The sequence below is a fragment of the Curtobacterium sp. NPDC098951 genome (assembly GCF_044759965.1).
Classification (GTDB): Bacteria; Actinomycetota; Actinomycetes; order Actinomycetales; family Microbacteriaceae; genus Curtobacterium.
The window spans coordinates 650,411-708,081 of record NZ_JBIWAG010000001.1; the positions used below are offsets into that span (position 1 = coordinate 650,411).

At 71.4% G+C, this 57,671-nt stretch carries 48 protein-coding genes and 1 tRNA gene (1 of these 49 cut by a window edge); 5 read left to right on the forward strand and 44 right to left on the reverse strand.

What is annotated here, in order from left to right; all coding sequences use genetic code 11:
* Positions 1-427 precede the first annotated feature (427 nt).
* The 11 genes from ACIQUC_RS03085 to uvrB form a co-directional block, all read right to left on the reverse strand.
* A complete protein-coding gene (locus ACIQUC_RS03085) occupies positions 428-787 on the reverse strand; it encodes an RNA polymerase-binding protein RbpA (protein WP_402263098.1) in 360 nt (119 codons plus the stop codon).
* Positions 788-790: 3 nt separating this feature from the next.
* Entirely contained in the window at positions 791-1,042 is a 252-nt protein-coding gene (gene secG, locus ACIQUC_RS03090) for a preprotein translocase subunit SecG (RefSeq protein ID WP_056124375.1), read from the reverse strand.
* 120 nt (positions 1,043-1,162) lie between these two features.
* On the reverse strand, positions 1,163-1,942 hold the full coding sequence (gene tpiA / locus ACIQUC_RS03095; protein WP_402263101.1) for a triose-phosphate isomerase: 780 nt from the start codon (positions 1,940-1,942) through the stop codon (positions 1,163-1,165).
* On the reverse strand, positions 1,939-3,156 hold the full coding sequence (locus tag ACIQUC_RS03100) for a phosphoglycerate kinase (RefSeq protein ID WP_402263104.1): 1,218 nt from the start codon (positions 3,154-3,156) through the stop codon (positions 1,939-1,941). The genes tpiA and ACIQUC_RS03100 overlap by 4 nt, the downstream gene beginning before the upstream one ends.
* A gap of 3 nt (positions 3,157-3,159) precedes the next feature.
* Complete coding sequence (gene gap, locus ACIQUC_RS03105) at positions 3,160-4,164, reverse strand: type I glyceraldehyde-3-phosphate dehydrogenase (RefSeq protein WP_144749714.1); 1,005 nt, start codon at positions 4,162-4,164, stop codon at positions 3,160-3,162.
* A gap of 257 nt (positions 4,165-4,421) precedes the next feature.
* Complete coding sequence (whiA, locus tag ACIQUC_RS03110) at positions 4,422-5,402, reverse strand: DNA-binding protein WhiA (protein ID WP_022908389.1); 981 nt, start codon at positions 5,400-5,402, stop codon at positions 4,422-4,424.
* A gap of 75 nt (positions 5,403-5,477) precedes the next feature.
* Positions 5,478-6,380, reverse strand: a complete 903-nt coding sequence (gene rapZ, locus ACIQUC_RS03115) for an RNase adapter RapZ (protein WP_402263109.1) — start codon at positions 6,378-6,380, stop codon at positions 5,478-5,480.
* A gap of 249 nt (positions 6,381-6,629) precedes the next feature.
* Positions 6,630-8,684, reverse strand: a complete 2,055-nt coding sequence (gene uvrC, locus ACIQUC_RS03120; RefSeq protein ID WP_402263112.1) for an excinuclease ABC subunit UvrC — start codon at positions 8,682-8,684, stop codon at positions 6,630-6,632.
* Positions 8,685-11,711, reverse strand: coding sequence for an excinuclease ABC subunit UvrA (uvrA, locus tag ACIQUC_RS03125; RefSeq protein WP_402263115.1), 3,027 nt, complete (start codon positions 11,709-11,711; stop codon positions 8,685-8,687). It lies immediately after the preceding gene.
* Between the two features lie 48 nt (positions 11,712-11,759).
* Positions 11,760-12,698 (reverse strand): SDR family NAD(P)-dependent oxidoreductase, encoded by a 939-nt coding sequence (locus ACIQUC_RS03130; RefSeq protein ID WP_402263117.1) that lies wholly within the window; start codon positions 12,696-12,698, stop codon positions 11,760-11,762.
* Positions 12,688-14,760, reverse strand: a complete 2,073-nt coding sequence (gene uvrB, locus ACIQUC_RS03135) for an excinuclease ABC subunit UvrB (RefSeq protein ID WP_402263817.1) — start codon at positions 14,758-14,760, stop codon at positions 12,688-12,690. Before uvrB ends, ACIQUC_RS03130 begins: the two co-directional genes overlap by 11 nt.
* A gap of 170 nt (positions 14,761-14,930) precedes the next feature.
* On the opposite strand from uvrB, the gene ACIQUC_RS03140 reads away from it, so the two are divergent.
* Positions 14,931-16,259, forward strand: coding sequence for an MFS transporter (locus ACIQUC_RS03140; RefSeq protein WP_402263120.1), 1,329 nt, complete (start codon positions 14,931-14,933; stop codon positions 16,257-16,259).
* A gap of 461 nt (positions 16,260-16,720) precedes the next feature.
* On the opposite strand, the gene ACIQUC_RS03145 is transcribed toward ACIQUC_RS03140, so the two are convergent.
* The 7 genes from ACIQUC_RS03145 to polA all read right to left on the reverse strand — a co-directional run bounded on the left by ACIQUC_RS03145 (position 16,721) and on the right by polA (position 27,511).
* Positions 16,721-18,070, reverse strand: coding sequence for an acyltransferase (locus ACIQUC_RS03145; RefSeq protein WP_402263122.1), 1,350 nt, complete (start codon positions 18,068-18,070; stop codon positions 16,721-16,723).
* 32 nt (positions 18,071-18,102) lie between these two features.
* Complete coding sequence (locus tag ACIQUC_RS03150) at positions 18,103-19,599, reverse strand: class I adenylate-forming enzyme family protein (RefSeq protein WP_402263125.1); 1,497 nt, start codon at positions 19,597-19,599, stop codon at positions 18,103-18,105.
* A 22-nt stretch (positions 19,600-19,621) separates the two neighbouring features.
* Positions 19,622-20,653, reverse strand: coding sequence for a BPSS1187 family protein (locus ACIQUC_RS03155; protein WP_402263126.1), 1,032 nt, complete (start codon positions 20,651-20,653; stop codon positions 19,622-19,624).
* Positions 20,650-21,252: a dephospho-CoA kinase gene (coaE, locus tag ACIQUC_RS03160; RefSeq protein WP_402263129.1), complete on the reverse strand. Its 603-nt coding sequence runs from the start codon at positions 21,250-21,252 to the stop codon at positions 20,650-20,652. The genes ACIQUC_RS03155 and coaE overlap by 4 nt, the downstream gene beginning before the upstream one ends.
* 94 nt (positions 21,253-21,346) lie before the next feature.
* The gene (gene rpsA / locus ACIQUC_RS03165) at positions 21,347-22,807 is read right to left on the reverse strand and encodes a 30S ribosomal protein S1 (protein WP_402263131.1); all 1,461 of its coding nucleotides are present in this window, start codon (positions 22,805-22,807) and stop codon (positions 21,347-21,349) included.
* Positions 22,808-22,996: 189 nt separating this feature from the next.
* Positions 22,997-24,676 carry a DUF885 domain-containing protein gene (locus ACIQUC_RS03170; RefSeq protein WP_402263134.1) on the reverse strand — a complete coding sequence of 560 codons (1,680 nt, stop codon included), beginning with the start codon at positions 24,674-24,676 and terminating at the stop codon, positions 22,997-22,999.
* A gap of 162 nt (positions 24,677-24,838) precedes the next feature.
* Complete coding sequence (polA, locus tag ACIQUC_RS03175; protein ID WP_402263136.1) at positions 24,839-27,511, reverse strand: DNA polymerase I; 2,673 nt, start codon at positions 27,509-27,511, stop codon at positions 24,839-24,841.
* Positions 27,512-27,611: 100 nt separating this feature from the next.
* On the opposite strand from polA, the gene ACIQUC_RS03180 reads away from it, so the two are divergent.
* Together ACIQUC_RS03180 and ACIQUC_RS03185 are read left to right on the forward strand one after the other, a co-directional pair.
* On the forward strand, positions 27,612-27,980 hold the full coding sequence (locus tag ACIQUC_RS03180; RefSeq protein ID WP_148286828.1) for a PaaI family thioesterase: 369 nt from the start codon (positions 27,612-27,614) through the stop codon (positions 27,978-27,980).
* Positions 27,981-28,009: 29 nt separating this feature from the next.
* Positions 28,010-28,393 (forward strand): VOC family protein, encoded by a 384-nt coding sequence (locus tag ACIQUC_RS03185; RefSeq protein ID WP_022905564.1) that lies wholly within the window; start codon positions 28,010-28,012, stop codon positions 28,391-28,393.
* A 4-nt stretch (positions 28,394-28,397) separates the two neighbouring features.
* Here ACIQUC_RS03185 and ACIQUC_RS03190 read toward each other — a convergent pair whose 3' ends face one another.
* From ACIQUC_RS03190 to ACIQUC_RS03210, 5 genes are all read right to left on the reverse strand, one after another.
* Entirely contained in the window at positions 28,398-28,868 is a 471-nt protein-coding gene (locus ACIQUC_RS03190; RefSeq protein WP_402263139.1) for a GNAT family N-acetyltransferase, read from the reverse strand.
* A gap of 129 nt (positions 28,869-28,997) precedes the next feature.
* Positions 28,998-29,603 (reverse strand): ANTAR domain-containing response regulator, encoded by a 606-nt coding sequence (locus ACIQUC_RS03195; RefSeq protein ID WP_022905562.1) that lies wholly within the window; start codon positions 29,601-29,603, stop codon positions 28,998-29,000.
* A gap of 168 nt (positions 29,604-29,771) precedes the next feature.
* Positions 29,772-29,852: transfer RNA gene (locus ACIQUC_RS03200), tRNA-Leu, on the reverse strand.
* Positions 29,853-29,861: 9 nt separating this feature from the next.
* Positions 29,862-31,409, reverse strand: coding sequence for an ATP-binding protein (locus tag ACIQUC_RS03205; protein ID WP_402263821.1), 1,548 nt, complete (start codon positions 31,407-31,409; stop codon positions 29,862-29,864).
* Entirely contained in the window at positions 31,409-32,092 is a 684-nt protein-coding gene (locus ACIQUC_RS03210; protein ID WP_042723507.1) for a response regulator transcription factor, read from the reverse strand. The genes ACIQUC_RS03205 and ACIQUC_RS03210 overlap by 1 nt, the downstream gene beginning before the upstream one ends.
* 159 nt (positions 32,093-32,251) lie before the next feature.
* Here ACIQUC_RS03210 and ACIQUC_RS03215 point away from each other — a divergent pair, with 159 nt between their 5' ends.
* Positions 32,252-32,761 carry a hypothetical protein gene (locus ACIQUC_RS03215; RefSeq protein WP_402263143.1) on the forward strand — a complete coding sequence of 170 codons (510 nt, stop codon included), beginning with the start codon at positions 32,252-32,254 and terminating at the stop codon, positions 32,759-32,761.
* Positions 32,762-32,841: 80 nt separating this feature from the next.
* Here ACIQUC_RS03215 and ACIQUC_RS03220 read toward each other — a convergent pair whose 3' ends face one another.
* The 3 genes from ACIQUC_RS03220 to ACIQUC_RS03230 are packed head-to-tail and all read right to left on the reverse strand — an operon-like array spanning position 32,842 to position 36,032.
* On the reverse strand, positions 32,842-34,014 hold the full coding sequence (locus ACIQUC_RS03220) for a GAF domain-containing protein (RefSeq protein WP_022905558.1): 1,173 nt from the start codon (positions 34,012-34,014) through the stop codon (positions 32,842-32,844).
* A 45-nt stretch (positions 34,015-34,059) separates the two neighbouring features.
* On the reverse strand, positions 34,060-34,491 hold the full coding sequence (locus tag ACIQUC_RS03225) for a DUF779 domain-containing protein (RefSeq protein WP_022905557.1): 432 nt from the start codon (positions 34,489-34,491) through the stop codon (positions 34,060-34,062).
* Positions 34,491-36,032, reverse strand: a complete 1,542-nt coding sequence (locus ACIQUC_RS03230; RefSeq protein ID WP_402263146.1) for an aldehyde dehydrogenase family protein — start codon at positions 36,030-36,032, stop codon at positions 34,491-34,493. Before ACIQUC_RS03230 ends, ACIQUC_RS03225 begins: the two co-directional genes overlap by 1 nt.
* A 169-nt stretch (positions 36,033-36,201) precedes the next feature.
* Here ACIQUC_RS03230 and ACIQUC_RS03235 point away from each other — a divergent pair, with 169 nt between their 5' ends.
* Positions 36,202-36,741 carry an HdeD family acid-resistance protein gene (locus tag ACIQUC_RS03235; RefSeq protein ID WP_402263149.1) on the forward strand — a complete coding sequence of 180 codons (540 nt, stop codon included), beginning with the start codon at positions 36,202-36,204 and terminating at the stop codon, positions 36,739-36,741.
* A 50-nt stretch (positions 36,742-36,791) separates the two neighbouring features.
* On the opposite strand, the gene ACIQUC_RS03240 is transcribed toward ACIQUC_RS03235, so the two are convergent.
* The 18 genes from ACIQUC_RS03240 to ACIQUC_RS03325 form a co-directional block, all read right to left on the reverse strand.
* Positions 36,792-37,871 carry a VIT1/CCC1 transporter family protein gene (locus tag ACIQUC_RS03240; RefSeq protein ID WP_022905554.1) on the reverse strand — a complete coding sequence of 360 codons (1,080 nt, stop codon included), beginning with the start codon at positions 37,869-37,871 and terminating at the stop codon, positions 36,792-36,794.
* A gap of 127 nt (positions 37,872-37,998) precedes the next feature.
* A complete protein-coding gene (pyk, locus tag ACIQUC_RS03245; RefSeq protein ID WP_402263152.1) occupies positions 37,999-39,444 on the reverse strand; it encodes a pyruvate kinase in 1,446 nt (481 codons plus the stop codon).
* Positions 39,445-39,583: 139 nt separating this feature from the next.
* On the reverse strand, positions 39,584-41,041 hold the full coding sequence (locus tag ACIQUC_RS03250) for a glutamate synthase subunit beta (RefSeq protein ID WP_402263155.1): 1,458 nt from the start codon (positions 41,039-41,041) through the stop codon (positions 39,584-39,586).
* Positions 41,034-45,551 carry a glutamate synthase large subunit gene (gltB, locus tag ACIQUC_RS03255; RefSeq protein ID WP_402263824.1) on the reverse strand — a complete coding sequence of 1,506 codons (4,518 nt, stop codon included), beginning with the start codon at positions 45,549-45,551 and terminating at the stop codon, positions 41,034-41,036. The genes ACIQUC_RS03250 and gltB overlap by 8 nt, the downstream gene beginning before the upstream one ends.
* Before the next feature lie 290 nt (positions 45,552-45,841).
* Positions 45,842-46,840, reverse strand: coding sequence for a prolipoprotein diacylglyceryl transferase (gene lgt, locus ACIQUC_RS03260; protein ID WP_402263158.1), 999 nt, complete (start codon positions 46,838-46,840; stop codon positions 45,842-45,844).
* Positions 46,841-47,057: 217 nt separating this feature from the next.
* Complete coding sequence (gene trpA / locus ACIQUC_RS03265; RefSeq protein WP_402263161.1) at positions 47,058-47,852, reverse strand: tryptophan synthase subunit alpha; 795 nt, start codon at positions 47,850-47,852, stop codon at positions 47,058-47,060.
* Complete coding sequence (gene trpB / locus ACIQUC_RS03270; protein WP_022906928.1) at positions 47,849-49,063, reverse strand: tryptophan synthase subunit beta; 1,215 nt, start codon at positions 49,061-49,063, stop codon at positions 47,849-47,851. The genes trpA and trpB overlap by 4 nt, the downstream gene beginning before the upstream one ends.
* Positions 49,064-49,204: 141 nt before the next feature.
* Complete coding sequence (gene trpC, locus ACIQUC_RS03275) at positions 49,205-49,990, reverse strand: indole-3-glycerol phosphate synthase TrpC (protein WP_031262166.1); 786 nt, start codon at positions 49,988-49,990, stop codon at positions 49,205-49,207.
* A gap of 16 nt (positions 49,991-50,006) precedes the next feature.
* Positions 50,007-50,246: an HGxxPAAW family protein gene (locus ACIQUC_RS03280; RefSeq protein WP_022906930.1), complete on the reverse strand. Its 240-nt coding sequence runs from the start codon at positions 50,244-50,246 to the stop codon at positions 50,007-50,009.
* The gene (locus ACIQUC_RS03285; protein ID WP_022906931.1) at positions 50,243-50,959 is read right to left on the reverse strand and encodes a Trp biosynthesis-associated membrane protein; all 717 of its coding nucleotides are present in this window, start codon (positions 50,957-50,959) and stop codon (positions 50,243-50,245) included. The genes ACIQUC_RS03280 and ACIQUC_RS03285 overlap by 4 nt, the downstream gene beginning before the upstream one ends.
* Positions 50,956-52,500 (reverse strand): anthranilate synthase component I, encoded by a 1,545-nt coding sequence (locus ACIQUC_RS03290; protein WP_402263166.1) that lies wholly within the window; start codon positions 52,498-52,500, stop codon positions 50,956-50,958. The genes ACIQUC_RS03285 and ACIQUC_RS03290 overlap by 4 nt, the downstream gene beginning before the upstream one ends.
* Positions 52,497-52,958, reverse strand: coding sequence for a phosphoribosyl-AMP cyclohydrolase (gene hisI, locus ACIQUC_RS03295; protein WP_402263169.1), 462 nt, complete (start codon positions 52,956-52,958; stop codon positions 52,497-52,499). The genes ACIQUC_RS03290 and hisI overlap by 4 nt, the downstream gene beginning before the upstream one ends.
* 25 nt (positions 52,959-52,983) lie before the next feature.
* Positions 52,984-53,748 (reverse strand): imidazole glycerol phosphate synthase subunit HisF, encoded by a 765-nt coding sequence (hisF, locus tag ACIQUC_RS03300; RefSeq protein WP_402263171.1) that lies wholly within the window; start codon positions 53,746-53,748, stop codon positions 52,984-52,986.
* Positions 53,745-54,584, reverse strand: coding sequence for an ATP phosphoribosyltransferase (gene hisG, locus ACIQUC_RS03305; RefSeq protein WP_022906699.1), 840 nt, complete (start codon positions 54,582-54,584; stop codon positions 53,745-53,747). Before hisG ends, hisF begins: the two co-directional genes overlap by 4 nt.
* Positions 54,585-54,629: 45 nt before the next feature.
* Positions 54,630-54,893, reverse strand: coding sequence for a phosphoribosyl-ATP diphosphatase (locus ACIQUC_RS03310; protein WP_402263174.1), 264 nt, complete (start codon positions 54,891-54,893; stop codon positions 54,630-54,632).
* Positions 54,894-54,994: 101 nt separating this feature from the next.
* Positions 54,995-55,654 (reverse strand): ribulose-phosphate 3-epimerase, encoded by a 660-nt coding sequence (rpe, locus tag ACIQUC_RS03315; protein ID WP_402263177.1) that lies wholly within the window; start codon positions 55,652-55,654, stop codon positions 54,995-54,997.
* 22 nt (positions 55,655-55,676) lie between these two features.
* A complete protein-coding gene (locus ACIQUC_RS03320) occupies positions 55,677-56,576 on the reverse strand; it encodes an Abi family protein (protein ID WP_402263180.1) in 900 nt (299 codons plus the stop codon).
* 107 nt (positions 56,577-56,683) lie between these two features.
* On the reverse strand, positions 56,684-57,671 hold the 3' portion of the coding sequence (locus ACIQUC_RS03325; RefSeq protein WP_402263183.1) for an RsmB/NOP family class I SAM-dependent RNA methyltransferase. It continues 656 nt past the right edge of the window; only the last 988 of its 1,644 coding nucleotides appear in the window; its start codon lies beyond the right edge, outside the window; it ends in the stop codon at positions 56,684-56,686.

Genomic DNA, 57,671 nt, shown 5'->3' on the forward strand with positions numbered 1-57,671 from the left:
CGCCCCACACCCCCCGGGGGGGCCCCCGCCCCCCCCCCCCCCCCGGGGCCGGGGGGGGGGGGGGGCCCCGCGGCCCCCCCGCCTCCCGTCCGTTCGTGGGTGCGGCCCGTGCGGCCGGCCCGCCTCGTGGGGCTCGTGGGGTCGAGTGGGCGAAATACGTCCCGCTCGGCGTGCGCCGGCGGCGCATTCTGCCCGCTCACGGAACGCACGCGGCGTGTCCTGCCCGCTCGGGGCCCGCTCGGCGCCCGCTCGGGGCCCGCTCGGCGCCCGCTCGGCGCCCGCTCGGCTCCCGCTCGGCGCCCGCGCGGCACGTCCTACGACCTCGGTCACCCGCGCTCGGCGCCGGCTCGGCAGGCGCTCACCGCTGCCCACACGACGAAGGCCCCCGCACCGGATCGGTGCGGGGGCCTTCGGACGTCGTGTGCGACTACTTCGCGGTACCGCGACGCTGGCGGAGCTGCTGCAGCGCGTCCTCGAGGAGCTGGGCCGCCTCTTCTTCGGTGCGGCGCTCCTTCACGTACGCGAGGTGCGTCTTGTACGGCTCGGTCTTCGCGACGACGGGAGGGTTGTCCTTGTCGCGACCGGCCGGGAGCCCGGTCGACGGCGAGTCCACCGTCTCGGGGATCTCGTCATCGGGCAGGCCGGCGGCGAAGTACCGCACGACCTCGTTGCCGAGGGCGTCCCAGTACGAGATCGCCACACGCTCGGCCTGGACCCCGCGGTCCTGCTCCCCCATCGGACCCGCGCCGACGCGCGAACCCCGGATTGCACTGCCTCCGGTTGCCATGGATCAGCTCCCCGCCGTGAACTTGTTGATGAGACCGAGCACGATGATCGACACGATCCAGAGGAGACCGAGGATCACCGTGATGCGGTTGAGGTTTCGCTCGGCGACGCCGGACGCCCCGAGGTTGCTCGTCACGCCGCCGCCGAACATGTCGGAGAGGCCGCCACCGCGGCCCTTGTGCAGCAGGATGAGGAGCGTGAGCAGGAGGCTCGTTATCGCGAGCAGGACCTGCAGCACGACGGAGAGAATCGCCACGACGTACCTTTCGTGTCAGTCAGCCATCCGAGTATACCGGCCAGGTGGTCGGCCGAGGTGCCTCGGGCTGGGCGTGGCACAGGCCGGCCGCACCGTGGCGACCGGCCTGTGACCGGTGGATCAGAGTCCGACGTGCTGCCGGAAGCGCGCGATGGCCGCGAACTCCTGCACGTCGAGCGAGGCGCCGCCGACGAGCGCGCCGTCGATGTCGGGCTCCCGCAGGAAGCCGGCGATGTTGCCCGACTTCACCGAACCGCCGTAGAGGACGCGGGTCGCCGCAGCGGCCTCGTCCCCCCAGGCGGCGGCGATGCCACGGCGGATCGCCGCGCACTCGTCCTGCGCCTGCTCGGCGGTCGCGGCCTGGCCGGAGCCGATCGCCCAGACCGGCTCGTACGCCACGACGATCTCGGACGGCTGCACGGCGTCGAGGACGACCTGCAGCTGCTCGACCGGGACGACACCGGCGCCGCGCTCCTCGCGCTGCTCACCCGTCTCGCCGACGCAGACCACCGGCACGAGGCCGTGCTTGACGGCCGCGGCGGTCTTCGCGGCGACCACCTCGTCGGTCTCACCGTGGACGGTGCGCCGCTCGGAGTGTCCGACGATGACGTACTGCGCGTCGAGTGCAGCCAGGAACGCACCCGACACGTCGCCGGTGTAGGCACCGGAGTCGTGCTGCGAGAGGTCCTGCGCGCCGAAGCGGATCGGGAGCTTGTCGGCCGAGATGAGCGTCTGCACGCTGCGGAGGTCGGTGAAGGGCGGGAACACCGCGACCTCGACGTCGTCGAAGTCGTGACGCGCGTCCTTCAGCGTCCAGGCGAGCTTCTGCACCGTGGCGATGGCCTGGAGGTGATCCAGGTTCATCTTCCAATTGCCGGCGATCAGCGGAGTACGGCTCATCGGGACCACCCCAGTGCTTCGAGACCGGGCAGCGACTTGCCCTCGAGGAACTCGAGGCTCGCTCCGCCACCGGTCGAGATGTGCCCGAACTGGTCGTCCGAGAACCCGAGCGACCGGACGGCCGCAGCGGAGTCGCCACCGCCGACCACGCCGAGGCCGTCGACCTCGGTCAGGGCCGTGGCGACGGTCTTCGTGCCGGCGGCGAACGCCGGGAACTCGAACACGCCCATCGGGCCGTTCCAGAACACGGTCTTCGACGAGGACACCGCGGACGCGAACCGCGCCGCCGTCTCCGGGCCGATGTCGAGGCCGATGCCGTCCGCCCCGAAGGACGACGACTCGATCGCGTCGGCCGCCACCGTCTCGTGCGACGCGTCGGCCGCGAACCCGGACGCCACGACGACGTCCGTCGGCAGGTCGATCGTCACGCCGAGCTCCTTCGCCCGCGAGAGGTACTCGCGGACGACGTCGAGCTGGTCTTGCTCGAGCAGCGACTTCGCGACCCCGTGGCCCTGGGCCGCGAGGAACGTGAAGAGCATGCCGCCACCGATGCACAGGGTGTCGACCTGGGGCAGGAGGTGGTCGATCACGCCGAGCTTGTCGCTCACCTTGGACCCGCCGAGGACGACCGTGTACGGGCGCTCCGGCGAGGTGGTGAGGCGCTCGAGCACGCCGAGCTCGGCCTCGATGAGCGATCCCGCGGCCGACGGCAGTGCCGATGCGAGCTCGTAGACCGATGCCTGCTTGCGGTGCACGACCCCGAAGCCGTCGGAGACGAAGGCGTCGCCGAGGGCCGCGATGCGGTCCGCGAAGGCCTTCCGCACGTCGGCGTCCTTCGAGGTCTCCTCCGGGTTGAACCGGAGGTTCTCGAGCAGCAGGACGTCGCCGTCCTCGAGGTCCTCGGCGGCGGCGGTCGCCTCGTCGCCGACGGTCTCGCCGACGAACGTGACCGGCTTCCCGAGCAGCTCGGACAGCCGCTGGCCGACCGGTGCCAGCGAGAACTCCGGCTTCGGTTCGCCGTCCGGGCGACCGAGGTGGGAGATCACGATGACGCGGGCGCCCGCGGTGATCAGGGTGTCCAGGGTGGTCAGCGACGCCCGGACGCGGCCGTCGTCCGTGATCACGCCGTCCTTGAGCGGGACGTTGAGATCGCAGCGGACGACGACGCGCTTGCCGGCGAGGTCGCCGAGGTCCTCGAGGGTGCGGAGCGCCATGGGTTAGAGGCGCTCGCCCACGTACTCGGTGAGGTCGACGAGGCGGTTCGAGTAGCCCCACTCGTTGTCGTACCACGAGGTGATCTTCACGAGGCCGCCGATGACCTTGGTCAGGCCGGAGTCGTAGATCGAGGAGTGCGGGTCCGTGGTGATGTCGGTCGACACCAGCGGGTCCTCGCTGTAGAGCAGGATGCCCTTGAGGGGACCTTCGGCGGCCTCCTTGTAGGCGGCGTTGATCTCGTCGACCGTGACCTCGGACTTGGTCTCGAGGGTGAGGTCGGTGATCGAACCGGTCGGGACCGGGACGCGGAGCGCGAAGCCGTCGAGCTTGCCGGCGAGCTCGGGCATGACCTGGCCGATGGCCTTGGCGGCACCGGTCGAGGTCGGCACGATGTTCAGCGCGGCGGCACGGGCACGACGCGGGTCCTTGTGCGGCCCGTCCTGCAGGTTCTGGTCGGCGGTGTAGGCGTGCACCGTCGTCATGAGGCCACGCTCGATGCCGAACTTGTCGTTGAACACCTTGGCGAGCGGCGCGAGGCTGTTCGTGGTGCAGGACGCGTTCGAGATGATGTTGTGGTTCGCCGGGTCGTACTGGTCCTCGTTCACGCCGAGCACGATGGTGACGTCGTCACCCGTGGCCGGGGCGGAGATGATGACCTTCTTGGCACCCGCGTCGATGTGCTTCTGCGCATCGGCGGCCTTGGTGAAGAAGCCGGTCGACTCGATGACGATGTCGACACCCAGCTCGCCCCAGGGGAGGTTGGCGGGGTCGCGCTCCGCGAGGACCTTGATCGCCTTGCCGTCGACGACGATGTTGTCGCCGTCGAGCTCGACGGACTTGCCGAGACGACCCGTGATCGAGTCGAACTTGAGCAGGTTCGCGAGGGCGGCGTTGTCGGTGAGGTCGTTCACGGCCACGATCTCGAGGTCGGAGCCCTTGGCGAGGGCCGCCCGGAAGAAGTTACGGCCGATGCGGCCGAAGCCGTTGATACCGATCTTGACGGTCAATGGATCTCCTGGTGGGTGTGGAGCGCCCAGGGGGCGCTGCTTTCGGAGTCGTGTGGCCCTTCGGGCCCACGTGTGGTGGACGATACGCCCCGTAACGTCGCCGTAACGACCCTAGCAGTCGGACACTGCGCGCCTGCGCGCGATGACGGTCCGTCCGGACGGTCGTGACGCCCGCCCTGGACCACCCCCGGGACGGACGGGAGGCGCGGTGCCAGCTGGCACCGCGCCTCCCGTCTCGGAACGTCTCGCGACCGCGATCAGGCCCCTTCGAGCTCCTCGGGGACACTCGCCTCGGTGCCGGGGATCCCGAGGTCCGACGCGCGCTTGTCGGCCATCGCGAGCAGGCGGCGGATGCGGCCGGCGATGGCGTCCTTCGTCATCGGCGGCTCGGCGTGCTGGCCGAGCTCGTCGAGCGACGCGTCGCGGTGCTCCAGACGGAGCGAGCCGGCGTACTTGAGGTGGTCCGGGACCTCGTCGCCGAGGATCTCGAGCGCACGCTCGACCCGGGCGCAGGCGGCGACGGCGGCCTGCGCCGAGCGGCGGAGGTTCGCATCGTCGAAGTTGACGAGCCGGTTGGCGGTCGCGCGGACCTCGCGGCGCTGGCGCATCTCCTCCCAGTCGGCGGTGGTGCGCGCGGCACCCATCACGGTCAGCATCTGGCCGATGGCCTCGCCGTCGCGGATGACGACGCGGTGCACGCCCCGGACCTCGCGCCCCTTGGCGGCGATGCCGAGCCGCGACGCGGCGCCGACGAGCGCCATCGCGGCCTCGTTGCCCGGGCACGTGACCTCGAGCGCGGCCGCCCGACCGGGGTCGGTCAGCGTGCCGGCGGCGAGGAACGCCCCGCGCCAGATCGCGGCGAGGTCCTCACGGTTGCCCGTGGTGAGGCGGTTCGGCAGCCCGCGGACCGGACGGCGACGGGCGTCCATGAGCCCCGTCTGCCGGGCGAGGGTCTCCCCCGCCTCGAGCACGCGCACGAGGTACCGGGTGCCACGACGGGCGGACGCGGACGACCCCACCGACGCCTCACTCCGCACGCCGTACAGCTCGGCGAGGTCCTTGCGCACACGGTGCACGATGATCCGGGTGTCGAGTTCGACCTCGACCGCGATCCTGCCCGAGATGACGTGCAGGCCACCCGCGAACCGCAGGATGGTCGCGAGTTCGGCGGCGCGGACCGTGTTCCGGTTCACGACGACCCGGGCCAGTTCGTCCTTGACCTCGGCAGTCAACGGCACAGCATCATTCCTAACGTTTCTTCTGGTGGGGTCCGCGTGCCCGGCGCACGTCGTGTGGAGCGGCCGGAGGGACGGTCACTCTCGGCCGAGGTCTCGGTTCTTCACACGCACGGCGACGTCGGGCATCCCGCGGAGGAGGTTCGCCAGCTCGGCGACGATGGCGACCGAGCGGTGCTTGCCGCCGGTACAGCCGATGGCGATCGTAGCGTGTCTTTTGTTCTCGCGCTGGTACCCCTCGAACACCGGCTCGAGGACGTCGGCGTAGCGCTCGACGAACGAGCGGGCTCCGGGCTGCGCCAGGACGTAGTCGGAGACGGGTCGGTCGAGGCCCGTGTGCGGGCGGAGTTCCGGGACCCAGTACGGGTTCGGGAGGAACCGGACGTCGGCCACCATGTCGGCGTCCGCGGGCAGTCCGTACTTGAACCCGAAGCTCATCAGCGTCACCTGCACGCCGGTGAAGTGGTCCTCGGCGAACTGCTCGGTCACGGCGTTCGCGAGTTGGTGGATGTTCAGGTCGGACGTGTCGATGACGAGGTCCGATGCCTCGCGCAGTGCCGCGAGCCGACTGCGTTCGCGGCCGATGCCGTCGAGGAGCGTGTCCTCGCCCTGGAGCGGGTGGGGTCGCCGGACCTGCTCGAAGCGCCGCACCAGGACGGCGTCGGTGGCCTCGAGGAAGAGCACCCGGACCCGTGCCGACGCACTCTTGCGCACCTGTTCGACGGCCTGCTCGGGGTCGGTGAAGAACCGCCCGCCGCGGACGTCGACCACCGTGGCGATCTTCGGGATCTTCTCGCCGGCGCGGTCCGCGAGCTCGGTGAGCGGCGCGAGCATCTGCGTCGGGAGGTTGTCGACCACGTACCAGCCGAGGTCTTCGAGCGCCTTCCCCACCGTCGAACGACCGGCTCCGGACATGCCGGTGACGATGAGGATGTCGTGCTGCTGCGGCGATCGGGTCGGCGCTGGGTCGCTGTCGGTCATCTGGGAGTGGGCTCCGTCGTGGCGGCCCGGGCGCGTCGCCCGGGGAGGTCTCGGCTGCGGGACAAGGGTACCGCCCGGACGGGGGGCTCGGGGTGCGTCATCCGGTCGGGTGCGGTCGGTGCGGTGCGTGCGATGCGTGCCGTCGGTGCGGTCCGTCCCGTCGGACCGTTCGGTGCGGTGCGTGGCGTTGGTCGGGCCCGACCGGTCCGTCCGGTGCGTGCGTCGTCCGTCCGGGAGGCGCGGTGCGCGTCATGCGGGCAGGTGCGGGCCGTCGTCGGTCACTTCGGGCAGGCGCGCCGTGCCGGGGGCGCTCGGCGCGTCTGCCATGGCGTCTCCGTCCACTCCGTCCGGTGCGCTCGTCGCCGGCGCGCTCGTCGGCGACCCGGCGTCGGCCGCTTCCGGCGCGCTCGTGGGGGTCTGGGCGAGCTTGCTGACCACGGCCGCCGCCGTCGCCGGGCCGACGCCGTTCACCTCGCCGATCTCCTCCGCCGTGGCCTCGCGGAGCCGCGCCACCGATCCGAAGTGCTTCAGCAGGGCGTTCACGCGGGTGGGCCCGAGGCCGGGGATCTCGGACAGCCGCGACCGGACGTCGCGCTTGCGACGGGTCCGCTGGTGCGTGATCGCGAAGCGGTGCGCCTCGTCACGGATCCGTTGGATGAGGAACAGCGCCTCGGAGTTGCGGGGCAGGATCACCGGGAAGTCGTCGTCCGGCAGCCAGAGCTCCTCGAGCCGCTTCGCGATCCCGACGAGGGCGATGTCCCGCACGCCGGCCTCGTCCATCGCGCGCTTCGCCGCCTGCACCTGCGGTTGCCCGCCGTCGACGATCAACAGCTGCGGCCGGTACGCGAAGCGCTTGGTCGGCTTCGAGCCCTCGACCAGCTCGTCGCTCGTGACGTCGGGCACGTCCGGCAGTTCGGCGTCCTCGTCGAGGCGCGCGAGTCGCCGGGTCAGCACCTGGTACATGCTGTCGGTGTCGTCCGTGGTCTCGGCGATCGTGTACCGGCGGTACTGGTCCTTGCGTGGCAGGCCGTCCTCGAACACGACCATCGACGCGACGACGTTCGTCCCCTGCAGGTGCGAGATGTCGTAGCACTCCATCCGGAGCGGTGCCTCGGTCATCCCGAGGGCGTCCTGGATGTCCGCCAGCGCCGCCGACCGGGTCGTGTAGTCGGCCGACCGCTTGGTCTTGTAGAGCATCAGCGCCTGCGCCGCGTTCTGCGCGGCCGTCCGGGCGAGCCCGGCACGGTCGCCACGCTGGGCGGTGCTGAGCTTCGTCCCGCGGCCACCGCGGCGCTCGCTGAGCCACTGTTGCAGCGCGTCGGCGTCCTCGGGCAGTTCGGGCACGACCACCTCGCGCGGAGGCTCGTCGCCCGTCGCGTACTGCCCCTGCACGATCTGCTCGATGAGGTCGCCGGTCGAGATGTCGAGCTCCTTGTCGACCACCCATCCGCGCACACCGCGGATGCGCCCACCGCGGACCGAGAACAGCTGCACGGCCGCGGCGAGCTCGTCCTCGGAGATGCCGAACAGGTCGAGGTCGACCGAGTCGCGGAGCACGACCGCGGACTTCTCGAGCACTGCCTCGAGCGCGCCGACCTGGTCGCGGAACTTCGCCGCCTGCTCGTACTGCATCGCGTCGGCCGATGCGGCCATGCGCTGCCGGAGCTGGGTGATGACGCGTCGGTCGTAGCTCGCCATGAAGCGGACGAACTCCTCGACCATCGCACGGTGCTCGGCGATCGTGACCTTCTGCGAGCACGGACCGCCGCACTTGCCGATCTGCCCCGGGAAGCACGGCTTGCCGGTCTGCATCGCCTTCTTGTAGGACGAGTCCGAACAGGTGCGGATCGGGAAGACCTTGATCATCAGGTCGATCGTGTCGTGCACGGCCCAGATCTTCGGGTACGGCCCGAAGTACTTCGCGCCCTTGATCTTCCGGTTCCGTGTGACCATCACCCGCGGAGATTCCTCACCGAGGGTGATCGCCATGTACGGGTAGGACTTGTCGTCACGGAACTTGACGTTGAACGGCGGATCGAACTCCTTGATCCACGTGTACTCGAGCTGCAGCGCCTCGATCTCGGAGCCGACGGTGGTCCACTCGACGCTGCGTGCCGTGAGCACCATCCGCCGGGTGCGCTCGTGCAGCGTCGGCAGTGGGGCGAAGTAGTTGCTCAGCCGGGCACGGAGGTTCTTCGCCTTGCCGACGTAGAGCACCCGACCCGCTTCGTCACGCCAGCGGTAGACGCCCGGGTCGGTCGGGATCTCCCCCGCCTTCGGTCGCCAGGAGACGGTGTCCGCCACCTACCGCGCACCCGCCTTCTGCTTCGCCTTCGGACGCTTCTGCGTCGCGGTCCGGGCGCCGACGGCCTGCTCCTTGCCGACCCGGGCGTCCTGCGCGTCGAAGATCTCCTTGAGGAACACGCCGGTGTGGCTCTCGGGCACGTTCGCCACGTGCTCGGGCGTCCCGGTCGCGAGGACCGTGCCACCGCCCGAACCGCCTTCCGGCCCCATGTCGATGAGCCAGTCGGCCGACTTGATGACGTCGAGGTTGTGCTCGATCGTGATGACGGTGTTGCCCTTGTCGACGAGGCTCTGCAGCACGAGCAGGAGCTTCCGGACGTCCTCGAAGTGCAGACCGGTGGTCGGTTCGTCGAGCACGTAGACGGTGCGGCCGTTCGAGCGTCGCTGGAGCTCGGTCGCGAGCTTCACACGCTGCGCCTCGCCGCCGGACAGGGTCGTCGCACTCTGGCCGAGGCGCACGTACCCGAGCCCGACGTCGACCAGCGTCGCCATGTAGCGGTGGATGGCGGAGATCGGCTCGAAGAACTCGGCCGCCTCGCTGATCGGCATGTCGAGGACCTCGGAGATGTCCTTGCCCTTGTAGTGCACCTGCAGCGTCTCGCGGTTGTAGCGGGCACCGCCACAGACCTCGCACGCGACGTAGACGTCCGGCAGGAAGTTCATCTCGATCTTGATCGTGCCGTCACCGGAGCAGTTCTCGCAGCGACCGCCCTTCACGTTGAAGCTGAAGCGACCGGGCTGGTAGCCTCGCGCCTTCGCCTCGGGCGTCTCGGCGAAGAGCTGCCGGATGCGGTCGAAGACACCGGTGTAGGTCGCCGGGTTCGACCGCGGGGTCCGGCCGATCGGCGCCTGGTCGACGTGCACGACCTTGTCGAGTTGGTCGAGCCCCTTCACACGCGTGTGCTTCCCCGCGATGTGCCGTGCGCCGTTGAGCTGGTTGGCGAGCACCTTGTAAAGGATGTCGTTGACGAGCGTCGACTTGCCGGAGCCGCTCACCCCCGTGACCGCGGTGAAGACACCGAGCGGGAAGTCCGCGTCGATCGACTTGAGGTTGTTCGCCCGCGCACCCTGCACGCTGATCGTGCGCTTCAGGTTGACCTTCCGACGCTCGGCCGGCACCTCGATGGCGCGCCGACCGGCGAGGTAGTCGCCGGTGATCGAGTCGCGGTTCTCGATGATCCCCTCGTACGAACCGGAGTGCACGACGTTGCCGCCGTTCACACCAGCACCCGGACCGATGTCGACGACCCAGTCCGCCGTGCGGATGGTGTCCTCGTCGTGCTCGACGACGATGAGCGTGTTGCCGAGGTCCTTGAGCTTGACGAGCGTGTCGATGAGTCGGCGGTTGTCGCGCTGGTGCAGCCCGATGCTCGGCTCGTCGAGGACGTAGAGCACGCCCGTCAGACCGGAACCGATCTGGGTCGCCAGGCGGATGCGCTGTGCCTCGCCGCCGGACAGGCCACCGGCCCCGCGGGAGAGCGTCAGGTAGTTCAGACCGACCTCGAGCAGGAACTCGAGCCGCGCCCGAATCTCGCGCAGGACGGCCGCGGCGATGTGCGCCTCGCGCTCGGTCAGCGTGAGGCTCTCCATGAAGCCGTAGGCGTTGTCGAGTGACATGTCCGTGACGTCGGCGATGGAACGGCCGTCGACCGTCACCGCCAGGACCTCGGGCTTCAGTCGCGTGCCGTCGCACACCGGGCAGGGCACCTCGCGCAGGTAGCCCTGGAAGCGCTGCCGCTGCGAGTCGGACTCGGCCTCGGCGAACTTGCGCTCGATGTACGGCATGACGCCCTCGAACCCGCTCGTGTACCGCATCTCGCGGCCGAACCGGTTGCGCCAGGAGACCGACACCTGGAAGTCCTTGCCCGTCAGGATCGCTGCCTGCACCGACGGGTCGAGGCTGCTCCACGGGGTGTCCAGATCGAACCCGAGGTCCTTGCCGAGGCCTGCGAGGAGCTTCTCGAAGTACGAGTAGAGCCCGCTCGTCCCGGTCCACGGCAGCAGCACGCCGTCGCGCAGGGACGCCTCGGGGTCGCCGAGGACCAGGTCCGGGTCGACCGACATCCGGGTCCCGAGGCCGGAGCACTCGGGGCACGCACCGAACGGCGCGTTGAACGAGAAGGTCCGAGGCTCGATCTCGGTGAGCGCCAGCGGGTGGTTGTTCGGGCAGGACAGGTTCTCGGAGTACGTCCGGACCGCACCGGGCCCCTCGACGTCGACGAGGTCGATCGCGACCGTGCCGTCGGTCAGCCGCAGTGCGGTCTCGAGCGAGTCGGTCAGACGCCCGAGGATGTCCTCGTTGGCGACGAGACGGTCCACGATCACCGAGATGTCGTGCTTGACCTGCTTCTTGAGCTTGGGCGGGTCGCTGAGCTGGATGCGCTCCCCGTCGACGATCGCGCGGGCGTAGCCGGACGCCGCGAGCTCCTGGAAGAGGTCGACGAACTCGCCCTTCTTCTTCGAGATCACGGGCGCGAGCACCTGGAAGCGCGTCCCCGACTCGAACTCCATGAGCTGATCGGCGATCTGCTGCACGCTCTGCTTGCTGATCACCTCGCCGCACACGGGGCAGTGCGGCACGCCGATGCGCGCCCAGAGCAGGCGCATGTAGTCGTAGACCTCGGTGATGGTGCCGACGGTCGACCGCGGGTTGCGGTTCGTCGACTTCTGGTCGATCGACACCGCGGGCGAGAGCCCCTCGATGAAGTCGACGTCCGGCCGGTCGACCTGGCCGAGGAACTGCCGGGCGTAGGCGGACAGCGACTCGACGTAGCGGCGCTGCCCCTCGGCGAAGATCGTGTCGAACGCGAGCGACGACTTGCCGGATCCGGACAGGCCCGTGAACACGACGAGCGAATCGCGTGGGATCTCGAGGTCGACGTCGCGCAGGTTGTGCACGCGCGCACCACGGACGCTGAGCGTCGAGGTACTGTGCGGGGCCGTCCCGCCGGGGATGTGGAGGTCTGCGGGCTCGCCGAAGGCGTTCCGGCCCGACGTCGAGGTTCCGCGGTCAGAGGTGATGGTCATCGTCGTCGATTCTACGAAGCGGGACCGACATTCGGCCGCGATGGACGGTCAGACGAGTGCGTCGAGAGCGAACGCGACCCCTGCGGCGCGCTCGCTGGCGGCCCAGAGTCGGGCGGCCTCGGTGCGGTCGTGGGCCCGTGGCTCGGCGCGGACGACCGTCGCCGCACCCCGGAGCTGCATCCAGCCGGACGGTCCCCAGTACTCGCCGGAGCGGACGTCGTCCGCCACTGCAGCGTGCACGAGCGGGTCGGCGCCGGCGTCCTTGCCCTGTGCGTACAGGCGCTGCGCCGGACGGGTCCACGCCGGCTCGGAGCGGGACGACGCGACGTCCGTCCGCTCGGGCGAGAGCAGGTCGAGCGAGAAGCCCGGGTGCGCGACGACACTCGCCACCGAAGAGCCCGCATCCGCCAGTCGCTCGGCCAGCTCGAAGCCGAACAGCATGACCGCGAGCTTGCTCCGGCCGTACTGGCGGTAGCTCGAGTAGTGGCGCGCGCCGAGTGGATCCGTCGGATCGAGTCGCGCCCAGCGGTGCGCGATTGAGCCGAGGTGCACCACCCGTCCGGCACGGCGTTCCAGCAGCGGGAGGGTCAGGGCCGTCCACGCGAAGTGCCCGAGGTGGTTCGTGCCCACCTGGAGCTCGGTCCCCTGCGCGGTCCGCCGCATCGTGCTCGCGCCGACCACGCCGGCGTTGTTGACGACCGCGTCGACGCCGTCCGGCTGCAGGTGCGCGAGCTCGTCGGCTGCGGCACGCACGCTGTCGAGGTCCGCGAGGTCGAGGTGCACGTGCGCGAGGTCGGCGCCGTCCACGTGTCGCCGGATGCTCCGTTCGGCGGCTGCGGCGCGCGAGCGGTCCCGGGTCGCCAGCACGACGCGGTGTCCGGCCGCGGCGAGCTGCTCGGCCGCGAAGTACCCGAGGCCGGCGCTCGCTCCCGTGACCACGACGGTCCGCGACGGCCCCGGGACCGTCGCCCCGACGTCAGTTGACATGTCCGGCGGACTCCATCTGCCGCAGCGCCTTCTTGAGGTCCTGGACCTCGTCGCGGAGTCGCGCCGCCAGCTCGAACTTCAGCTCGGCGGCGGCCTGCAGCATCTGCTCGTTGAGGTCCCCGAGGGTGGCCTCGAGCTGGGTCGCCCCTTCGCCCGCGATGCCGGTCCGCTTGAGGTTCGGCGTCGGGGAGCGGCGACCGTCCGCACCAGGCCGACCCTCGAGCAGCGCCTTGGTGTCGTCGTTCTCCCGCGCCAGGATCTCCGTGATGTCGGCGATCTTCTTGCGCAGGGGCTGGGGGTCGATGCCGCGCTCGAGGTTGTACGCCACCTGCTTCTCGCGACGGCGGTCGGTCTCCTCGATCGCGGTCTTCATCGAGTCGGTCATCTTGTCGGCGTACATCAGCACCTGACCCGACACGTTGCGGGCGGCGCGACCGATCGTCTGGATCAGCGAGGTCGACGAGCGCAGGAAGCCTTCCTTGTCGGCGTCGAGGATCGCGACGAGCGACACCTCGGGCAGGTCGAGCCCCTCGCGCAGCAGGTTGATGCCGACGAGCACGTCGTAGACGCCCTGGCGCAGCTCGGTGAGCAGTTCGACGCGCTTCAGGGTGTCCACGTCGGAGTGGAGGTACCGGACGCGGACCCCCGCGTTGCCGAGGAAGTCGGTGAGCTCCTCGGCCATGCGCTTCGTGAGCGTGGTGACCAGCACGCGCTCGTCCTTCTCGACGCGCTGCTTGATCTCCTCGAGCAGGTCGTCGATCTGGCCGTCACTCGGCTTCACGACGATCTCGGGGTCGACCAGGCCGGTCGGGCGGATGATCTGCTCGACCACGCTGTCGGTCACGCCGAGTTCGTACCGACCCGGCGTCGCCGACAGGTAGACCTTCTGGCCGGAGCGCTCGAGGAACTCCTCCCACCGGAGGGGTCGGTTGTCGAGGGCGCTCGGCAGTCGGAAGCCGTGCTCGACGAGGGTGCGCTTGCGTGACGCGTCGCCCTCGTACATCGCGCCGATCTGCGGCACGGTCACGTGCGACTCGTCGATCACGATGAGCAGGTCGTCCGGGAAGAAGTCGAGCAGGCAGTGCGGCGGCTCTCCCGCGGCGCGGCCGTCCATGTGGCGGGAGTAGTTCTCGATGCCCGAGCAGAAGCCGATCTGCTCCATCATCTCGATGTCGAACGTGGTCCGCATCCGCAGGCGCTGGGCCTCGAGCAGCTTGCCCTGGCCTTCGAGCTCGGTCAGCCGCTCGGCGAGCTCGTCCTTGATCGTGGCGATCGCGCGGTGCATGACCTCGGTGTCGGCGACGTAGTGCGACGCCGGGAAGATCGACACCGCGGGCATGTCCTCGATCACGTTGCCGGTCAGCGGGTGCAGGTACGAGAGCGCCTCGACCTCGTCCCCGAACATCTCGATGCGGATCGCGTGTTCCTCGTACATCGGGATGATCTCGAGGGTGTCACCACGGACCCGGAAGGTGCCGCGCGCGAAGTCGACGTCGTTGCGCTGGTACTGCATCGAGACGAACTTGCGGACGAGCTGGTCGCGCGAGATCGTCTGGCCGACGTGGAGCGCGACCGAGGCGTTCATGTACTGTTCCGGCGTCCCGAGGCCGTAGATGCACGACACCGTCGACACCACGACGACGTCCCGCCGGCTGAGCAGGGAGTTGGTCGTCGAGTGTCGGAGGCGCTCGACCTCGGCGTTGACGGACGAGTCCTTCTCGATGAAGGTGTCGGTCTGCGGGACGTACGCCTCGGGCTGGTAGTAGTCGTAGTACGAGACGAAGTACTCGACCGCGTTGTTCGGCAGCAGGCTCCGGAACTCGTTCGCGAGCTGTGCCGCGAGGGTCTTGTTGTGTGCGAGCACCAGCGTCGGGCGCTGCACCTGCTCGATGAGCCAGGCGGTCGTCGCCGACTTGCCGGTACCGGTCGCGCCGAGCAGCACGACGTCCGTCTCACCGGCGTTGATGCGGCCGGCGAGCTCGGCGATCGCCGCGGGCTGGTCGCCGCTCGGCGAGTACTCGCTGATGACCTCGAACGGGCGGACCGCGCGCGTGGGCTCGATTGACACTGCCATGCCGACAACGCTAGTCGGCACCCCTGACACCGGAGCCGACTGCTCGCCGTCGGCGTATCGTCCAGGCCAGGCTGGCTCAAAGACCGCTGATAGGGATCCGGCATAGCCTCCGATCCGTTCAGCAACCCGAATCGCTCTCACTCCCCTGGAGAGGCCCCATGACGACGGCGACCCCCGCCGCACCGACGAAGGGCACCCCGTTCCGCGGACGCATCCGCGGACGAGTGCTCATCCTCCTCTGCTTCATGTACGCGATCTCGTACATCGACCGCACCAACATCTCGACCGCGCTCCCGCACATCACCGAGGACTTCGGCTTCAACGAGACGACCGCCGGACTCATCGTCTCGGCGTTCGCGCTCCCGTACGCACTGCTCCAGGTCTTCGGCGGCACGATCGCCGAGAAGTTCGGACCGCGGAAGGCCCTCTTCATCATCACCGTCGTCTGGGGCGTCGCGACCCTGTGGACCGGCTTCTCGGTCGGGTTCTGGACCCTCTTCGCCGCCCGCGCGCTCCTCGGTCTCAGCGAGGCCGCCGCGTTCCCCGCCGCCACCCAGGCGATGAGCCGGTGGATCCCCCGCGATCGCAACGGCTTCGCGCAGGGCGTCGTGCACTCGGCCGCCCGCCTCGGCAACGCGCTCGCGCCGCTCCTGGTCGCGTGGGTGATCGGTGCGACCGGCAGCTGGCGGTGGGCGTTCTTCGCGACCGCCGTGCTGAGCATCGCGTGGGCCGTCGTCTGGTTCGTCTGGTTCCGCGACAAGCCCGAGGACACCGCCGGCATCCGGCAGGTCGAGCTCGACGAGCTCCCGCCCGTCGAGACCCGCGCGACGCGCCCGCCCGTCCCGTGGCGCACGCTCGCGCGCCAGATCCTGCCGGTGACCTTCGTCGACTTCGGCTACGGCTGGGTGCTCTGGGTGTTCCTCACCTGGATCCCCACCTTCCTCAGCTCCACCTACGGTCTGCCGATCAGCCAGTTCGCACTCTTCACCACGCTCGTGCTGCTCGCCGGGGTCGTCGGCGACACCGTCGGCGGCATGCTCAGCGACCGCATCATCCACCGCGGCGGCGACAGCCGGAACGCCCGCAGGATCGTCCTCGTCACCGGACTCGGAGGCTCGCTCATCTGCCTCGTCCCGCTGGTCATCGGGCAGGGCCTCGTCGTCGCCACGATCTCGCTCGCGTTGTCGTTCTTCTTCCTCGAGCTCTGCAACGCCAACCTCTGGGCGATCCCGATGGACGTCGCGCCGCAGTGGTCCGGGACGGCCTCGGGGTTCATGAACACCGGGTTCGGCATCGCCGGCGTGATCTCGCCGATCGTCTTCGGCGCGCTGATCGACGCCTCGGGGTGGCAGCTCCCGTTCGCGCTGTCCTGCGCCCTCCTCGCCGCGGCGGCCGTCGTCGCCTGGTACATGAAGCCGAAGCGCCTCACGATGACGGACGGCGTCCTCGAGATCGGCGTCCCGAAGGCCGAGCAGCACACCGCCTGACCGCCGCAGGGGCGGGCCCCTACCCCGCCCCGCCTGGTCCCGCCCTGCCTGGCCCGCCCTGGCCGGCCCCGCCCGCGCACGGTGCGCCGTCCGTCAACCCGTGCGACGTTGCACGCTCCGTGCGCCACTGCAACCCCGCACCCAGCGCGCAGCACCGCACGCGGTCACGAGACCCGCACGGTGCGGACGGGAGGCGCGGCGCCAGCCCGCCCCGTCCCTCCCGTCCGCCACCCGCACGGCGGGAGGCGCGGTGCCAGCCCGCCCCGCGCCTCCCGTCCGGCCCGCGCACGGTGCGCCGTCCGTCAACCCGTGCGACGTTGCACGCTCCGTGCCCCGCCACAACCCCGCACCCAGCAAGCACCACCGCACCACGCCGCGGACCCAGCACGGTGCGCACGCGCACCCGCCGCCCGCAACGCCGCGCGCAACGCCGCCCGGCAGCGTCGCCGTCGAGGCCGCACTCAGCGGGTCGGACGCCTCCCGACTTCGTCCGTCTCCCCCACGAGCGCATCGTCCGGCTCCACCGGCTCGACCGGCTCCCCCGGCTGGACGGCCGGGTCGGACGAACCCGACCCGCCAGCGGCCGGAACGTCCCCTCCGGTCCCGGCTCCGCGCCGAGCACCCGCCTCCCGTCTCCGCGCCCGCGCCGCCCGCTGCCCACGCGACGCCAGCGACGGCCGCCCGGTCAGGGGCACGCTCAGCGGCGTCCACCGGAACAGCTCCGTGACGAGGACCGACAGCAGGAGCACCAGCACGTACGTGACGAGCGTCAACCACGGCTTCGGGACGACCCGCTCGAGCACGCTGTCGCCGTAGAGCAGGATCCAGATCGCGAACGGGTGACTCAGGAAGATGCCGAACGACCGGTCCGAGCCGTAGTCGACCACGCGCGCGAGCGGGCTGCCGGGTCGACGCCGATCCGCCCACCGGGCGCCGATGGCGAGGAACCCGACGAACACGGCGCTGCTCCAGATCACCTGGATCGGCTGCAGCGGGGTGCCGGCGGCGTAGAGCGACTGTCCGAGGGCGACCTGCAGCGCCCAGACGCCGAGTGTGAGGGCACCGACGCCCGCGAAGCCCCAGAGGACGGCGCGGCGCTGCACCCGGATGAACCGGAGGAAGGCGTCGGCGTGGTCGGCGGCGATCGCCCCCGAGACGATGAAGAAGACGTACGAGAAGAAGAACTGCTTCTGGTAGCCCTGCATCCACGCGTCGCTGGCCGGGAAGTACTTGTACCCGGCGAAGACGACGAGCTGGACAACGAGCGTCACGACGAGGACGGCGACGTGGTGCCCGCGCGTCCGCCGCACGAGCCACGCGATCACGGGCAGCAGCAGGTACACCTGCATGGTCACGAGCAGGAAGTACAGGTGGTACCAGGAGACGCCGGTGACGATGCCCTCGGCGTAGGTGCGCACGAGGTCGGGGACGTCGCCGCGGCGGGTGGCGCTCAGCAGCCAGGACGCCGCCACGTAGACGAACGACCACGCCAGGTAGGGCACGCCGACGAGCAGGAAGCGCTTGGGCCAGAACTGCGCCATCGGCCGGGGGCGCAGCGTGTAGCTGTACACGAGCACGAAGGCCGTGAGCGAGAAGAACACGAGGCGGGTGAAGTGGAGCAGGCCGAGCAGCGCGTTCAGCGGCACGTCGTCGGCGGCGACCGTGTGGCTGGTCGTGTGCACGCCGATGACGCAGGCGAAGGTCAGGATCCGCAGGACGTCGACCTCGTAGAGGTGCCGGGGCTTCCCCTCGGCGGTGCGGGTCGGCGTCTGCACGGCGCGCGAGGACGCCGGGGCGGCACCCCCGGACACAGCGGCAGCACCCGGCACAGAGGCACTGCCGGTCACGGCTGCTCGGCCATCGTCCGCACCTTCGCCCGCTGGACCTTGCCGGTCGGCGCCCGCGGCAGGTCGGGCACCACGACGATCTCGACCGGGCGTCGGAACCGGGTGAGCCGGGCCTCGGCGCGCGCCGTGAGGTCGGCGACCAGGGCATCGGCGTCCACGACCTCGTCCGGCTGCGGGATCACGTACGCGATCGGCACCGCGCCCAGGACGTCGTGCGGCCGCCCGACGACCACGGCCTCCAGCACGCGGTCGTCCCCGAGCAGCACGTCCTCGACCTCGGACGGGTAGACCTTCTCGCCCCCACGGTTGATCACGTCGTCGGAGCGTCCGGCGAGCGAGACCCAGCCGTCCGCCGAGACCGAGCCCACGTCGCCCGTGCTCAGCCAGCCGTCCGCGTCGAACCGTTCGGCCGAGCGCCCGAAGAGGTACCGGTGCACGATGCCCGCGCCGCGGATCCAGAGAGCACCGACCTCGTCGGCGGGCAGCACGGAGCCGTCCTCGCCCCGGACCTGCACCTCGGACCCGACGGGCACACCGACGGTCCCGACCCGCGCCGGAGCGTCGAGCGGGGTCGCGGTGATCTGCGACGCCCCCTCGGTCATCCCCCAGCTGACGACGAGCGGCACGTCCCCGAGCGCCTGCCGCACCGGGTCCGGCAGCGGTGCGGAGGCACTCCGGACGAACCGGAGCCCCGCGGGGAAGTCGAGCGGACCGGTCTTCGCGAGGACGGCGAGGATCGCGGGCACCGCGTTGAGCCACGTGATCCGACGCTCGGCGAGGAGCTCCCAGAACCCGGTCCGGCGGAACCGTCGATCGACCACCAGGGTCGCACCGGCGACGAGGGTGGCGAGCAGCCCCACGACCTCGGCGTTGACGTGGAAGAGCGGGAGCGAGTTGAACCCGCGGTCCTCGGGGGTGAGCCGGTTGTGCCGCGCCACCGCGCGGGCGACGAACAGCAGCTGCGACTCGGGCAGCTCGACGCCCTTCGGGGTCCCGGTGGAGCCGGATGTGAAGAGCACGACCGACCCCTCGCCGGGTGCGTCCGGACTCGCCGTCGGCAGGTCGCCGTCGCGGACGCCGGCCGGGAGGAACGTGGCCGCGTCGATCCCGCTCGCAGGCGCGCCCGGGATGGTCGCGTCCACGGCACGGTCGGTCACCACGAGCGAGGCGCCGCCGATCAGGTCGGCGAGACGGCCCGGTTCCGTGGTCGGCTGCCCGGTGTCGACGGGGATCGCCCGACGCCCGGTCGCGAGGGCGGCGAGGTGCACGACGGCGAAGGAGAGCGGGTCGCCGAGGTCGACGAGGACCGCTCCGGACGGTGCGACCCCGATCGCGTCGAACGTCGAGGACCACGCGGACACCGCGTCGTCGAGCGCACGGTAGGTCAGGACGCGGTCGCTGCGCGCGTCCTCGAGGTAGTTGCGCTCGGCGTCCTGCTCCGCCCGGGAACGGATGGTCGAGCGCAGGTCGGGTCCTTCACCTGCTTGCTGCACGGACTCAGAGTATTGCGGGATCCTATGACGGGTCCGAAGGGAACCGGTGGAGCAGCCACTGCCACAGCCCCTCCATCCGCGGGAGCCCGTCCGGACCGATCGGCGTCGAGTCCTTGATCGTCCGCGAGTGGCTCTCGCCCGGCGAACCGACCTGGATGTCCGTGAGGATCGCGTGGGGGTCCTGGCCGGCACCCGGGGGTGCGGTGTCGGTCCGGAACGGCCCGGTGTCGCCGTCGAGGCCGAGCACCTTCCACGACCCGCGGATCCGGGGCCCGAACACGTCGCGGACGTCGTCGATCGCGTACATCCGGTCGACCGGCGTCCTGCCGGGGCGGTCCATCCAGGCCGCGTGTTCGCTCCCGAGGGACTCCACGGGCGACGAGAACATCAGCGCCCCGCGGACCGAGCGGATGTGCGCGATGTACGCCGCTTCGCCGCCGCCCTGCGAGTGTCCGGCCACGACGATGTCCTTCCACGCGATGTCGGAGTCACCCTGCACGAAGCGCCCCCACCCGCCCTCGGGGTCGTGGTCGTCGAGGTACGCGATCGCGTCGCGGAACCGGGAGACGATCGACCCGGACGGCTCCACCGAACTGAACCGGGACGGACGGGTGCCGTCGAACCGGTTGCGCTGCACCGTGCCGTAGCAGCTCGGGTCCGCTTCGCAGGTCCCCGACAGGGTCTTGCCGAGGTTCCAGTAGTCGAGGCCGAGCACGTGGTAGCCGTCGCGCAGCGCCGTGGACAGGAACAGCTGGTAGTCGGCGGGACGGGCTCGGGTCGCCGGCAGGAAGAGCAGCAGCGGGCCACCCGAGTCGGTCCGTGCCGCGAAGTCGTCACGGTTCGGCTCGAGCCGCTGCCCGTTGATGGTGCCGAGTCGGAAGCGGTGGAACTCCCCCGCCGGACCGTGCTCGTCACCGCGTGGTCGATCGGCTGCGGCTACCCGGCCGTGCTCGGCCACGCGTTCCCCGCCGAGGACGTTCGCCGCGACGAGCGACGCGGCACCGATGACGACGAGGACGACGGCGGCGATGACGAGGAGCAGCCGGTGCTTCATCGGCCGACACGGTCCCAGACCGCGTCGGCGGAGCGGAGCGTGTCCGCGAGGCTCCCCGTGGCGTCCACCACGTGGTCGGCGAGTGCCAGCCGCTCGGCGTCGCTCGCCTGCGCGGCCACTCGGCGCTCGGCCTCGTCCCGGGGCATCCCGCGGTGCTCCACGAGGCGCTCGATGCGCTGAGCCGCGGGGGCGTCGACCACGACGACGGCGTCGAACCGCAGCGGCCGGCTCCCCCGGGCCTCGGCGAGGAGGGGCACGTCGTAGACCACGACGGCGTCGGGGTCCGCGCGCTCGGCGGCGTCGAAGGCCGCCTGGGCGAGACGCCACACCTCGGGGTGGGTGATCCCCTCGAGGTCCTTCCGCGCTGCGGCGTCGGCGAACACGATCGCGCCGAGCGCCGGCCGGTCGAGCGACCCGTCGGCCGCGATCACGCCGGGGCCGAACCGCTCGGCGACCTGCGCGAGGCCGGGACTGCCGGGGGCGACGGCGTCCCGGGCGAGCCGGTCGGCGTCGACGACGACCGCACCGTGCTCGGCCCACCGTCCGGAGACGGTCGACTTGCCCGCGGCGATGCCGCCCGTGAGACCGATGATGCGCACAGCGACAGGGTACCGACCCACGCCGCACGAACGGCCGGAAGCCCGGCACCCCTTCTCAGGGATGCCGGGCTTCCGGTGCGGGAGCGCTGCTCGATCAGTTGGTCGAGCTGAGCTTCTCGCGGAGCGCTGCGAGCGACGCGTCGTCGGCCAGGGTGCCCTGACCGTTCGACTCGGTCGCGAACGTCGACGACGAAGCGGTCGCCGGGAGGTCGAAGCCACCCTGCGCCTCGTCGGCGATGGTCTTCGCGACCTGCGCCTTGTGGGCTTCCCAACGCGCCTGGGCGGCGGCGTACTGGCCCTCCCACTCGGTGCGCTGGGTGTCGTAGCCCTCGAGCCACTCGTTCGTCTCCGGGTCGAAGCCGTCCGGGTACTTGTAGTCGCCCTTGTCGTCGTACTCGGTCGGCATGCCGTAGAGCGCCGGGTCGAACTCGGTGCCCTCGGGGTCCACGCCCTCGTTCGCCTGCTTGAGGCTGAGCGAGATGCGGCGACGGTCGAGGTCGATGTCGATGATCTTGACGAAGACCTCGTCGTTGACCGAGACGACCTGCTCGGCGAGCTCGACGTGCTTGTTCGAGAGCTCCGAGATGTGCACGAGGCCCTCGATGCCGTCGGCAACGCGGACGAAGGCACCGAACGGCACGAGCTTCGTGACCTTGCCCGGCGCGATCTGACCGATCGCGTGGGTGCGGGCGAAGACCTGCCACGGGTCTTCCTGCGTGGCCTTGAGCGAGAGCGACACGCGCTCGCGGTCCAGGTCCACCTCGAGGATCTCGACGGTGACTTCCTGGCCGACCTCGACGACCTCGCTGGCGTGCTCGATGTGCTTCCAGCTGAGCTCGGAGACGTGGACGAGACCGTCGACGCCGCCGAGGTCGACGAACGCACCGAAGTTGACGATCGACGACACGATGCCCTTGCGGACCTGGCCCTTGTGGAGGTTGTTGAGGAACGTGGTCCGGGACTCGGACTGCGTCTGCTCGAGCAGCGCGCGGCGCGAGAGGACGACGTTGTTGCGGTTCTTGTCCAGCTCGAGGATCTTCGCCTCGAGCTCCTGGCCGAGGTACGGCGTCAGGTCGCGGACGCGACGCAGCTCGATGAGCGAGGCCGGGAGGAAGCCGCGGAGACCGATGTCGACGATCAGGCCGCCCTTGACGACCTCGATGACCGTACCGGTCACGACGCCGTCGGACTCCTTGATCTTCTCGACGTCGCCCCAGGCGCGCTCGTACTGCGCACGCTTCTTCGACAGGATGAGGCGACCTTCCTTGTCCTCCTTCTGGAGAACCAGGGCCTCGACCTCGTCGCCGACCTCGACGACCTCGTTGGGGTCGACGTCGTGCTTGATGGAGAGCTCGCGCGAGGGGATGACACCCTCGGTCTTGTAACCGACGTCGAGGAGGACCTCGTCGCGGTCGATCTTCACGACGGTGCCGGAGATGAGGTCTCCGTCGTTGAAGAACTTCAGGGTCTTCTCGACCTCGGCCAGGAAGTCATCAGCCGAGCCGATGTCGTTGATGGCGACCTGCTTGGGAGCCTTGGTCGTGGTGGTTGTCATGTAGAGATTGCTCCGAACGGACATGAGTCGGGCCAGACGGCGAGGGAGCGACCCCCTGGTCCGAACCGGATGCCGGTTCGAGCCGTGCTGGCGATGTGTTTGATGAGCGCGGATTGCGCCGCACAAGTCTAACCGCAGCGGGCGAGCGCCCACAACCGGGCGTGTCGGTTCGTGACGACGCCCGGCGGATCAGTCGAGCAGGGCACTCCGGAGCGTGTCGAGCCCGATGCTGCCGAGCGCGAGCGCCCGGTGGTGGAACGCCTTCAGGTCGAAGGCGGCACCCTCGCGGGCCGCCACCTCGTCGCGGATCGACTCCCAGACGCGCTGCCCGACCTTGTACGACGGCGCCTGCCCGGGCCACCCGAAGTAGCGGGCGACCTCGAACTGGACGAACTCGTCGGACATGTTCACGTTCTGCCGCATGAAGTCGAGCGCGTACTCCCACGTCCACGCCCCGCCGTCGGGGTTCGTCTTCTGCAGGTGGACGCCGATGTCGAGCACCACACGAGCCGCACGCATCCGCTGCCCGTCGAGCATGCCGAGCCGGTCGCCGTCGTCGTCCAGGAAGCCGAGCTGCTCCATGAGGCGCTCGGCGTAGAGCGCCCAGCCCTCGACGTGGCCCGAGGACCCGGCCAGTTGCCGCCGCCACGTGTTCAGCTCGCCCCGGTTGTAGACGCCCTGGCTGATCTGCAGGTGGTGACCGGGGACGCCCTCGTGGTAGACCGTCGTCTTCTCGCGCCAGGTGCCGAACTCGGTGACGCCCTGCGGCACGGACCACCACATGCGGCCGGCGCGCGAGAAGTCGTCGGACGGGCCGGTGTAGTAGATCCCGCCCTCCTGCGTCGGCGCGATCCGGCACTCGAGGCGCTTGATCGGGTCGGCGATGTCGAAGTACCTGCCGTCCATCGCACGGATCGACTCGTCACTGGTCTCCTGCATCCACCGCTGCAGGGCGTCGGTGCCGTGCAGCACGCGGGCGGGGTCGGCGTCGAGGACCTCGATCGCCCGGGCGACGCTCGCGCCGGACTCGATGCGGTCGGCGATGCGCTCCTGCTCCGCACGCATCCGGGCGAGCTCCTCGATGCCCCACTGGTACGTCTCGTCGAGGTCGACGACCGCGCCCAGGAAGCGTCGGGAGTGCAGCTCGTACGCCTCGCGACCGACGGCGTCCACGGGCGTCGCGAGCGGCATGAGCTCGTGCTCGAGGAACTGCCCGAACGACCGGTAGGCGGCCGCGGCGACCTCGGCCCCGCGGGCCAGCTCGGCACGGAGCGCCTCGGGCACGGACCCGCCGTCGTCGAACGCGGCACCGTCGACGAGCTGTCGGAAGACACCGTCCTCGGCGCCGGTGCGGGTGGCCTGTTCGGCGATGAGCGCCACCTGGCGGCGCGCCGGCGTCACGTCCTCACGCGTGCCCTCGAGCAGGGTCTCGCGGATGCCCTCGATCGCGTCGGGGAGGGCGTGCAGACGGCTCGCGATGTCTTGCCAGTCGGACTCGGTCGCGGTCGGCATGAGGTCGAGGACGTCGCGCACCGACTGCGCCGGGCTGGCGATGACGTTGAGGTCGCGGAGGTGCAGCTTCCGGTCGAAGGACTCCTGGACGAGGTCCAGCTCGGCGCCGAGGTCCGTCTTCGTCACCCGGTCGACGGCGTCCACCGCGTCGGCAGCGTCCAGCGCGCGCTTCGCCGCACGCGCCGCGTCCGCGAGGGCCGCAGCACCGGCGGGCGACGTGTCGCCGTACTCCCCCGTCCGCCCCGGGACGCCGATGTACGTGGCGACGGTCGGGTCGAGGTCGACGAGGGTGGTCACCCAGTCCTCGGCGACCCGGTCGACGGCAGAGGGCTGGCGGACGGGACGATCATCGGTCATGTCCTCGACCCTATCCACGTCGGAGCACGACGTGGAACCCGTGGGACGGGAGGCGCGGTGCGAGCCCGCACCGTCCCTCCGGGCACGGCCGCCACGCCGTCGGCGCGTCGCGCCGGTACCGGCTGGTGGGGCCCAGCTCGCGGGCCGACAGGCGGTCGCGCGTCAGTGCGCCGCCGCCTCCCAGTTCGGGCCGACGCCGACGGACACGTCCAGCGGGACGCTGAGCTCGGCCGCACCGCCCATACGGGTGCGGAGGATGTCCTCGACCCGCTCCTGCTCGCCGGGAGCGACCTCGAGGATGAGCTCGTCGTGCACCTGCAGGAGCAGGTGGGAGTCCAGCCCGCCGTCGCGGAGGTCGGCGGCCACGCCGAGCATCGCGATCTTCATGATGTCGGCCGCCGATCCCTGGATCGGCGCGTTCAGGGCGGCGCGCTCGGCGTTCTCGCGGAGGACGCGGTTCGGGCTCTTCAGGTCCGGGAACGGACGACGACGACCGAAGATCGTCTCGGTGTAGCCGTCCTCGCGCGCCTGCTCGACGACGCCGCGCAGGTAGTCGCGGACCGAGCCGAACCGGGCGAAGTACTCGTTCATGAGCGTGCGCGCCTCGGACTGCTCGATGCGGAGCTGCTTCGACAGACCGAACGGGCTGAGGCCGTACGCGAGGCCGTAGGACATCGCCTTGACCTTCGTGCGCATCTCGGGCGTGACGTCGGCGGGTTCGACCGAGAACACCCGGGCGCCGACGAAACGGTGCAGGTCCTCGCCCTCGTTGAAGGCCTGGATCAGCCCCGGGTCACCGGACAGGTGCGCCATGATGCGCATCTCGATCTGCGAGTAGTCGGCGGTGATGAGCGTCGTGTAGGGCTCGGCGACGGCGAACGCCGAGCGCACGCGACGCCCGACCGCGGTCTTCACCGGGATGTTCTGCAGGTTCGGGTCGGTCGACGAGATCCGGCCGGTGCTGCTGCCGGTCTGCTCGTACCGGGTGTGGATGCGACCGTCGACGACCGCGGCGTCCAGCGTGTCGACGATCTGCCGGAGCTTCGTGGCGTCACGGTGCTGCAGCAGCAGGCCGAGGAACGGGTGCGGGTGCTGCTCCTGCAGGTCGGTGAGGCTGGCGGCGTCGGTCGAGAACCCGGTCTTGGTCTTGCGGGTCTTCGGCATCGCGAGCTCGGTGAAGAGCACTTCCTGCAGCTGCTTGGGCGACCCGAGGTTCACCTCGTGCCCGATCTCGGCGAAGGCCTGCTGCGCGAGTTCGGCCGCGCGCTCCCCGAGGTCGTGCGAGAGCCCGGTGAGCACGGGACGGTCGATCGCGACGCCGGTGGTCTCCATGCCGGCGAGGACCGGCACGAGCGGGAGCTCGATGTCGTCGAGGACCCGCAGCGACGACTCGTCGAGGCGGGCACGCAGCGCCGTCGTGACCCGCAGCACGAACCACGCGTGCACGCCGACGTTCACCGGGTCGGTCTCGGGGACGAGCTGGTTCGGGTCGGCCGTCGGCAGCTCTTCGCCGAGCTCCTGGTAGACGAGGTCGGCGAGCGGCTGTCCCTGCTTGCCCGGCTGTGCGAGCCACCCGATCAGGCGGGCGTCCCCGGCGATGCCGTTCACCTCGAACCCGGCCGTGGCCAGCGCCTTGATCGCGGTCTTGGCGTCGTGGAAGTGCTTCGGGGCGTCGGACGCGAACCACGCCGAGAGCTGCTCGTAGTCCTTCGCGCCGCTGCCGCCGGGGACGAGGACCGCGTCGTCGTGCGTCGCGATGCCGATGGCGCTGAGGCGTCCGTCGATGACCTCGACGGCGACGCCGTAGCCGTTCGCCGCCTCGGCCGCGTTGCGACGCTCGAGCCAGTAGCCGAGTTCCTCGTCGATGAGGGTCTTGACCGACGGCGGCGTCGGCGCTCCGCTGTCGACCGACCCCGCGGTCTCGGTGGCGTCGGACGGCTCACCGGTGCCCGCGACCTTGAACACGCGGTCGAGCAACGTGCGGAACTGCAGCTTGGCGAAGAGCTCGCGCACCGCGGTCTCGTCGAGGGGCCGCAGCGCGACGTCGGCCGGGCCCACGGGGAGCTCGACGTCGTTGACGAGACGGTTCAGCTTGCGGTTGCGGATCGCGCGGTCCCGCTGCTCGCGGAGGTTGTTGCCGACGACGCCCTTGATCTCGTCGGCGTGCTCGAGCACCCCGTCGAGCGAACCGTACTGGGTGATCCACTTGACGGCGGTCTTCTCGCCGACCTTGTCGATGCCGATGAGGTTGTCGCTGGTCTCCCCCACGAGCGCGGCGATGTCGGGGTACTGGTGCGGCTCGATGCCGTAGCGCTCGTAGACCTTGTCGCGGTCGTAGCGGGTGAGCTCGGAGACGCCGCGGACGGACGGGTACAGCAGCGTGACGTCGTCGTTCACGAGCTGGATGGAGTCGCGGTCGCCGGACACCACGTACACCTGGTAGCCCTGCTCGGCGCCCTGGCGGGCGAAGGTGGCGAGGATGTCGTCGGCCTCGTAGTCCTCCTTCGTCACGGTCGTGATGCCCATCGCCTCGAGCGCCTGCTGCAGCAGCGGGATCTGCCCCTTGAACTCGGCCGGGGTCTCGGAACGGGTGCCTTTGTAGTCCTCGTACTCGCGGGTGCGGAACGAGAACCGTGAGATGTCGAACGCGACCGCGAGGTGGGTCGGCTTCTCCCGCTGGAGCAGCATCAGCAGCATCGAGATGAAGCCGTGGATGGCGTTCGTGTGCTGCCCGTCGCGGTTCACGAAGCTGTCGACCGGCAGCGCGTAGAAGGCCCGGAAGGCGAGCGAGTGGCCGTCGATGACCATGAGGGTAGGCTTTGCGGAGTCCGACACCCGGACAGCCTACCGACGCCATCCGACACGGGAGTCCGCCAGCGTGACCGACGAAGCCACCTCCACGAAGGGCGTCGACGGACGGCTCGCCGACCGCGGCATGGGCGAGCTCGCCGAGAAGATGGGCATGGTCATCACGGAGCTCTCCGCCGAGCGCGCCGTGGGGACGATCCCGGTCGAGGGCAACCGGCAGCCGGTCGGGCTGCTGCACGGCGGCGCGTACGTCGTGCTCGCCGAGAGCCTCGGGTCGATGGCCGCGAACGTGCACGCCGGTCCCGGCCGGTACGCCGTCGGCATCGAGCTGAACGCCTCGCACTCCCGGAGCGCCACGAGCGGCCTGGTGACCGGCACCTGCACGGCGCTGCACCTGGGGAACACGCTCACCACGCACGAGATCGTCCTCACCGACGACCAGGGGCGGCGCTGCTCCACCGTGCGCATCACCAACATGATCCGCGAAGCCCGCTGATCCCGGCGGGCGTCACGAAGGAGTGACCCGTGCCCGCCACCGACTGGAGGATCGAACTGATCCTCGTCCCCGTCAGCGACGTCGACCGATCCCGCGCGTTCTACGAACGGATCGGCTTCTCGATCGACCACGACCAGCGCGTCTCCGACGAGCTCCGCTTCGTGCAGGCCACCCCGCCCGGGTCGGCCTGCTCCATCGCGTTCGGCGAGGGCATCATGTCGCCGGACGTCGTCCCGGGTTCGCTCAAGTCGATCCAGGTCGTCGTGCCGGACGCCGACGAGGCGCTCGCGCACCTGCAGGGGCTCGGCGTCGACGCGATCGGCGTGGACGAGCTGGCCTGGGGTCGCTTCGTCTTCTTCACCGACCCCGACCGGAACGCCTGGACCCTGCAGGAGCTGCCGTCGCGCGGGTGACGGGTCAGTCCTCGGGCGGCCGCTGCAGCAGCAGTCGTGCATCGCCGAACCCGAGGCGGCGGTAGAGCGTCTCGCCCTCGACGCTCGAGTGCACCGACGTCCGCTCGACACCGAGCTCGTCCGCGACGTCGAGCAATGCGGTCACGAGACGCTTCGCGACACCGGCGCCCCGCAGGTCGGGGTGGACGTAGACGGTCTGCACATCCGCGGTGAGCCGCCGTTCAGGGCGGTCCGGGGTCGGGGGCCGTGCGACGAGCCCGAGCCACGCCATGCCGACCACCCGCCCGTCGCGCTCAGCGACGACGCAGCGGTGGGTCTCGGGGTGGGCGGCGGCGAACGCCGACATCGCCTCGCGGTAATCGTCCGGGGTCGCGCCCGGCGTCGCACCGCCTTCGCCGACGCTCCACCGCCAGCGCAGGTCGGCCACCGCCGGCATGTCGTCGGGCCGGGAGGCACGGATCACCACGTCGTCCATCGCTCCACCCTGCCAGGTGGTCGGGTCCACCGCAGCAGACCACCGGGCCGCCGCACCCGGTCCGTCGACGGACGACGAGAGCGCCGCCTCCCCGAGGGGAGACGGCGCTCTCGTGCGAGCGACGGGGCGCTACTTCTTGGCGCTGAGCTGCTCGATGATCGCCTTGGCGACGTCGTGCATGGTCAGCCGACGGTCCATCGAGGCCTTCTGGATCCAGCGGAACGCCTCGGGCTCGGTGAGGCCCATCTTCTCGTTGAGCAGGCCCTTGGCCCGGTCGACGAGCTTGCGGGTCTCGAAGCGCTCGACGAGGTCGGCGACCTCGGCCTCGAGCGTGATGATCTGCTGGTGCCGCGAGAGGGCGATCTCGATCGCGGGGAGCAGGTCGTTCGGCGTGAACGGCTTGACGACGTAGGCGAGGGCGCCGGCCTCGGTCGCACGCTCGACGAGGTCCTTCTGGCTGAACGCCGTGAGGAGGACCACGGGGGCGATGTGGTTCTTCGAGAGCTTCTCGGCGGCGGAGATGCCGTCGAGCTGCGGCATCTTGACGTCCATCACGACGAGGTCGGGACGGAGGTCGGTGGCGAGCTGCACGGCGGTCTCGCCGTCACCCGCTTCGCCGACGACGTCGAACCCGTTGTCGCGGAGGATCTCGACGATGTCGAGGCGGATGAGCGACTCGTCCTCGGCGACGACGACGCGACGGGGTGCTGTTGCAGTTGCTTCTGTGTCACTCACACGCAAGAGCCTACTAGACACCGGAACGCGCGTTCGTCAGGCGGCGGATGCCGCGTTGTACGAGTGGCGGGACGGTCGTACCAGGACTGCCCCGCACGCCGTGAGCCGCGTTGTACGAGTGGCGGGACGGTCGGACCAGGACTGTCCCGCACGCCGTGAGCCGCGTTGTACGAGTGGCGGGACTCGAACCCGCACGCCGTGAGGCAGAGCATTTTGAGTGCCCCGTGTCTACCGTTCCACCACACTCGCTGGCGGACATCAGGCTAGCAGGGCGCCCGCCCTCGGACGCGCACCCTCCGGCACCGTCGGGCTCGTCGCGAGGCGCAGCTCGAAGACCGCGCCACCGAGGTCCCCGTCGGGCCCGTGGACGAGCGACCCGCCGTGCGCGAGCGCGATGCCCCGGGCGATGGGGAGCCCGAGCCCCGCCCCACCGGAGCGGACGTCCCGGGCGTCCTCGAGCCGGACCAGCCGGTCGAAGACGCGCTCGCGGTCGGCTGCCGGGATGCCCGGGCCGTCGTCCTCGACCCGGAGTAGCGCGTCGTCCGGCCCCGCGCGGAGCGTCAGCCGGACGCTGCCCGTCCCACCGGTCGCCCGCGCGGCGTTGTCGACCAGGTTGCCGAGGACCTGCGCGAGCCGGTCCGGGTCCACGTCGGCGTCGACCGCGTGGTCCGGGACGTCGAGGTCGAGCTCCACCACGGGGAGCCGGATCCGGAGCCGATCGGCCTCGGCACGCAGCCAGTCGACGAGGTCGGTGCGGCGTCGGTCGAGGGCGATGCCCCGGTCGAGGCGCGCCATCGTGAGCATGTCGTCGACGAGGCGTGCCGCGCGGTCGGCCTGCCGGACGACGTGCACGGCCAGGACCTCGTTCGTCGCGGGGTCGTCCGGTCCGTTCCGGACCAGGGTGTCCGCGGCCGCGCGGACGCCGGCGACAGGGGTGCGGAGTTCGTGGGCCGCGTCGGAGAGGAACGCGCGGACCCGTTCCTCGGCGGCGACCGCCTGCGCCTCGGCGCCCTCGACCGCATCGAGCATCTCGTCGAGGGCGAGTGCGACCCGGCCGATCTCGGTGTCGGTGCGTGACGGGCGGAGCCGCCGTCCACGGTCGCCCGCGGTGATGGAGCGGGCCGCCCGGGTCATCTCGTCGAGCGGCCGCAGGGAGCGGCGGACGACGAGCACGACACCCACGACGGCGACCCCGAGGAACGCGGCCGACGCCCCGCCCATGACCCAGCCGAGCTGCGTCAGGGTCTCCTGCACGTCGCGGGTCCCCGCGGTCAGGGTGATGCGGGTTCCGTCGGCGAGGTCGGAGCGGAGCGTGAGCACCCCGTCGTCCTCGTGCACCGACGAGGACGTGATGGTCGCTCCGGCGGTGGCGGACGACGCCGTGCCGGAAGACCCCGAGCCGGACGACGCTGTGCCGTCCGACGGCGTGCCGTTCGACCCCGACGCGCTCGTCCCCGCCGACCGCGGTGCCGGACCCGGCAGTGTGCCCGGGTCGGGCGGACCCTTCCGGAGCTGCTCCGGGCTGGGCCCCGCCTCGACCGCGGCGCCGTCGGGCTCGACGATCCGCACCGAGAGTCCCTGGGCGGACAACCGGTCGGCGAGGTCGCTCGCGTCGAGCACCCCGACGAGCGCGGCGGCGGCCGAGGCGCGGTCGCGCAGACGGTCCTCGACCTGGGCGGTCAGACGGGCGCCGAGCACGGCCTCGACCGCGACGACGAGGGCCGTGAGCAGGACGGTGAGGAGCACGAGGATGGCGATCACCGTCCGCAGGCGCAGCGAGGTGGTGCGCAGCCGATCGTCGCGCATCACGCTGCACCCCGGTCGACGGCGAGCCGGTACCCGAGGCCCCGGACGGTGTGCACGAGCCGCGGACCGTGCGCCTCCATCTTCCGCCGCAACGCGCTCAGGTGGACCTCGACCAGGTTCGGCGCGATGTCCTCGTAGCCCCAGACCTGCGTCGTGATCTGCCCCTTCGACACGGTCCGTCCCCGGCTCTCAGCGAGGAACCGGAGCAGCCGGAACTCGGTCGCGGTCAGGTCGAGCAGCACGCCGCCACGCCGGACCGTCGACCCGTCGGGGTCGAGGACGAGGTCGCCCACCTCGATCACGGACGGCACCCGCCCGCGCCGCCGGAGCACGGCCGTGACGCGGGCGACGAGCTCGGCCATCGCGAACGGCTTCACCACGTAGTCGTCGGCACCCTCGGCGAAGCCGCGGAGTCGGTCGTCGAGCTCGTCGCGCGCGGTGGTCATCACGACCGCGGCGTCCGAGCGGGCGCGGATGCGGGCGGCCAGCAGGATGCCGCTCGGCCCGGGGAGCATCCAGTCCAGCAGGACGAGGTCCGGGGCGGTGCGGTCCAGGTCGGCCGCGATGGAGCGGCCGTCGGCGACCTCTGCGACGGTGAAGCCCTCGGCGCGGAGGGTCGTCACGACGGCGGTGCGGAGGGAGTCGTCGTCCTCGACCACCAGGATGCGTGCGGGTGCGTTCACGGCGGCCACGGTAGGGCGGTTCCGCCAGCACGGAGCATGGAACGAGCTGGAGAACCCCTGTGCGCAGCAGATGCTTCAGTCCTGCTTCAGATTCGAACCCGACCGTCGTCCTCGTCGGCGGACCGCCCCGGTCGACCGACGGACGAACAGGAGATCACCATGCAGGACGAACAGCCCACCACGCGTCGCCGGACCCTCCGGGCGGTCGGCATCGGTTCCGCCGCGGCGGCCGTGCTGGTCCTCGGCGGGATCGGGGTCAGCGCGGCGATGGCCGCCCCCGCCGCACCGAGCTCGGCCGCGACCGGCGCGCCGACCGCCGGCCCGAGCGGCGCCCCGACCGGCGCCCCGACGGACGGTCCCGCCGCCGGCCCCGGCACGAAGGACGGCGGCGCGGGCTCCGCCCCCGGATGCGTCGCCGGCCCGCTCGCCGACGGGAAGGCGCCCACCCCGCCGAAGGACGGCACGGCACCCACCCCGCCGAAGGACGGGACGGCACCCACCCCGCCGAAGGACGGCACGGCACCCACCCCGCCCAAGGACGGCACGGCACCCACCCCGCCCAAGGACGGCACGGCACCCACCCAGCCCAAGGACGGGACGGCACCGACCCCGCCCGCCGCTCCCGGGTCCGACGCCACCTCGACGCCGGAACCGACGACCGGGTCCTGAGCACCCCGCACCCGCCGCGGGAGGCGCGTGCCGTCGGCCGACGGACCGACGCGTGCCGCGCCTCCCGACCGGCGGAGCCCTCAGGGACGCTCGATCGCCTCGATCGCCGCCACCACGCTCGCGCGCCGCGGCGATCGACGCGGCAGTGCCGCGAGCAGCGCCAGCAGCACCTGCTCGTCGGCTGCGCCGTCCGCGGTGCGCGCCCAGGCCTGCAGCGCGTCGACGCCGCCGTCCTGCAGGAGCGACTCACGGAACCGTGACCGGACCCGGTCGCGCAGGTCGTCGACACCCGGCGACGCGGAACCCGGCAGGACCGGTCCCGTGTAGCGGTCGACAGCCTGGAGGCGCGCCCCGCGGTCGAGCGCGGACAGCACCGTCTCGACGTCGGTGCGGATGCCCTGCAGGCGGTACGGCCTGGACGTGAGCCGCGCGTCGAGCCCGTGGTGCGCGAGGACGCGCCGGAGGCGCACCACCTCGGCGCGCAGCGTCTGGACGGCGCGGGCATCGCCGTAGACCGCGACCGCGAGGTCCGCGGCCGCCAGCCCTTCGGGGCTCGCTGCGAGCACCGCCAGGATCTCCGAGTGCCGCTCGGACAGCCTGGTCGACCGCGTGCCGACGTGCAGCGTCGCGGTGTCGGCGCCGAGCAGGGTGAGCTCCGCCGACGCGACGGGTCCCGGACGGGTGGTCCGTGCCGAGAGGGCCGCAAGCGCGAGCTCCGCCTCGGCCGCCGCGGCCGTCGCGGTCAGGAGCGGGAGGGTGTGGCGCTCGACCGCGCGGTCGTCGCCCGTGATGTCGAGCGCGCCGACGACCGTGCCGGCGGCGTCGCGGAGCGGGACGGCCGTGCACGAGAACCCCTTCACCGCGGTCGCGTAGTGCTCCTCGGCGTGGATCTGGACCGCGCGCCCGAGCCGGAGCGCCGTCCCGGGGGCGCTCGTCCCGGCTCGGTCCTCGGCCCAGTCGGCGCCGGGGACGAACCCCATGCCCTCCGCCGCGCGCCGGGCGGACCGTGCGCCGTCCACCCAGACGAGCCGACCCGTCGCGTCGGCGACCGCGACGACGCACCCGGCCGAGCGGACGTCGTCGAGCAGGAGCCGACGGACGACCGGCAGTGCCGTGCCGAGCGGGCCCGCGCGGCGGAGCGCGTCGAGCTCGTCCTCGCCGAGCGAGGGCGTCGGCACGGCGTCCGGGTCGACGCGGGCGGAGCGACGCCAGGACGCGGCGACGAGCGGACGGAGACCGGACGGTTCGCGCATGCGCCCTCCTGTCCGGTCCCCGTCGCGTCGTCGCGACCGGTGCGGTCAGCCTACGTCGGGTGCCGCGCGCGGGCCAGGGCCGACGAGGCCGAGATCCGCGAGTTCGCCCTCGTCGAGCATCCGGGACCGGGTGAGGAACCGCTTGCCCTCCGGCACCTCGAGGGAGAACCCGGCGCCGCGACCGTCCACGACGTCGATCGTGAGGTGGGTGTACTTCCAGTACTCGAACTGCGAGCGGGACATGTAGACCTCGACGGGCGCGATGCCGTCGACCTCGAGCGCGCCGAGGAGCACGTCGCCGGAGCCGGTGGTGAACATCCCGACCGGGTAGCACATCGGGCTGGAGCCGTCGCAGCACCCGCCCGACTGGTGGAACATCAGCGGGCCGTGCCGGGCGGCGAGGGAGCCCAGGAGCGCCGCCGCCGCCGGTGTCACGGCCACCCGGGCGGTCGTGGGCCGGTCGTCGGTGTGCGGCATCAGAAGAAGCCCATCGGACCCTCGGCGTAGGACACGAGGAGGTTCTTCGTCTGCTGGTAGTGCTCCAGCATCATCTTGTGGTTCTCCCGCCCGATGCCGGACTGCTTGTAGCCGCCGAACGCCGCGCCCGCCGGGTACTGGTGGTACGTGTTCTCCCACACACGACCCGCCTGGATGTCGCGGCCGGCGCGGTAGAGCGTGGTGGCCTCGCGGCTCCACACCCCGGCGCCGAGGCCGTAGAGCGTGTCGTTGGCGATCGAGATCGCGTCGTCGTAGCCGCTGAACGACGTCAGTGCGAGGACGGGGCCGAAGATCTCCTCCTGGAAGATCCGCATCGAGTTGTCGCCCTCGAACACGGTCGGCTGGACGTAGTAGCCACCCGACAGCTCGCCGCCGAGGTCGGCCCGCTCGCCGCCGGTGAGGAGCTTCGCGCCCTCCTGCTTGCCGATGTCGATGTAGCTCAGGATCTTCTCGAGCTGGTCGTTCGACGCCTGCGCCCCGATCATCGTGGCGAGGTCGAGCGGGTGGCCCTGCTTGACCGCACGGACCCGGTCGAGGCCGTCGGCGACGAAGCCGTCGTAGATCTCCTTCGCCACGAGGGCTCGGGACGGACACGTGCAGACCTCGCCCTGGTTGAGGTTGAAGAAGGCGAACCCCTCGAGCGCCTTGTCGTAGAAGGCGTCCTTCTCCTGGGCCACGTCGGCGAAGAAGAGGTTCGGGCTCTTGCCGCCGAGTTCGAGCGTCACCGGGATGAGGTTCTGCGAGGCGTACTGCATGATCAACCGGCCCGTGGTCGTCTCGCCGGTGAACGCGACCTTGCGGATGTCCGGGTGCTGCGCGAGTGGTGCGCCGACCTCGATGCCGAAGCCGTTCACGACGTTGAGCACACCGGCGGGGAGCAGGTCACCGATCAGGTCGATGAGGACGTGGATGGACGCCGGCGTCTGCTCGGCGGGCTTCAGGACGACGCAGTTGCCCGCGGCCAGGGCGGGTGCGAGCTTCCACACCGCCATCAGGATCGGGAAGTTCCACGGGATGATCTGGCCGACGACCCCGAGCGGCTCGTGGAAGTGGTACGCCACGGTGTCGTGGTCGATCTCCCCCGTCGACCCCTCCTGCGCTCGGATCGCCCCGGCGAAGTAGCGGAAGTGGTCGATGGCCAGCGGGATGTCCGCGCCGATCGTCTCGCGGATGGGCTTGCCGTTCTCCCACGTCTCGGCGACGGCCAGGGACTCGAGGTTCTGCTCCATCCGGTCGGCGATGCGGTTGAGGATCGCGGCGCGTTCGGCGACACTCGTCCGGCCCCAGGCGGGGAAGGCCTTCCACGCGGCCTCGACCGCCCGGTCGACGTCGGTGGAGTCCCCGCGGGCGATCTCGGTGAAGACCTTGCCGGTGACGGGTGTGGGGTTCTCGAAGTACTGACCCCCGGCCGGCGGGACGTACGCGCCGCCGATGTAGTGGTCGTACCGGGAGCGGAACGAGACGAGTGAGCCCTCCTCGCCGGGTGCGGCGTAGGTGGAGGGGGACGGTGCGATGGTCATGGTGGACACCTTTCGACGACGCTGTCGGGGCGCTGGATCCGCGCCTGCCCGAACGCTACGACCGTCGGGGTTGCATCCGGTTGCATCCCGGTTGCACCCGGCGGCCCGAACGGACCCCGGCCGGTCGAGGTAGCGTCGTTGCGAGCAGACCTGACAGGGAGGAGTGCTCGTGGATTCTCGTGCCGTCCGCACGTTCCGGGTGTTCGTCGTCGTCACCGCCATCGTCGCCGTCGTGCTCGGCGTCGTCGCGATCGTCTGGCCCAGGCCGTCCCTCGTCGTGGTGGCGTTGCTCTTCGGCGTGTACCTCGTGGTCGCCGGTGCCCTCCGAGTGTTCGCCGCCGTGCGCGGCCACGGGACCCCGGCGGTGTGGCGGTGGACGTCCGGCATCGTCGGCGGACTCGTCGGCGTCGCCGGGCTCGTGACGCTGCTCGACCCCGCCGTCCCGCTCCTCGTCTACGCGGTGCTCGCGGGCGTCGGCTTCATCGTCGAGGGGATCGCGTCGCTGGTGGGCGCGTTCGTCGGACACCCCGGGTCCTCGCGGATCCCGTCCGTCGTCAGTGGCGTGCTGTCGATCCTCGGTGGCGTGGTCGTGCTCGTCGCGCCGGGCCTGGCGTTGACCGTCTTCATGGTCTTCTCCGGGATCGCGCTGATCGTCGTCGGCGCCGCGGCCCTGCTGCTGCTCCCGCCCCGGGCAGCTCTCCGCCGGTAACGGCATCCCGCCAGGCCCCGCACGGTCCGGGGGTCGTGTGCGCCGGTCGGTTACGCGCTCCCCGTCCCGAACAGCAGGCCGAGCCCGTACGTGACCGCAGCGGCACCGAACCCGATCGCGAGCTGCCGGAGCGCCCGCCGGAGCGGCGACGCCCCGCTGAGCACCCCCACGACGGCACCGGTGCCGAGCAGCGCGATCCCGACGAGGACCGCCGCCACCGCGATCGCCGCCCACCCCTCGAGCCCGAACAGGTACGGCAGCACGGGGATGATCGCCCCCGACGCGAAGAAGCAGAAGCTCGAGATCGCCGCGCTCATGCCGTTGCCGATCGCCTCGTGGTCGTCGACCGACGCGGTCCCCGTCACCGTGGCACCGCCGAGGACGTCGTCGGCGTGCTGCTGCGCCTCGGTCTCGGACATCCCCCGGGCCCGGTAGACGAGGGCCAGCTCGTTGGCGTCGACGTCGAGGTCCGCGACGGCCCGGCCGGCCTCGGGGTGCGGGGCGGAGGCGGTGAGCAGCTCCCGCTGGGACCGGACCGAGACGTACTCCCCCGCGCCCATCGAGAGCGCCCCGGCGAGGAGGCCGGCGATGCCGCTCAGCAGGACGAAGTGCCGGTCGGCCCCGGACGCGCTGACACCGATGATGAGCGCCAGGTTCGACACGAGGCCGTCGTTCGCGCCGAACACGGCGGCGCGGAACGTGCCGGACAGGCGCATCCGCCCGCGGTTCGCGAGCCCGCGCACGACCTCGCCGTGGATCCGCTCGTCCGCCGCCATGGTCGCGGTGGCGTCGGCGTCGTCGGCGTACGGCGATCGGTCCTCGGCACGCTGCATGAGGGCGAGGACGAACACCGACCCGAACCGCTTCGCGAGCGAGGCGAGCACGCGGGTACGGAGACTGCCGCGCTGCGGGCGGCCCACGTCGTCACCGAGCAGGTCGAGCCAGTGCTGCTCGTGCCGCCCCTCGGCCTCGGCCAGGGCGGACAGGATCTCGCGCTCCTCGCCGTCGCGCCTGGCGGCGAGGTTGCGGTAGACGGCGGCTTCCGCCCGCTCGTCGGCCAGGTACCGGCGCCAGCGTCGGACGTCGGTGCGCTGGGCGGTGGGTCGGGACTGGAGGCTCACACCGGCCATCTTGCCCGCTCACGGAGCCGCGTGGTCGCGGCGGCCGCGGGGCGGGACGCGACAGGGCGCGGACCGGAGGCTGCGTGCGTCGCCGCACCGTGCCTCCCGTCCGCGCCCTGTCGGGACGCGACGGACGTCAGTCGCGCACGTAGGCCGGAGCTGCCTCGGCGTGGGCGTCGCCCACGCGGTGGACGCGCAGGTCGTTCGTCGACCCCTCGATGCCGGGAGGCGAACCGGCCGTCACGATGACACGGTCGCCGGGCGCGGCGAGACCGTTCTCGAGGAGGACGTCGTCCACCTGCGAGAAGAGCTCGTCGGTGTGGGTCTTGCGCTCGACGAGGAACGAACGGACGCCCCAGGTGAGCGCCATGCGGCGACGGGTCGCCTCGTTCGGGGTGAAGGCGATGATCGGCAGACCGTGACGCAGACGCGACATGCGGCGGGCCGAGTCGCCGGACTCGGTGAACACGCAGAGGTACGAGGCCTCGGTGAACTCGGCGATCTCGACCGCGGCGAGCGTGATCGCGCCGCCGAGGGTGCGCGGCTTCGTGCCGAGCGGCGCGATGCGCTCGAGGCCGTGGTCCTCGGTGGACTCGACGATGCGCGCCATGGTCCGGACGGTCTGCACCGGGTACTCGCCGACGCTGGTCTCGCCGGACAGCATGACGGCGTCCGCGCCGTCGAGCACGGCGTTCGCGACGTCGGAGGTCTCGGCGCGGGTCGGGATCGGGGACGAGATCATCGACTCGAGCATCTGCGTCGCGACGATGACGGGCTTCGCCATGCGGCGGGCGAGCTCGACGGCACGCTTCTGCACGATCGGGACCGCCTCGAGCGGGAGTTCGACACCGAGGTCACCGCGGGCGACCATGATGCTGTCGAAGGCGTCGATGATCTCCTCGAGCGCCTCGACCGCCTGCGGCTTCTCGATCTTCGCGATGACGGGGAGGCGCTTGCCCTCTTCGTCCATGATCTCGTGCGCGCGCTGGACGTCGGCGGCGTTCCGCACGAACGACAGCGCGATGAGGTCGGCGCCCTGACGGATGCCCCAACGGAGGTCCGCCTCGTCCTTCTCGCTGAGCGCGGGGACGTTCACGGCGACGCCGGGCAGGTTGATGCCCTTGTTGTTCGACACCGTGCCGCCGACGACGACCTCGGTGCGGACGCGCACGCCGTCGGTGTCGAGCACGCGGAGGCGGACACGGCCGTCGTCGATGAGCAGCGGGTCGCCGGGCTTGACGTCCTGCGGGAGGCCCTTGAACGTCGTGCCGCAGATCTCCTTCGAGCCGGGGACGTCCTCGGTGGTGATGGTGAACACGTCGCCGACCGCGAGGTCGTGCGGGCCGTCGGCGAACTTCGCGAGGCGGATCTTCGGACCCTGCAGGTCGACGAGGATCGCGACGGGCTTGCCGAGCTCCTCGGCGGCGCGACGGACGTTCTCGTAGTTGGCCTCGTGGACGCTGTAGTCACCGTGGCTGAGGTTGAGGCGGGCGACGTCGACGCCCGCTTCGATGATCTCCTTGACGGTCTCGTACTCCGACGTAGCCGGTCCGAGCGTCGAAACGATCTTTGCGCGTCTCAATGGATTCCTTCGTGGTGGTGGATGGTGCTTGGGGCTCCGCGCTGTGGGGCCGCGCGGAACGAAGCGAGGCCACCAGCACCCTATCGAGTGCTGGTGGCCGGTCGCTCACGAGTGGGTGAGCATCACGTGCGCGCCCACGTCAGACGGAGATGGCACGGTCGGTGGCCTTGACGGGGGCCGGCAGGATCGTCGAGCCCTCGAGGTACTCGTCCACCTTCGCGGCGGCGGCGCGGCCCTCGGCGATCGCCCACACGATGAGCGACTGCCCACGGCCGGCGTCACCGGCGACGAAGACGCCCGGCTCGTTCGTGGTGTAGTCGGCCTGGCGCGCCACGGCGCCGGACGCCGTCACCGGCAGCCCGAGCTGCGGCTCGAGCGTGTCGGTCTCGGGACCGGTGAAGCCCATCGCGACGAGGACGAGGTCAGCGGGGATCTCGCGCTCGGTGCCGGACTTCGGGACACGACGGCCGTCCAGGTACTCGGTCTCGGCGACGCGGAGCGCCCGGACCTCGCCGGCCTCGTTCGCGAGGAACTCGACGGTGGACGCGAGGTAGTGCCGCTCACCGCCCTCCTCGTGGGCGCTGGTGACCTCGAACACGGTCGGGAACATCGGCCACGGCTGGTCGGACGGACGCTCCAGCGGCGGCTGCTTCCCGATCGCCAGGTTCGTCACGCTCAGCGCGCCCTGCCGGTGCGCGGTGCCGATGCAGTCGGCTCCGGTGTCGCCGCCACCGATGACGACGACGTGCTTGCCCTCGGCGGTGACCTGGTTGTCCACGGTCGTGCCGGCGTTCGCCTTGTTCTGCTGCACGAGGTAGTCCATGGCGAAGTGCACACCCGCCAGGTCGCGCCCGGGGATCGGCAGGTCGCGCGGCACCGTGGCGCCGGTCGCGACGACGACCGCGTCGTAGCGGGACTTCAGGTCGTCCCACGTGATGTCGCGCCCGATCTCGACACCCGCGCGGAAGCGGGTGCCCTCGGCCTGCATCTGGGCGAGGCGCATGTCGATCTGGCGCTTCTCCATCTTGAAGTCCGGGATGCCGTAGCGGAGCAGACCACCGATCCGGTCGTCACGCTCGTAGACCGCGACGGTGTGGCCGGCGCGCGTCAGCTGCTGGGCGGCGGCGAGGCCGGCGGGGCCGGACCCGACGACCGCGACCGTCTTGCCGGTCAGGCGCTCCGGCGGGTGCGGTGTGACCCAGCCGTTCTGGAACGCCTCGTCGATGATCGAGACCTCGACCTGCTTGATCGTCACCGGGGGCTGGTTGATGCCGAGCACGCAGGACGCCTCGCACGGTGCCGGGCAGAGCCGCCCCGTGAACTCCGGGAAGTTGTTCGTCGCGTGCAGCCGCTCGATCGCCTGTCGGCCCTCGCCGCGCCAGGTGAGGTCGTTCCACTCGGGGATGAGGTTGCCGAGCGGGCACCCCTGGTGGCAGAACGGGACGCCGCAGTCCATGCAGCGTCCGGCCTGCCGCTTGAGCGCGCCGGACTCCTGCTGCTCGTAGACCTCTTTCCAGTCCATGAGTCGCACGGGCACGGGTCGTCGGGCGGGGAGCTCGCGCTCCTGCACCTTGAGGAAGCCCTTCGGGTCAGCCACCGGTCACCTCCAGAATGCGGTTCCACACCACGTCGCCGTCGGGGTCGAGCCCCTCGTCGACGGCCTGTTGTCGGGTCTCGAGCACGGCCGCGTAGTCCCGCGGCAGCACCTTGACGAAGTCGCTCAGGTCACCGGCCTCGAGCAGTTCGCTCGCGAGGGTCGACCCGGTCTCGGCGGCGTGCCGGGCGAGCAGGTCGTTCACGATCTCGACGTCGGCGCTGTCGAGCGGATCGAGCCGGAGCTCGCCGGACGCGAGTGCGTCGGTGTTCACGTGCTCGTCGCGGAGTCCACGGACGTACGCGGTCCCGCCGGACATGCCGGCACCGAGGTTCCGGCCGGTCTCGCCCAGGATGAGCGCGAGCCCACCGGTCATGTACTCGAGCGCGTGGTCCCCCACCCCCTCGACGACCGCGGTGGCACCGGAGTTGCGCACCAGGAACCGCTCACCCACGATGCCGCGGATGAACATGCTGCCTTGGGTGGCGCCGTAGCCGATGACGTTGCCGGCGATGACGTTCTGCGCGGGGTCGAACCCGCTGCCGGCGTCGGGACGCACGACGATCTCGCCGCCGGACAGCCCCTTGCCGACGTAGTCGTTGCTGTCGCCGACGAGCCGGAGCGTGATCCCGGCGGGCAGGAACGCACCGAGCGACTGTCCGGCGGACCCGCGCAGCGTCACGTCGATCGAGCCCGATGGGAGTCCGTTCTCGCCGTGCCGCAGCGTGACCTCGTGCCCGAGCATGGTGCCGACCGCGCGCTCGGTGTTCCGGATCGGCAGGTCGAGCGCGATCGTCCCGCCGTGCTCGAGCACGTCGGACGTCTGCTGGATGAGCTGCACGTCGAAGTGCTGCTCGAGCTCGTGGTCCTGGTCGCGCAGGTGCCGACGGGGCTCGTCGGCGTCGAAGTGCGGCCCCTTGAGGACGGGCTCGAGGTCGAGGCCGGCGGCCTTCCAGTGCTCCACCGCGCGGTCGACGTCGAGGGCGTCGGCGTGCCCGATGGCCTCTTCGAGGGACCGGAAGCCGAGCTCGGCGAGGAGCTCGCGCACCTCTTGGGCGATGAACTCGAAGAAGTTCACGACGAACTCGGGCTTGCCGCTGAACCGCTTGCGGAGCTCCGGGTTCTGGGTCGCGACGCCCACCGGGCAGGTGTCCAGGTGGCAGACCCGCATGAGGATGCAGCCCTCGACCACGAGCGGCGCGGTCGCGAAGCCGTACTCCTCGGCGCCGAGCAGCGCGGCCACGACGACGTCACGGCCGGTCTTCATCTGCCCGTCCACCTGCACGACGACGCGGTCGCGCATGCCGTTCAGCATGAGCGTCTGCTGCGTCTCGGCGAGGCCGATCTCCCACGGGGTGCCGGCGTGCTTGAGCGAGTTCAGCGGCGACGCGCCCGTACCACCGTCGTGCCCGGAGACAAGGACGACGTCGGCGAGGGCCTTCGTGACACCGGCGGCGACGGCGCCGATGCCCGACTGGCTGACGAGCTTCACGTGGACGCGTGCGGACGGGTTCGCCCGCTTCACGTCGAAGATCAGCTGCTTGAGGTCCTCGATCGAGTAGATGTCGTGGTGCGGCGGTGGCGAGATCAGGCCGACACCGGCGGTCGCGTGCCGGGTGCGGGCCACCCACGGGTAGACCTTGGTCGGGGGCAGCTGCCCGCCCTCGCCCGGCTTCGCACCCTGCGCCATCTTCAGCTGGATGTCGGTCGCGTGCGTCAGGTACATGCTCGTGACGCCGAAGCGCCCGGACGCGACCTGCTTGATCGCGCTGCGACGCTCGGGGTCGAGCAGGCGGTCGACGTCCTCGCCGCCCTCACCCGTGTTGGACCGACCGCCCAGCCGGTTCATCGCGATCGCGAGGGTCTCGTGCGCTTCCTTCGAGATCGACCCGTAGGACATCGCACCGGTGTTGAACCGCTTGACGATCGACTCGATCGGCTCGACCTCGTCGAGCGGGACCGGCTTGCGGGCGCCCTGCGCGAACCGGAACAGGCCGCGGAGGGTCATGAGCTGCTCGGACTGGTCGTCGACGGCCTGCGAGTACTCGCGGAAGATGTCGTACCGGCGCGAGCGCGTGGCGTGCTGCAGCCGGAAGACCGTGTCCGGGTTGAAGAGGTGCGGCGGGCCTTCGCGACGCCACTGGTACTCGCCGCCGGTCTGCAGGCGCTCGTGGGAGAGCACCGCGCCGTCCTGCGGGTACGCCTGGGCGTGCCGCTCGGCGTTCTCCTTGGCGATGACCTCGATGCCGACACCGCCGAGGATCGAGGACGTCCCCGTGAAGTACCGGTCGACGAACTCCTGGCTGAGCCCGACGGCCTCGAATGCCTGCGCTCCGGCGTAGCTCGACACCGTCGAGATGCCCATCTTCGACATGATCTTCAGGACGCCCTTGCCGAGCGCCTTGATCACGTTCTTGACGGCCTGCTCCGGGGTGATGCCGGTGATCATGCCCTGACGGACCAGGATCTCGCAGGTCTCCATCGCCAGGTACGGGTTGATCGCCGAGGCGCCGTAGCCGATGAGGGTCGCGACGTGGTGGACCTCGCGCACGTCGCCGGCCTCGACGATGAGCCCGACCTTCATGCGCTGCTCGGTGCGGATGAGGTGGTGGTGGACCGCGGCGAGCAGCAGCAGGCTCGGAACCGGGGCCTGCTCGGCGTTGCCGTCGCGGTCGGACAGCACGATGAACTGCTTGCCCGACTCGATCGCGGCGTCGACCTCGTCGCAGACGGCGGCGATGCGCTTCTGCATGGCCTTCTTGCCGGCGTCGACGCGGTACAGGCCCTTGATCGTGACGGTCAGGTGCCGACCGGACTCGGTCTCGAAGTGCTGGATCTTCGCGAGCTCGTCGTTGTCGATCACCGGGAAGTCGAGCGTGATCTGCTTCGCGTGCTCGGGACCGGCGGTGAGCAGGTTGCGCTCCGGCCCGAGGCCCATGCCCATCGAGGTGATGACCTGCTCGCGGATCGAGTCGAGCGGCGGGTTCGTCACCTGCGCGAACTGCTGCGTGAAGTAGTCGAAGAGCAGGCGGGGGCGCTGGGACAGCACCGCGATCGGCGTGTCCGACCCCATCGCACCGAGCGGCTCCGCCCCGGTCTGCGCCATCGGACGCAGCAGGATGCGGACCTCTTCCTCGGTGTAGCCGAAGGCGCGCTGACGACGGGTCACGGACGCCGGCGTGTGCACGATGTGCTCGCGGTCGGGCAGGTCGGCGAGGTTGATCCGCCCGCCGTCGAGCCACTCTCCCCAGGGGCCGGAGGTCGCCAGCTCGCGCTTGACCTCGTCGTCCTCGATGATGCGGCCCGCCTCGGTGTCGACGAGGAACATCCGGCCGGGACGCAGACGGCCCTTGCGGACCACCTTGTCGGCGGGCACGTCGATGACACCGGTCTCGGACCCCATCACGATGAGGCCGTCGTCGGTCACGAGGAAGCGGCCGGGACGCAGGCCGTTGCGGTCGAGCGTCGCGCCGACGAGCGTGCCGTCCGTGAACGTGATGGCGGCGGGTCCGTCCCACGGCTCCATGAGCATCGAGTGGTACTCGTAGAACGCGCGGAGCTCGGGGTCCATCTCCGTCTGGTTCTCCCACGCTTCCGGCACCATCATCGAGACCGCGTGCGGCAGCGACCGGCCGGTGAGCGTCAGGAGCTCGAGCACCTCGTCGAAGGACGCCGAGTCGCTCGCACCGGGGCTGACGATCGGCAGCAGCGGTGCCATGTCCCCGAGGAGCTCGCTCTGGAGCTGGGACTGGCGGGCCCGCATCCAGTTCCGGTTGCCGCGGACGGTGTTGATCTCACCGTTGTGCGCGAGTGTCCGGAACGGCTGGGCGAGCGGCCACGACGGGAACGTGTTCGTCGAGTACCGGGAGTGCACGATGGCGAGCTTCGACGCGAAGCGGTCGTCGCTGAGGTCCGGGTAGAACGGCTCGAGCTGGAGCGTCGTGACCATGCCCTTGTAGACCATGGTCCGGCTCGACAGCGACATGAAGTACACCTCGCTGTCGTGCTCGGCACGCTTGCGGAGGCGGAAGGCCTGACGGTCGAGCGCGACACCGCTCCAGGACGCGCCGTGCACGTCGTGGCGGATCGAGGCGACGAAGAGCTGCTCGAACGCGGGCATCGCTGCACGTGCCAGGGTGCCGAGCACCTCGGGACGGACGGGCACCTCGCGCCAGCCGATGACACGCAGGCCCTCTTCACGGGCCAGGCGCTCCACGGCGCCCTTCGCCGCGTGACGGTCGTCCTCGTCGACCGGCAGGTAGGCGGTCCCCACCGCGTACTCCCCCGCGGCCGGCAGCTCGAACGGCGCCACGGCACGGAAGAAGTCGTCCGGCACCTGGCAGAGGATGCCCGCGCCGTCACCGGTCCCGGCGTCCGAACCCACCGCACCGCGGTGTTCGAGGTTGCGCAGCGCACCGAGGGCGGCGTCGACGATGTCGTGCCCCGCGGTGCCGCGGAGCGTGGCGACCATGGCCAGGCCGCACGCGTCCTTCTCGTTCGCCGGGTCGTACATGCCGGCGGCGTCCGGGATCGCGGAGAACCGACGGTGCGGCGGCTGGAGTGCCGCCGGGGACTGGGGTGGCTGGAGCGCCATGGGGAACCGTCCTCACGAGGAAGTGGAACAGGGACAGCGGTGGCCCGGTGGTGCGTTCCGCCCGCAGTGGGCGGGACTGGTGCCCGTGCCCGCCGACAGTGAGTTGCCCTGGCGGCGTGCGAGGAGTCGGACCAGCTCGTGGCGGGTCCGGGGTGGTGCTGCTGGCACGCGGTACCGATCCGGGATCGGTCACGCAGGAGGGGTGCTTCCTACGCGCGGCCAGCGGTGCTGCTGGTGACCGGATCGGATTCGGTGACGGCCGCCGGAGCGTCGTCGTCGTGCTCCGACCAGGTGTCGTCCGAGTCTACCCCGGACTTCGCGCGCGGCTCGCGACCGGGCAGGTACGGGCTCGGCTCCTGGCCGAGGTGCCGCCGCGACTGCACGAGGAAGATGATGATGCCGAGCAGGATCGCCGCGAAGGACATCCACACGTTCGTCCGGATGCCGAAGAACGTCTCGCTCGTGTCGACGCGGATGGACTCGAGCACCGAACGGCCGATGCCGTACCAGATGAGGTAGAGCGACAGGACCTTGCCCCACTGCAGACGGAACTTCTTGTCGAGCAGGAGGATGACGACGACGCCGACGACGTTCCAGATGATCTCGTAGAGGAACGTCGGGTGGAACAGCGTGCCCTCGGGCAGCCCCTTCGGGAACGCCGCGTTCGACGACTCGATCTGGAGCCCCCAGGGCAGGCTGGTCGGCATGCCGAACAGCTCGTGGTTGAAGTAGTTGCCGAGCCGCCCGAACGCCTGGGCGAGCAGCACGCCCGGGACGACGGCGTCGATGAAGGCGGTGAAGCGGAGCCCGACCTGGCGGCAGCCGATCCAGGCGCCGACCGACCCGAGGATGAGCGCACCGAAGATGGCGAGCCCGCCTTCCCAGACGTAGAGGAAGGAGAGCGGGTCACGCCCGGGGCCGAAGTAGTCGCTGACGTGCGTGAACACGTGGAACAGCCGTCCGCCGATGATGCCGGCCGGGACCGCCCAGATCGCGATGTCGATGATGATCCAGCGTTCGACGCCGCGCGCGTTGAGCCGGCGGTTCGCGAGGACCACGGCGGCGACGATGCCGAGCAGGATGCAGATCGCGTACGCGTGGATGCGGAAGTCGAGCGGCAGCGACCAGCCGAACACGTCGCGCAGCCAGGCGGTCAGGTCGAAGTACTGCCACGCGGTGCTCGGGCTCGGGATGCTCAGGAGGGGCATGGAGGTGCTGTCGCCTTTCGGTGCTGGCTGGGCGCGGTACCGACGTGCCGTCGGCCCCGCTCACTGTAGCGCGGGACGTGCGTGCGGCAGGAACCGAGGGAGCGGTCCTGTGGAAACTGTGACCGTCGGGAGGCGCGGTGCGAGCCGGACACGTCAGGTCCCCGCGCCGCGGTGCGGGTGGGCCGACGGGACGGCCGGCACCGCGCCTCCTGGACGGTCAGCGGCGCGTCGCGCCGGAGGTGAGGTCGGCCGCCCGGTCGGCGACGCCCTGCACCCCGAGGTCGGCGAGGGCCCGCACGAAGGCGGACCCGATGATCGCGCCGTCGGCGTACTCGAGGACCTCGCGGACCTGCTCCGCCGTCGAGATGCCGAGGCCGACGCAGGTGCGGTCGACGCCGGCCTCGCGGAGCCGGGACACGACGGTGCGGGCGGCGACGTCGACGCCGACGCGGGCGCCGGTCACGCCCATCGTCGACACGGCGTAGACGAACCCGCGGCTCGCCTCGACGGCCTGCCGCATCCGGTGGTCGGTCGAGGACGGCGCGGCGAGGAACACGCGGTCGAGGCCGGTGCGCTCGGACGCGTCGATCCAGGAGCGGCCCTCGTCGGGGATGAGGTCCGGGGTGATGAGCCCGGAGGCACCGGAGGCGACGAGGTCGTCGGCGAACCGCTCCACGCCGTACCGGAGCACCGGGTTCCAGTAGGTCATCACGAGGACGGGCACGTCGGCACGTTCGGTGATCTGGTGCACGGCATCGAACACCTGCGCCACGCGGAAGCCGCCGGCGAGGCTCTCCTCCGCCGCCCGCTGGATGACCGGACCGTCCATCACCGGGTCGGAGTACGGCAGCCCGAGCTCGATGACGTCGACGCCGTTCTCGGCCAGGGCCACGGCGGCGGCGACGCTCGTCTGCTGGTCGGGGTAGCCGGCCGGCAGGTAGCCGACGACGGCTCCGGCGCGTTCGGCGTTGGCGGTGTCGATCGTCGTCGCGACGGTCTTGGTCCTGGTCACAGCTGCACCGCGTTCTCGTCGAGGATGCCGAAGTAGCGACTGGCGGACGCGACGTCCTTGTCACCCCGGCCGGACAGGTTCACGAGGATGACGCCCTCGGGGCCGAGCTCCTTGCCGAGCTGCATCGCGCCGGCGAGGGCGTGCGACGACTCGATCGCCGGGATGATGCCCTCGGTCTGGCTGAGCAGCCGGAACGCCTCCATCGCCTCGGTGTCGGTGATCGGCGAGTACTTCGCCCGCCCGATCGAGGCCAGGTAGGCGTGCTCGGGTCCGACGCTCGGGTAGTCGAGCCCGGCGGAGATGCTGTGGCTCTCGATCGTCTGGCCGTCCTCGTCCTGCATGAGGTAGGACTTCGTGCCCTGCAGGACACCCTCGCGGCCGAGCGTGATGCTGGCGGCGTGCCGACCGGTCTCGACACCCTCGCCACCGGCCTCGAAGCCGTGCAGCGCCACGGACTCGTCGTCGAGGAAGGCCTCGAAGATCCCCATCGCGTTCGAGCCGCCGCCGACGCACGCGGCGACGGCGTCGGGCAGGCGGCCGACGAGGTCGAGGACCTGCTGCCGTGCCTCTTCGCCGATCACCTTGTGGAACTCGCGCACCATCTCGGGGAACGGGTGCGGCCCGGCGACGGTCCCGAGCAGGTAGTGCGTCGAGTCGACGTTCGCGACCCAGTCGCGCAGCGCGTCGTTGATGGCGTCCTTCAGGGTGCGCGAGCCGGTCTCGACCGGGACCACCTCGGCGCCGAGCAGTCGCATGCGGGCGACGTTCAGCGCCTGTCGCTCGGTGTCGACGGCGCCCATGTACACGACGCAGTCCATCCCGAACAGCGCCGCCGCGGTGGCCGTCGCGACCCCGTGCTGGCCGGCGCCGGTCTCGGCGATGAGGCGCGTCTTGCCGAGCCGCTTCGCCACGAGCGCCTGCCCGAGCACGTTGTTGATCTTGTGCGAGCCGGTGTGGTTGAGGTCCTCACGCTTGAGGATGACCCGGGCACCGCCGGCGTGCTTGGCGAACCGGGGCACCTCGGTGATGATCGACGGACGTCCGGTGTAGTCGCGCTGGAGGTCGTCGAGTTCCTTCCGGAACGCCGGGTCCGCCCAGGCGTCGCGGAACGCCGCTTCGAGTTCGTCGAGCGCGAGGACGAGCGACTCGGGGACGAACCGCCCGCCGAAGTCGCCGAAGTACGGTCCGTGCAGGTCGCGGAGTGAGGTCACGATGGGTCTCCCGGGACACGCCCGGCGAACCGGGCTGGGACGGGCCCGGCGAACCGGGCGGGGTGCCCGGCGAACCGGGCGGGATGCCCGGCGGTGCCGGGCGGGGTGCTCGGCAGTGCCGGGCGGGGACGGTCGTCGTCGTCAGTCGCGGTCGGCGGCTCGGATGAACGACGCGAGTGTGGCGGCGGGGTCGTCGCCCGTCACGAGCGCCTCCCCCACGAGGACGACGTCGGCTCCGGCGGCGCGGTAGTGCGCCACGTCGGCGGGGCCGGCGACCGCGGACTCGGCGACGCGCACGACCCCGTCGGGGATGCGGTCGGCGAGCGAGCCGAACAGGTCGCGGTCGAGCGAGAAGTCGGTGAGGTCGCGGGCGTTCACCCCGAGGATCCGGGCGCCCGCGTCCAGGCCGCGTGCGACCTCGTCCGCCGAGTGCGCCTCGACCAGGACCCGCATGCCGAGCTCCTCGGCCAGGGTGTGGAGTTCGACCAGCTGCTGCTGCTCGAGCGCCGCGACGATCAGGAGCACGACGTCCGCTCCGGCGGCTCGCGCCTCGATCACCTGGTAGGGATCGGCGATGAAGTCCTTGCGGAGGACGGGGACGCCCACGCGGGCCTTGACCGCTTCGAGGTCGGCGAGGGAGCCGAGGAACTTGCGCCCCTCGGTCAGCACGCTGATGGTCGACGCGCCGCCGCGTTCGTAGTCGGCGGCGAGGGCAGCGGGGTCCTCGATGGTGGCCATGGACCCGCGGGACGGGCTGGCGCGCTTGACCTCGGCGAGGATCTTCACCCGGTCACCGGGCGCCAGGAACGCGAGGGCGTCGAGCGGGGACGCGACGCGGTCCAGGTCACGTTCGACGTCCGAGTAGGGACGGTCGACGCGACGGGCCGCGGCGTCCTCGAGCGCGCCCGCGACGAGGGTCTCGAGCACGTTCGGCATGCCGGACCTACTCCGCGTGGTGCTTGGGGACGAACTTCGGACCGTCGACGCCGTAGCCCGCCTTCTTCATGACGCCACCGACGATGAGGCCGATGAGCACCACGCCGGCGGAGGCCCAGACGCCCCACGGCTGGTCGAACCAGAAGAACAGCGTGCCGGCCGCGAATCCGATCAACATGATCACGACGGCGGTCCAGGCTGCCGGCGAGTGGCCTTCGCCGAGTTCTGCGGGCTCAGTGTTGCTCACGGTGCTCCTCGTTCTGCTTCGGCGCCGTCGTTCGACCGGCGTCCCCTCGATCCTACCGTGTCGTCCGCTGCTGCCCCGGCCGTGTCGTCCGGCCCGGCGACCGGTTCCGACGTCGGGTCGACACCGGCGCTCAGGTCGTCCCAGTCCACGACCGCGTCCCGTTCGACGGGTGCTGCGGCACGCGCGTCGGCCGCGGCTCCGGCGGTCGCGGCGCCGTACTTGCGGCTCGGTCCCGGCCAGGACCGCTGCACGACCATCACCACGACGCCGAGGAGCACCGCGAGCACGCCGCCCGCGATGCCGACGGCCGGCCACGCCGACACGTCGACGGTCGACACGACACGGCGCACGGCGGACAGGTCGGCCACGCCGGCGACCTCGCCCACGGCACCCTTCGCCGCGGCGACCGGGTCGGCCAGCGCGGTGATCCCGGACACCACGACACCGGCGCCGAGCAGGATCTCGACGGCGGCCAGCACGATCCGGACGACGCGTCCGGCGATGGTCATCGCGAGGAAGAGCGCGAGGCTGGCGATCGCCAGGGCGGTGTACTGCGGCACCGCCGCGGCACCGTCGGCGTCGACCTTCGCGGCGACGGCGGCACCCGGGTGCAGGTGCACGGTGAACCACGTCTGGGTCCACGAGAGCATGATGATGCCGGCCACGGCGAGGCCGGCGACGACGACGAGCGGCCGGGAGCGCCGCGCCCTCACGAGTGCACCCCGCGCATCCGGTTCGCGGTCGCGATGGCACGCAGCGGCGCGGCGGCCTTGTTCACGGCCTCGATGTGCTCGGTCTCCGGGTCGGAGTCGGCCACGAGCCCGGCCCCGGCCTGCACCCGTGCCACGCCGTCCTTGATGAGCGCGCTGCGGATCGCGATCGCGAGGTCGGCGTCGCCGGCGAAGTCGAAGTACCCGACGACCCCGGCGTACGCGCCGCGCGTGGCGGGCTCGAGCTCGTCGATGATCTCCAGCGCCCGCGGCTTCGGCGCCCCGGACAGGGTGCCGGCCGGGAACGTCGCGCGGAACACGTCGATCGCCGACGCATCCGGTCGCACGGCACCCTCGACGCTCGACACCAGGTGCATGATGTGGCTGAACCGCTCCACCGTCATGAACTCGGTCACGGCGACCGTGCCGGGCTCGCAGACCTTCTGCAGGTCGTTCCGCGCGAGGTCGACGAGCATCAGGTGCTCGGCGCGCTCCTTGGGATCCTCGAGCAGTTCCTCGCCGAGGCGGACGTCCGACTCGGGCGTCGCACCGCGCGGACGCGACCCGGCGATCGGGTGGGTGATGGCACGACCGGCCTGCACCTTCACGAGGGCCTCTGGTGATGCGCCGACGATCCAGAACCGCTCGTCGGCGGTGTCCGCGAGCGACAGGAAGTACATGTACGGGCTCGGGTTGAGCGTCCGCAGCACGCGGTAGACGTCGAGCGGGTCCGCGGTGACCTCGTGGTCGAACCGCTGCGAGATGACGACCTGGAAGACGTCGCCGTCGCGGATGAAGCCCTTCGACCGCTCGACCGCGGCCATGTAGTCCTCGGGGGTGGAGCGGTGCGTCGGGGTCGGCTCGGCGATGTCGAACGCCTCGGCGACCGTCGCGACCGAGGGCCGGACGAGGTCACCCTGCATGCGGTCGAGCCGGGCCTGCGCGTCCGCCCACATGGTGTCGGCGTCGTCGGCCCCGTCGTTCAGCACGCTGGCGACGAGCAGGACGAGCCCGGTGCGGTGGTCGAGCGCGGCGAGCTCGGACACGAACGCGAGGGCCTGCCCCGGCACGTCGAAGTCGGCCGGCGGCACGTTCGGCAGGTGCTCGAGCTGGCGCACGGCCTCCCAGCCGATGAACCCGACGGTGCCGCCGACGAGCGGCGGCGTGCCGGGGATGCGCGGGGTCGCCCAGCGCTCGTGCAGGCGCGCGAGCACCTCGAGCGGCTCGCCGTCGAGCGAGTCCACCGCGCGGGAAGCCGGGATGCCGGTGTCGATCCAGGCCGCGCGGTCGTCGTCCTGGGTGAGCACCCCGAAGCTGCGCACGCCGACGAACGACCAGCGCGACCAGAGGCCGCCCTGCCCGGCCGACTCGAGCAGGAAGGTGCCGGGCCGGCCGTCCGCGAGCTTGCGGTAGACGCCGACCGGCGTCTCGCTGTCGGCGTAGAGGGCACGGACGACCGGGACGACGCGGTGGCCGTCCAGCAGGCCGTCGAACTCCGGACGGGAGGTCGTGTGCGGCGTGTCGGAGAGCGTCGCGGTCGTCATCGGGTCGCCTCCACGGCCCCACCGGCGGGAGCGGACGTGCCGTCGGCGGGAGCGGCGTCGCCGTCGGCGGGTGCCGACACGCCGCCGGCGGGCGCGGACGCCGTCACGGGGTCGAGCGGGTCGACGTCGAAGCAGCGGTGGGCACCGGTGTGGCAGGCCGCACCGACCTGCTCGACCGTGACGAGCAGGGTGTCCGCGTCGCAGTCGAGCGCGGCGCCGCGCACGTACTGCGCGTGCCCCGAGGTGTCGCCCTTGCGCCAGTACTCCTTGCGGGAGCGCGACCAGAAGGTCACCCGTCCCTCGGTGAGGGTGCGGCGGAGGGCTTCCCGGTCCATGTAGCCGAGCATGAGGACGTCCTTCGACGACTCCTCTTGCACGACGACGGGGAGCAGCCCGTCCGCACCGAACCGTGCGCGGTCGAGGACCGCGTCCGTGCTGGTGCTGGTGCTGTCGGTCATGAGACTCCTAGCCTACGGCGGCGGGTCAGCGGACGGCGTGCCCGGTCGCGCCCAGCGCGGCCTTCACGTCGCCGATGGTCATCTCGCCACGGTGGAAGACGCTGGCGGCGAGGACGGCGTCCGCACCCGCGTCGATCGCGGGGGCGAAGTGCTCGAGCCGACCCGCGCCTCCCGAAGCGATGACCGGCACCGTGGCGATCGCGCGCACCGCGGCGACGAGCTCGAGGTCGAACCCGTTCTTCGTGCCGTCCGCGTCGATCGAGTTCACGAGGAGCTCCCCCGCGCCGCGTTCGACGGCCTCGCGCGCCCAGGCGAGGGCGTCGAGGTCGGACTCGGTCCGTCCGCCGTGGGTCGTGACGACGAAGCCGGACGGCATGCGGTCCGACCGCTTGACGTCCAGGGACAGCACGACGGCCTGCGCGCCGAACCGGTCGGCGATCTCGCCGACGAGTGCCGGGCGCGCGATCGCGGCGCTGTTGACGCCGATCTTGTCGGCACCGCACTGCTGCAGCCGGGACACGTCGTCGACGCTCCGGACGCCGCCGCCGACCGTCAGCGGGATGAAGACCTGCTCGGCGGTCCGCGTCACGGTGTCGTACATCGTCGCGCGGTTCTCGACCGTTGCGCCCACGTCGAGGAAGGTCAGCTCGTCGGCGCCCTGCTCGTAGTAGCGCGCGGCGAGCTCGACCGGGTCACCGGCGTCCTGCAGGTCGAGGAAGTTGACGCCCTTGACGACCCGGCCGCCCTTGACGTCCAGGCACGGGATGACCCGGACGGAGACCCCGCTCACAGCCGCGCGGCGTGGATCGGGCTGACGAGGATGGCGCGGGCGCCGAGGTCGTACAGCGCGTCCATGATGAGGTTGGCGTCGTCGCGCGGGATCATCACGCGGACGGCCGACCAGTCGCGACCGTGCAGCGGCGAGACGGTGGGCGACTCGATGCCGGAGGCGACCGCGGTGGCCTGTTCCAGGAGCCCGGTGGGGATGTCGTAGTCGAGCATCACGTACCCGCGGGCGACGAGGACGCCCTGCAGGCGCCGACGCAGGACGTCGATGCCGGGGATCGTCTCGTCGGTGGAGATGAGCAGCGCGGTCGACTCGAGGATGACCGGCCCGAAGATCTCGAGCCCGGCGGCGCGGAGCGTGCTGCCGGTCGACACCACGTCGGCCACCGCGTCGGCGACGCCGAGGCGCACGGCGCTCTCCACAGCACCGTCGAGCTTCACGAGCGTCGCGGTGACGCCGTGCTTCGCGAGGAACTCACCGACGAGGCCGGGGTAGCTCGTCGCCACCCGCACACCGTCGAGGTCCTGCAGCGTGCTGAACCGGCCGGGCGTCCCGGCGAACCGGAAGGTCGAGTCGGCGAAGCCGAGCGCGTCCACCTCGTGCGCCGCGGAGCCGGAGTCGAGCAGCAGGTCGCGGCCCGTGATCCCGACGTCGAGCGCGCCGGAACCGACGTAGGTGGCGATGTCGCGCGGGCGGAGGAAGAAGAACTCGACGCCGTTGCGCTCGTCGAGCAGGTGGAGCGCCTTCGGGTCGCGGCGGCCGGCGTACCCGGCCTCGCGCAGCATGTCGGAGGCGGTCTCGGAGAGGGAGCCCTTGTTGGGCACGGCGATGCGGAGCATCAGGGGTCTGCTTTCTGGTGGAGGGGCCGGCGGCTGATCAGCGGATCAGAGATGTCGCCAGACGTCCGCCGGGGTGAGCCCCTTGGCGACCATGAGCACCTGCAGGTGGTACACGAGCTGCGAGATCTCCTCCGAGGTGCGCTCGTCGCCCTCGTACTCGGCCGCCATCCAGACCTCGGCTGCCTCTTCCACGATCTTCTTGCCGATCTGGTGCACGCCGGCGTCCAGTTCGGCGACGGTGCCGGAGCCCTCGGGGCGCGTGCGCGCCTTCTCGCTGAGCTCCTGGAACAGGTCGTCGAACGTCTTCACGCGCACCAGGCTACCGCCCTCGGCCGACGCGGTGGACCGACCGTCCGGACGGGAGGCACGGCGTGCGTCCGCCTCGCCCGTCACCTCGGGTGCCGGTCGGGTCACGAGCGCGCTGCCGCCGCCGCCCGGCGGAGGTCCGCGATGCGCTCGGCCGGCTCGCCGCCGTAGACCGCCGAGCCCGCCACGAGCGTGTCGGCACCGCTCCGCACCGCCTCGGGGACGGTGTCGACCGCGATGCCGCCGTCGACCTCGAGCCAGACGTCGAGCCCCGAGGCGTCCAGGGCTGCGCGGGCATCGGCGAGCTTCGGCATCACCCCGGGCATGAAGGACTGCCCGCCGAAGCCGGGCTCGACCGTCATGAGCAGGATCATGTCGTAGGCGTCGAGGTGGTGGAGCACCTGGGTGATCGGCGTGCCGGGCTTCACGGCGACGGCGGCACGGGCACCGTTCGACCGGATGGCCGCGGCGGTCGCCACGGGGTCGGACGCGGCCTCGAAGTGGAACGTGACGCTCGACGCACCCGTCTCGGCGTACTTCGGGGCCTCGGTGTCGGCGTCGGTGATCATGAGGTGGACGTCGAGCGGCACCGGCGAGACCTGCTGCAGGCGCTGCACGATCGGCAGGCCCAGCGTGAGGTTCGGCACGAAGTGGTTGTCCATCACGTCGACGTGCACCATGTCGGCGGTCTCGATGCGGTGGAGCTCGCGCTCGAGGTTCGCGAAGTCGGCGGACAGGATGCTCGGCGAGATGCGGATCGTCACCCGCCAACCCTACCGGCGCCCCTCACCGCCAGAGATCGGAGGAACGCCAGTCGGCCGGGGCACCGGTCTGCGAGAACGGAACCACCTCGACCGCCGGGTAGGTCGACAGGACGCAGGTCACGAGCCGGGAGGGACCGATGCCGCTGGCCGCACGCAGGTACTGCACGAGGGTGAGCTGACCGAACGTCCGGTTCATCGCCGACGCCGCCCGGTCGAGTACGACGTGCGTCCCCACGCGCGGGAGACGGGGCTTCGGGAAGACCCGGTTGAACACGCGCCCGTGGTGGGCGCACGCGTTGCGGAGCACGTTGAGCGCGCGCAGCCACGAGAGCAACTGCGGCGGACGGAGCGCGAACACCTCGGCGATCTCGCGCTGCACGAGTTCCGGCGTGAACGAGAACAGGCGGGTGAGGCTGCCCCAGTCCATGACCTCGACCGCGGCCCACACGGGGAGCGTGCCCTCGTAGGCGGCGCGGTGGTGCTCGACGAAGTCCTCCCGCGACCGCTCGACCTCGCTCTGGTGCCGGCGACGCCACCGTTCGTACTGGTCGCCGGAACGGGCCAGCGCGCCGAGGAGTTCCGGGTGGAGGTGCGCACAGGGGTCGAGCCGCCCGAGCGCGTGTCCGAGCGACGACCGGACCATGAGCTCGACCGGTGCGAGCGCGTCGAACACGGTGGTCCGCAGGCGCTCGTCGAACTCGTAGAGTGCCACGACGTCGACCAGGCGAGCGCCCTCGACGAACCGATCGGATCGGCGTCCGTCCACGATGGCGCGGAACGGGTACCAGTAGCCGCTCAGGCGGTAGTAGCTGACCCTGCGCAGCTGCTCGACGGCGCCGTCCGTGTCGTCGATCTCCATCCCACGGGACGTGAGGAGCTCGATCTGCTCCCGGTACGAGCGGAACTCCTTGACCCCGGACACGTCACCCCATCGCGCAAAGGAAGAGGACCGGCCCTGGACCTGCTTGCGCAGGCGGAACCGGTCTTGTGCAGCCAACATATCACACCGACTGCCGTCTGCGATCGGCGTCAGGCGACGCGGCGGAACAGCGCGATGAACATCGCATCCGTGCCGATGCGATGCGGCCAGAGCTGCACCGTGTTCCCGTCCGCCACGCGCGGGTCCCGAGCGGCCACGGACCGCACCACCGACGCGGTGTCGAGCTGCTCGAGCTCCCCACCGTGCCGGGCCATCAGCGCATCGACCTGGCCGCGCGTCTCCGCCAGGTGCGGCGAGCACGTCACGTACGCCAGGGTCCCGCCGGGCGCGAGCACCCGGACCGCGGCGTCGAGGAGCTCCGCCTGCAGCTCGGCGAGCTCCGGGACGTCGTCGGGCTGCTTGCGCCACCGGGCCTCCGGACGGCGGCGGAGGGCGCCGAGTCCGGTGCAGGGTGCGTCGAGCAGGATGCGGTCGAACGTGACGCCGGAGCCGTCGCGGCCGAAGCGCCGTCCGTCGCCCTCGACCACGGTCACGCCGTCACCGGCACCGGCGAGGGCCTTCCGCACGAGTCCGGCACGCGCCGGGACGAGCTCGTTGGCGACGAGGGTCGCGCCGCCCTCGGCTGCCTCGGCGGCGAGCAGCGCCGCCTTGCCGCCGGGTCCGGCGCACAGGTCGAGCCACCGCTCCCCCGGCCGGATCGCCGACGACCGGCTCAGGGCGAGCGCGGCGAGCTGCGAGCCCTCGTCCTGCACGCGGAGCCGTCCGGCTGCCACGCCCGGTACCCGGGCGGGGTCGCCGGCGAGACCGCGGATCCCGACCGGCGAGACCGGCAGGTCCGCCTCGGGGTCCGTGGGCGGTCCGGGAGGCGCGACCCGCGTCACGTCGTCGGCTCCGTTCGTCGGCTCGGTCGGCTCGGTCGACTCGGTGCGCTCGGTCGGCTCGGCCGGCTCGGTCGACGCCGCCGACGCGTCGGGCCCGTCGGACCCGGTCCGGTCCTCGGTCGCCGCGGGCCGCTCAGCCGCGTCCGCCCGCTCGGCGTGCTCGGCGTGCTCGGCGGCCGCGGTCGCGATGTGGGAA

Coding starts and splice junctions, on each gene's coding strand:
- ACIQUC_RS03180 (WP_148286828.1), top strand. CDS start 27,612: ATGGGCGAGCTCGCCGAGAAGATGGGCATGGTCATCACGGAGCTCTCC.
- ACIQUC_RS03100 (WP_402263104.1), bottom strand. CDS start 3,156: ATGGCGCTCCGCACCCTCGAGGACCTCGGCGACCTCGCCGGCAAGCGC.
- hisI (WP_402263169.1), bottom strand. CDS start 52,958: ATGACCGACAGCACCAGCACCAGCACGGACGCGGTCCTCGACCGCGCA.
- ACIQUC_RS03230 (WP_402263146.1), bottom strand. CDS start 36,032: ATGACCATCGCACCGTCCCCCTCCACCTACGCCGCACCCGGCGAGGAG.
- rpsA (WP_402263131.1), bottom strand. CDS start 22,807: ATGACAACCACCACGACCAAGGCTCCCAAGCAGGTCGCCATCAACGAC.
- ACIQUC_RS03190 (WP_402263139.1), bottom strand. CDS start 28,868: ATGGACGACGTGGTGATCCGTGCCTCCCGGCCCGACGACATGCCGGCG.
- lgt (WP_402263158.1), bottom strand. CDS start 46,840: ATGCCCCTCCTGAGCATCCCGAGCCCGAGCACCGCGTGGCAGTACTTC.
- ACIQUC_RS03170 (WP_402263134.1), bottom strand. CDS start 24,676: ATGACCGATGATCGTCCCGTCCGCCAGCCCTCTGCCGTCGACCGGGTC.
- ACIQUC_RS03155 (WP_402263126.1), bottom strand. CDS start 20,653: ATGAAGCACCGGCTGCTCCTCGTCATCGCCGCCGTCGTCCTCGTCGTC.
- uvrA (WP_402263115.1), bottom strand. CDS start 11,711: ATGACCATCACCTCTGACCGCGGAACCTCGACGTCGGGCCGGAACGCC.
- tpiA (WP_402263101.1), bottom strand. CDS start 1,942: ATGAGCCGTACTCCGCTGATCGCCGGCAATTGGAAGATGAACCTGGAT.
- ACIQUC_RS03130 (WP_402263117.1), bottom strand. CDS start 12,698: ATGTCAACTGACGTCGGGGCGACGGTCCCGGGGCCGTCGCGGACCGTC.
- ACIQUC_RS03215 (WP_402263143.1), top strand. CDS start 32,252: ATGCAGGACGAACAGCCCACCACGCGTCGCCGGACCCTCCGGGCGGTC.
- gltB (WP_402263824.1), bottom strand. CDS start 45,551: ATGTACGACCCGGCGAACGAGAAGGACGCGTGCGGCCTGGCCATGGTC.
- ACIQUC_RS03240 (WP_022905554.1), bottom strand. CDS start 37,871: ATGGCCGGTGTGAGCCTCCAGTCCCGACCCACCGCCCAGCGCACCGAC.
- ACIQUC_RS03290 (WP_402263166.1), bottom strand. CDS start 52,500: ATGACGACCGCGACGCTCTCCGACACGCCGCACACGACCTCCCGTCCG.
- ACIQUC_RS03225 (WP_022905557.1), bottom strand. CDS start 34,491: ATGCCGCACACCGACGACCGGCCCACGACCGCCCGGGTGGCCGTGACA.
- ACIQUC_RS03085 (WP_402263098.1), bottom strand. CDS start 787: ATGGCAACCGGAGGCAGTGCAATCCGGGGTTCGCGCGTCGGCGCGGGT.
- rapZ (WP_402263109.1), bottom strand. CDS start 6,380: ATGACCGACAGCGACCCAGCGCCGACCCGATCGCCGCAGCAGCACGAC.
- hisG (WP_022906699.1), bottom strand. CDS start 54,584: ATGCTCCGCATCGCCGTGCCCAACAAGGGCTCCCTCTCCGAGACCGCC.
- ACIQUC_RS03140 (WP_402263120.1), top strand. CDS start 14,931: ATGACGACGGCGACCCCCGCCGCACCGACGAAGGGCACCCCGTTCCGC.
- ACIQUC_RS03220 (WP_022905558.1), bottom strand. CDS start 34,014: ATGCGCGAACCGTCCGGTCTCCGTCCGCTCGTCGCCGCGTCCTGGCGT.
- ACIQUC_RS03205 (WP_402263821.1), bottom strand. CDS start 31,409: ATGCGCGACGATCGGCTGCGCACCACCTCGCTGCGCCTGCGGACGGTG.